This window comes from Chryseobacterium sp. SG20098, from assembly GCF_031844745.1.
Lineage (GTDB): Bacteria > Bacteroidota > Bacteroidia > Flavobacteriales > Weeksellaceae > Chryseobacterium > Chryseobacterium cucumeris.
In genome coordinates this window covers 3,957,672-4,015,342 of record NZ_CP134622.1, presented here as the reverse complement: position 1 = coordinate 4,015,342, position 57,671 = coordinate 3,957,672, and the positions used below count along the sequence as shown (strand labels likewise).

Here is a 57,671-nt window from a genome sequence, read left to right as displayed (position 1 = left end):
GATTCAATTACAGCCCAGACAGAGCTCCAGAAAAATACACTCAGCTTATTTCAGATTTAACTCATATCTATCATAACAAGCCCGAAAAAGAATTTCTACATGCTGTAGAAGAATGGTTTGAAACTAAGGATGAAAGCAAAATCAATGTGCTCTCCGGAGGAAAGGTAACATCAGAAAATCTGAATCCATTAGTAGAGATGTCCATAGAAAACAGTAACGCAGGATTAAGCTTCACTCCTATCTTTATCATCAATGGATATCAGTTTCCAGACAAGTATGATCGTGAAGATATTTTATTCTTTATTGATGAATTAATAGAGGATGATGAGATCTAGTAAATAAATCTCATTCATTTAAAAATTTCACTATCTTAGGAAAAACAAAATAACCATCTGAAAAGATGTAAAAGAGTAGAAAAACGGTGATCAATGGGACTATTTCCAGTTTACCATTTCATTGAATTATAATTGAATTAAAGCAAAAATGTCGTCATTTATTGACGGCATTTTATAATGAGTAGTAGTTTTGAAAAAAAAGTTTCCTTTTTATAAGCAACCAGATACCAAAGATTGTGGCCCTACATGCCTGAGAATCGTCAGTAAGTATTATGGTAAAAGTATATCTCTGCAGCAGATTCGTAACCTTTCCGAAACAACACGGGAAGGAAGCAGCCTTCTTGGGCTGAGCGATGCCGCGGAAAATCTTGGATTCCGTTCAATGGGTGTCCAGATCGATTTCAATACCCTAACAGAAGAAGTTCCTTTTCCATGTGTAGCACACTGGAATAAAAACCATTTTGTTGTTGTATATAAAATCGACAAAAATAACAAAGTATATATTTCGGATCCCAGCTATGGATTGATTACTTATACCAGAGAAGAATTCATCAAGTCCTGGATTGGAGAAAATGCCAACGAAAATACAGAAGAAGGAATTGTACTGATTCTTGAAACTACTCCTGCATTCTTTCAGACAGAGTTTGATGCTGAAGAGAGTAAGGCAAGCTTTACATTCTTGTCCAAATATCTTTTTAAGTATAAAACACTTGTTATACAATTGGCTATTGGACTTTTAGGTGGAAGTTTACTTTCCCTTATATTCCCGTTTCTTACCCAAAGTATTGTAGACGTCGGGATCCAGAATCAGGATATTAATTTTATCTATGTAGTTCTACTTGCCCAAATTATGCTATTCCTGGGAAGAATGGGAATTGAGACAATCCGAAGCTGGATTCTTCTTCACCTCTCAGCAAGGATCAATATTTCGATCATTTCCGATTTCTTTATCAAATTAATGAAACTTCCGATAAGTTTCTTTGATACCAGAATGACAGGAGATATCATGCAGAGAATTAATGACCACCACAGAATTGAGCAGCTTCTTACAAGCTCTTCGCTGAATACATTATTCTCATTGGTCAACCTTATTATTTTTAGTATTGTATTATTATTTTACGATTACAGACTTTTCATCGTTTATCTTGTAGGGGCCGTATTATATATTGGCTGGATCAGTTTTTTCCTCAAAAAGAGAAAAGAGCTTGATTATAAAAGATTCTCTCAGGTATCTCAGGAACAAAGTAAAGTAATTGAGCTTATCAACGGTATGCAGGAAATCAAAATGCATAATGCAGAGAAGCAAAAAAGATGGGACTGGGAATTTCTTCAGGTAAAACTGTTTAAGATCCGAATAAAATCTCTTTCATTAGAACAATGGCAGTCTGTTGGAGGAAACTTTATCAATCAGATGAAAGATATACTGGTGAGTTTCCTTTCTGCTAAACTTGTTTTAAGTGGAAATCTTACTTTGGGGATGATGCTTTCTGTTCAGTACATTATTGGACAGTTAAACAGCCCGCTTCTTCAGCTTATCGACTTTATCAAACAAACTCAGGATGCTAAAATTTCCCTTGAAAGATTAGGAGAAATCCATGATAAAGATGATGAAGAAGATAAAAATGAGCAGTACGTCACAGATGTTCCGAAGCAAGATATCGAAATAAAAGATATGTCATTCAGGTATATTGGCTCTGACGTTCCGGTTTTTGAAAACTTAAACCTTACGATTCCTTATCAACAGACCACAGCTATTGTGGGAGCCAGCGGAAGTGGAAAAACTACTTTATTGAAACTGTTGATGAAATTTTATGATCCGGACCAGGGTGAAATCAGAATCGGAAATACCAATATGAAAAATATTTCCCCAAGATACTGGAGAGATCATTGTGGAGTTGTAATGCAGGAAGGATATGTATTCAATGATACTATCGCCAATAATATTGCTGTAGGTGAAGATCATATAGATAAACAAAAACTTAGACGTGCCGTAGAGATAGCCAATATTAAAGATTTTATTGAAAGCCTTCCATTAAGTTATAATACAAAGATCGGAAATGAAGGAGTTGGTGTCAGTGGTGGTCAGAAGCAGAGACTTTTCATTGCAAGAGCTGTTTACAAATCTCCAGAATATATTTTATTTGATGAAGCTACCTCTGCATTAGATGCTAATAATGAGAAAGTGATTATGGAAAATCTTGAACAGTTCTTTAAGGGCAAAACAGCAGTAGTGATTGCCCACAGACTTTCAACGGTAAGACATGCTGATAAAATCATTGTACTGGATCAAGGAAAAGTAGTTGAAGAAGGAAGCCATGCCGATCTGGTAGATTTAAGGGGAGAATATTACAGACTTGTAAGAAATCAGCTTGAATTAGGCAATTAATCATAAGAAAAATACAGCGGAATCCGAAAAGCTTATAGAGTAGGAAAAATAAAATTAATTAATCATGAAAAATCTTAAAAAACTTTCGAGAAGAGATTTGACATTAGTAAGTGGAGGAGTAATTATTCCGGACAACAACTGTTGTGGATCCTGGTGTCTTGGCAGCTGGGTACCATGCCGTATCAAGCATTTTGAATGCCCACCGGATGCAGACACTTCGCCACCATCTTGGTATGATGGGAACTGCCCAATTATTTAAATTATATTCCCCCTGAAATATTGGGGGAACTTTTACCTCAGAACAATGAAAGAAGACGTTTTAGAAAATATTGAACTTCGCTCAGAGAGCGTACAGGATATTCTTACCCAGCCACCACATTGGATGATCCGCTGGGGAAATACAGTGATATTTATTATCCTCCTGTTAATTCTCTTAATGAGCTACATTATAAAATACCCGGAATTTGTACCGGCTCCCATTATTGTAACTTCTAAGAATCCTCCTGAGAAAATAGAAGCACGAACCAGTTCCAAAATTGAGAAAATATTCATAAAAGATCATCAGGAAGTTAAAAAGAATGATGTTCTTATGGTGATGCAGTCTGCAGCTAACTACAAAGACATTTTAGAGCTTAAAAAACTGGTAGACTCTATCACACCTGATAAATTATATACCTTCCCTATCGCCCAGGCTTCAAGATTTAAGCTGGGTGAATTGCAGGGAGAATATAACAGTTTCGCAAAAGCATTTCAGGATGAAGCTCTTTTTACAAGACTACAACCTTATGCACCAGAAAACCTGGCCGCCAATCAGAGCATTTCAGAATACAAAATAAGAATTGCTACCTTGAAACAGCAGAAGAACCTGGAATCTATAAAATATGATCTGACAAAGAAAAACTTCAACAGATCTCAGGAGCTATTCAACCAAGGGGTTATTTCAGCCATGGAACTTGAAAATGAAAAAATCAAATATCTTCAGGCTCAGCAAAACCTTGAGAATATTAAAATCTCCATATCCCAAATGGATGAAGGAATTTCCAATCTGAATAAGACCAAAAGCGGAACTGCCATTAATACAGAAAAAGACAGAATTACATACTCTTCACAAACTCTACAGCTTCTTGAACAGCTGAGAAAATCTTTAAAACAGTGGGAACTGAATTATCTTGTGATTTCATCCACTGATGGGGTTGCCAGTTTCCAACAGTTCTTTGGAGAGAATCAGTTTGTAAAGGTAGGAGAACCCATCCTTTCTATTCTTCCTAAAAATAAAGAGCAGTTAGTGGGCAGAATGTCAGTCCCTACCACAAATTCAGGAAAAATAACTCCTGGTGAGAAAGTACTTATTAAACTGGACAATTACCGATTCCAGGAATACGGTATCATCGAAGGAAAGGTACAGAATATATCACTTATTCCTGATGACAAAGGAAATTATTATGTAGATGTAATTTTACCGAAAGGATTAAAAACCAGCTACAACAAAACACTTACATTCGATAAAGAGCTTAGAGGCAGTGCAGAAATTGTAACACAGGATCTGCGACTGATTGAAAGATTCTTCTATCAAATCAGAAAGTTACTTGGATATCAGGTTTAATGAACCTTTCACTAAAAAATTAACCCCGTTTTTCAAATTGTAAAACGGGGTTTTATTATGTATTTTTTAAATTTCCCAGTCGACTGATAATGTTTTGCAGAAGCTCAATCAATGTCATTCATTTAAACAGCCTATTCTAGCCACAATCTATCTAAGCAAAGGGGTTTTATCGCAAAAAACATAATCATTCAAAAAAAGACAAGAAAATAACGAATACAGGGAATATCATAATGTTACTTGATTATGAAAATTAGCCGAACATTATAATGAAGCTGAAAAAGTATAATTATTCCCTTAATATTCCATCAAAAGAATGAAACCGTGAAAAAATAAAATTCATGTGAAAGAATTATAAGATAAAATAATAATTCTTTTAAAAGTAAAAACCGCAATCATAATTCAATGATTGCGGTTTATTGTAGCGAAGACGGAACTACACACATATTAAACCATACAAATCTAAATCAATCTAAACAAAACACAAATTACAACATATCAGTTACTTATATTAAATAAAATTTTAATTAAGCAAATCTAATTTTGTACAAATTAAGACTTACCGTACATTTACAGTACAAAAATAAATAATTACTGATATGGCTGCAATTAAATATTACTATCGCTCTACTAAAGAAAATGCTCCTATTACAGTTCGTCTAAGGTTTAGACATAACTCAAAAGACTATACAATCGATGCAAATTCAGATATAATGATATACAGTAGAGAAGAATTACTTATCAATTCGGATTTAAGTGGCAAATTTTATTGGGAGAAACAGCACAATGCGCCACGTTTAAGAGATCCCGAAGCACTTAATAAAAGAACTGAATTATCTAATAGCCTGGATAGATTAGAAAATTATATTTTGAGTTGTTTTAATCATATATCCCCTGAACAAGCAAGTAAAAAGTGGCTTGAAGATATTGTTAATGATTTTCACAACCCTAATAATGAAGACGAAATACCAAACACTTTAATAGAGTTCATAGACTACTATTTAAGGATGAATACTAATTTGAAATATGGTACTTCCAAAAAGTTTATCACTTTAAAAAATAAAATTATTGCAAGGAAAAATGAATTCTCTAAAGGTGGTTTAATATTACTGAATGAAATAAATGACAATTTTAGAGTAAAATATCAAAAAGTATTTACTGACTACAATATCAATACCGTTAGCAGAGATTTAACAAATATTAAAACTCTTTTGAGATATGCAGATAACAAAGGTAAAACCATAAATAAAGAAGTCTTAAACTGGAAACTGAAAGTTGACAGAACTCCCTTTGTTTATTTGAATGATGATGAAATTCAAAAGATTTATATGCTTGAAAATTTACCCGAACATTTAGATAACGCAAAAGATTGGCTTGTGATTAGCTGTCTATGTGGACAAAGAGTTTCTGATTTTATGAGATTTAATGTGTCCATGATCAGTAAAACAAAAAACACAAGAAAAGAAGAAATTACTATTATAGAATTTACTCAAGTAAAAACCAAAACACATGTAACATTACCGTTACACAAAACAATTCTTGAAATTTTAGACAAAAGACATGGAAGTTTCCCTCGTCATATAAGTTCTCAAAAATATAATGATTATATAAAAGATGTTTGTAAAGAGGCAAAATTTGTTGAAAAAGTAAGTGGAAGCAAAATTGTAATAAATGAAGATGGAAGTAAAAGAACAGAAAGCGGTATATTTGAAAAATGGGAATTAATAACAAGCCATGTTGGGAGACGAAGTTTTGCCACTAACAGGTTTGGAAATACCCCAACAAGTTTAATTATGAGTGCTACAGGACACAGTTCTGAAAAAATGTTCTTAGCATATATACAAAAAACACAAAGGGATCAAGCATTAAGTTTAGCTGATTATTTTTAATATAAATATGTCACAAAATTGCAACTTCATAATTAAGGAGAATAAAAATCTTATAACAAATTTTGAAGAAAAATTTGAAAAAGAAGTTTTGTACCATAAAAATAACCCAGCATTAGATTATGGAGAAGATGAAGGCTTTCTATATGTGAACGCAAAATACTCTAAACTCTATATACAAATCAACGAAACAATAATATTGCTTGATATTGATAAGTGTACAATAATTGAGAAACCTATTCTAATAAAACAGTTGCATGAACTTTACAGGCTTTTCTTTGATTATTTGGAAAACTCTGAATACAAAAGTGATTATTGGAAATTATTTGAATGGCAAGAACAAGAAATTTTTGAATATAAACATAGTTTTATTGATCCTAAAGAATTCAATGCTGAGTTCGTGTCTGAATTTTTAAACAAACTTACTAAAAATGATTTGGCAATTTCTGTGACTCCAGAAAGTACAAAAACACAGAACAGTTTTATAAAAAAAACTTGGTTTGAGGTAGGATTTCAATTTGCCAATGGTAAAATATATGATCTAATAAAGGAAAAATTAAGTCACGAACAAATTGCAGGAACATTATTTAAAAGCGGAAGAATTAAAATTGACTCATACAGAACATGGATCTCTTGCTCACTCGGTAAGGTTGAAAAAGAAAACCAAAATAAATCTATTTTTCTAAGACCTAATGCTAATAAGGAATTAAATACAGTGATATCATATTGTAAAGAAAAAAACATAACTATTTCAGAAAAGTTCAAAAAGCAATGTAATGAAAATGGTATTATTCTCAATTAATTAATCTCGTACTTTATTCGTACTGTACAGCCAATTGTACAGATAATATACAGATAGGTTTGTACCATAATTTAAATGATAAAAATTATGGAGACAAAAGTCCTACAAATTCAAGAAATTTCTAAAACAGAACTTAGAGACATAATTCGAGAAGAATTATCTAACCTCCAAGCAAATCAAACTAAAGAAACCGAAAGTTCTGAAGAACCTCTAACAAGAAAGCAGGTATTAGAATTACTTAAAATCTCTTCTGTAACATTATGGAAGTGGCAAAAGAGCGGTAAAATAATTACTTATGGAATTTCTAGCCGCAGATATTATAAACGTTCAGAAATCATGGAATGCCTAACAAAACTATCCGCTAGATCATGATTAAGCATATTTTTTGGAAGAAAGCTCTTACTGGCAATAAGTATGTTTTTAATGCTGCGGAACTAAAAAAATTTTTAGAATTAAATGGATTCTGCAGATATAAATTAGTTGATTCAGAGAAGCTGTTGCTAATTATCAATAATATCGCAAAAGAAGTAACACCACAAGATACTTTTAACTATTGCTTAAGATTTGTAGAGATTCAAAATAATCAAATTTTAACCAACGACTTTTATAACCAAGGAGAACAATTAATTATTAGAAAAAAGGTTATTTTAGGGAGTTTAACAGAAACGAATCTATTACCTCTAAGAGACAACAAAACTATCTGTTACATTTTTTACAGCAATTTATTTTTAGAAATTTCTAAGGATGAGATAAAGCTTCGCAATTATTCTGAAACAGCTTCTCTCAATGGCTTTATCTGGAAGAAATCTATAATAAACAGGGGCTTTATAAGGAATAATGAGATAAGTGTTATTGAGTTATTTCTCAAAAAAATCACTAATAATGAATTGCATTTTAAGAGTGTAATTTCAGCAAATGGATATTTACTTCACAAATACAAAAATCCTTCTTTAACGAAAGTTATTATTATAAGTGATGAGAATACCGAAGCTGAAAACCAACCTAACGGAGGAACAGGAAAGGGAATTTTTGTAAAAGCAATAGCACAGCTTATGAATGTAGCCACTCAAAACGGTAAAAATTTAGATCTTTCTAATAATAGATTTGCTTATCAGGATGTTAATATTGATACTAATATATTATTTTTAGATGATGTAAAAAGAAATTTTAATTTTGAACAGCTCTTCAATGTCACCACAAATGACATGACCATTGAAAAGAAAAACAAACCAAGTTTTACGATACCTTTTGAATTATCGCCAAAGATTGTAATTACAACAAACCATAATATTAATGGTGACTCAAGCAGCCATAACAGAAGGAAATTCACCATTTTTTTCAATAACTATTTTAGTGATCTATATGCACCTTTTCAAGAATTTAAACATTTGTTTTTTAATGATTGGGATGAAACAGAATGGAATAGATTTGATACTTTTATGGTGAATTGTATAAAAGAATTTTTAAGGGAAGGATTGAAACAATATGAATTTAACAATGAACTTAGACTAAAAAAATTAAGGGTAGAAATTGATGATAATGTATTTTCAATCCTCGAAAACAAATGTGACGAATTAGAGACATATTATTCAGTTAAAGAATTAGGCTTAGGGAATTTAAAACAAGTCAAAATTTATGCTGAATATAAGAATTATGAATTCTCTGATAGACGTCTCAATGGATGTACAGAATTCAAATTCTCTACAAAAGCAAATTTGTAGATTTTGTAGAGCAACTTTTTTAAAAAGAAAGAAAATTAATTATAAAATTATCTAAATAACAATACACAATTTAAGTCTACAAAATCTATAATGAAAAAAGTTAAATTAGTTAGAGAATCAGGAATAACAGATTTTGAAAAAGAAATAGATCTTTTACTATTAAAAGGGTTTTAAACTTTACAAAAATCCTTTTATAGGAAATGATAAATTTCTATATAAATTAATGGTTAAAAAGTAATGAAATTTGATTCTTTTTGCATTTATAGAAAAGGTTTAATTATTCGAATATATTGTATATTCGTTAAATCTTTAGAAAAGAAAAATAATGCTTAATTCAACTATAAAAAATAAAATACAACTTCTGTGGGATAGACTTTGGGGAGGAGGATTATCTAATCCTATAACAGCAATAGAAAATATTTCATATTTGCTTTTTATGAAAAGATTAGAAAAATTTCATCCTCAAGTTAATGTAAAATATAAATGGAGTGATTATCATAGCCTTAAAGATGAAAACCTTAAAGAAAGAATATTAGAAACATTCAACTTTATACAGAATGATTTAGCAAATGAAGGAGAGCCTTTCGCTGTAGAGATGAAAAAAGCACAATTTGGAATTAATAATGCAACTTTACTAGAGGATGCGATAAAAATTGTTGATGACATATATGTAGAAATTGAAAAAGAAGAAAAAGAAAACCAGCATTTTCAAGACATACAAGGTGATGTTTACGAATATCTCTTAAAAGCAACAAATGAAGCTGGAAAAAATGGGCAATTTCGTACTCCTCGCCATATTATTCAAATGATGGCAGAGTTAATAAAGCCAAGTATAGAGGACAAGAACACTAGAATATGTGATGTTACAAGTGGTAGTTCAGGTTTCTTAGTAGGCAGTTATCAATATATTCTCAAGGAAAAATCTAAACATAAAGAATTGGATGAAGAAAATCAACTTGAAAAAGGCTTAGACGGGGATAATCTTAGCAAAGTTGATAAAAAAAGACTTACTGAAAATACTTTTTATGGTTTTGATATTGATGCAACAATGGTACGTATAGGGATGATGAATATGATGATGCATGGAATTTCTAAGCCTCAGATTATAAATTTGAATACTTTATCTAATGAATATGAACAATATTTCCAAATGCTAAATTTAGATAAAATTAATCTTCATAGTATTATAGGCGAAATTAAGGGGTCTGTGATACATACAGATACTCCACCCAAAGGTTTTAATCCTAAATGGGGGGCGGAAGAATTTGACTATATTCTTGCAAATCCACCTTTTGCTGCTAAAGTGAATGCTAAAACTATTAGTAAAAACTTAAACCGAATTTATACAATTAATCCAGATGCTAAAAAAGCTCAAACATTACAAACTGAACTTTTGTTTCTGGAACGTATAATTTATATGCTAAAAAAAGATGGAAAGGGAGCTGTAATTGTTCCTGAAGGAGTGTTATTTAATTCAGGAACTGTATATAAGAAAGTTAGAGAGATTTTATTAAAAGACTGTAACTTAGAAGCCGTGATATCTTTACCTAGTGGTGTATTTAACCCTTATACAGCAGTTAAAACTTCTATTTTGCTATTTACAAAAAAACAATTTGAAAGTACAGATTATAATACTGAAAAAGTTTGGTTTTATGGAATGGATTCAGATGGTTATACACTTGATAATAGCCGTAAGAAAATAAAAAATGAATTCCCTTTGCCTGAAACTATAAAACAATTTGATACCAGAAATAATAAAAATAACCCTCAAATAGACAGGTTACAACGACACTTTTATGTACCGATAAAAGAAATAGAAGAAAATGATTTTGAACTAAATTACAATTTGTATAAAGATTTTGTTTTTGAGGAACAGACTTATGAACCTCCTAAGGAGCTGTTATCTAGGTTATTGAATTTAGAGAATGAAATCAATGAAGGCTTAAGTAAATTAAATATTTCGATTAATGAAAACTAATTTGCATAGTGTTTTTTCTGATAAAATATCTGGAGAATGGGGAGATGATGATCCTATGGGGGAAGGTGTGTCTATAATTAGAACTGCCAATTTTAACAATGATGGTAGTATTGATTTTTCAACTTTAGTTACCCGTTTAGTTCAAAAAGACGCAAAGGATGATAAAGGAAAAATAATAAAATTTGCAGATGGAACAAGTAAAAAAGAAGTTGACTCAAAAAAAATTGAGAATAAAAAATTATTAAACGAAGATATTATTATTGAGAAATCAGGAGGAGGTATCGGTACTCCTGTTGGTCGAGTTGCTTTTTTCAAGAATCCAGATGATAAAATCTACTTATCTAATAATTTTACTCAAACACTAAGAGTTAATAAAAGTATTGCTGCCCCAAAATATATTTTTTATTATTTAAAATATTTGTATAAAAGAGGTAATGTATTAAAATATCAAAATCAAACTACAGGTTTGTTCAACTTAAAAATAGAAAAATATTTTCAAGAAGAAATTTTTCTACCTGAACATAGCAAACAATATGCTATTGTCACACAATTAGATACTATCCGAGAGCTTATCAATAAACGGATTGAAACTATTGAATTGTTAAATAAGTTAATGGAATCGATTTATTTTGAAATGTTTGGTGATCCTATTGTAAACCCACATCATCATCCAAGGGTTAAATTATCCTCAAAAAAGTTCAAAATAACATCGGGAATAACACCAAGCCGTAAGAAAGATGTTTACTTTGAGGGTGAAATACCTTGGGTAAAATCAACCGATATTAATAAGGAGATTATTTATTCTACTGAAGAGAAAATTAGTCAAGTAGCTCTTGAAAAGACTACTGCAAAAATCTATCCTAAAGGCTCTGTTCTTTTAGCTATGTATGGTCAAGGCTCAACGAGAGGGAAAGTTGCACTATTAGGGGTTGAAGCTTCTGCAAATCAAGCTTGTGCAGTTATTAATGGTATCGGGTATTCGAACACTTTTTTATTTTTCACGCTCAAATGTTCCTATCAGTATTTGAGAAGTATTAGTAAGGGTGGGAATAGAGATAATTTGAGCTTAACAGAAATTAAAAAAATATCTATTATTAGTCCTCCTTTAAAAAGCCAAAATGAATTTGAAAATAAATTTAACTACTTACAAGGATTAAAAAAGAGTCTTGAATTGTCTTTAGATACATTACAGAATCTTTTCCAAGCTGTCCTGCAAAATGCTTTTAATTCTGATGCAGAGGTTGATGAACAATCTATTTTTAAAGACCTTATAAAAAGATTAGAAGTTGCAGATTTAAGAGGTAATGTAAAAAGATTACAATATCTATTAGAGCTTTTTGACGGAAATAAATTTGATAATGATGATGATTATTTTGAAACTAAAAATAAGCTATTTGATTTAATATTAGAAAATGAAATAGAACAAAAATTAGTTAATGATAAGATTATACTTCAAGTAAAATGAAATTAATACGACTTAAAATACGAGATAAATTTCGCAGTCTTATTGAAGATTTTGAAATTAATTTTAGAGACCCCATAAAAGATGAAAGTTTGAATAGTTTTCATCCGTTTTGTTTTGCCGGGCTTAATGGTAGTGGAAAATCAAATGTACTTGAAGTGCTATCTAATATTTTTTATCATTTAGAATGTATTGTAAATGACTATCCTGTATTTGCTTATGATGCAAAAGAAAGTGATCCTAATGAGTTTGAATTAGAATATTATATAATCCAAGAGAATAATAATAGTATTAATGATTTAGATCATATTTATATAAAAAAAGAATATGATAAAGCTCCTGAAATGAAAGTAAATGAGGGAGAATTCGAAGTTATCACTAAGTCTTTTGGTAAATCTTATCTACCCGATTTAATTGTTGCGTATTCATCGGGGAAAATGAAACAATTAGTTTACCTTATGTGAAAATGAAATTGTTCCAATATGACCAATATCTAAAAGATTTAAAAGACAAAGCAGTATTTAAAAAACCTAAAAGTAGTCTTTTGTATATAGATTACGAAATGAGTCAAGCGGTACTGTTAACTATTTTATTATTTTTTGAATTTGGTAATAATATAAAAAAGGATGTTTTAGATATACTAAAAGAAGAAATGAATATTGCTGGAATTCAACAATTTACTATTAACCTTAATAATCATTGGCAAGCATTAGTAAGCGAAGCAACAAGTGATAAATTAATGGAAGTTGAAACCATATTAAAAAAAGAAGATAAGAAAAAATATATCGGTAAAATTTTAGATTATTTACAAGAGCAAATAGATAAACTCAATGATTGTGCTACATGTAAATATGAGAAAGAAGATTATACAGCATACAGTTTTTTAGTTGATAAAAATACTAAAAGACTTATTAAAGATAAATTTAAAGATCCATACTCATTTTTTAGTATTTTTCAGATTTTACATTCTTTAAATGAGCGTGTAGAAGAGAATGATTATAAATATGAAGTGTATAATTCTAAAGGATTTTATACAGACTATAAACGACCTTCTTATAGCCATTTTTTTTATTTTACACATTATTACATAAAGAAAGTTGAAAAGGAAAAAGAAATGAATCTTCTATTAAGACAACTTTCTGATGGAGAGCAACAATTTCTACATACTTTAGGAATTTGTTTAATGTTACAAAAGAAAAGATCATTATTGCTTTTAGATGAACCTGAAACACATTTTAATCCTGGTTGGCGATCTAAATTTATTGATATTTTAAGAAGGACATTAGAAGCAAGTAATGACAACTACATGTATAAGGATATTGTCCTTACTTCTCATTCGCCATTTATTATTTCCGATTGTTTTCCTGATAAAGTAATTGTTTTTGAAAAAGATAAACAGCCCGAAAGTGCTTATATTAAAAATTTTAGAACTTTCGGAACATCTGTGGATATAATAATGGAAAATATATTTAATAGGAATAATACAATTGGTGATTTTTCTGCTAAGATAATTTATGATATAGAAGAAGAAATTAAGAGAAAAAGAAAGTTGTCAGAAGAACAAGTCATAGAATACAAACGCCGAACTTCAGACTTAGGAGATTCTATGGAAAAAATTCTTTTATTTACTAAGTTAAATGAGCTTAAAAAGAAATAAATGCTTCGAGTTTATAAAAAGATTGACCATAAAATATTTGAGGTACAAGATTTAATTAAAATACTTGTAGAAGATGTTTTTTGTAAAGCAGATAAACAAACAATAAAAACTAAACTTAAGGTCAATTCTACACTATTAAAGCTTTATGAAAATAAAAACTCAGATTGGTTTAAAAAACAGGTTAATGAAATTTATAAAAAGTTTAAGGACTTAACACAGGATGAAAAAGATACTTTTCTGGAAGTTTTTAATTGTAATAATGAAATAGAAAAGCTCTGCAACAATCCTAAGCATAGAAAGCCTTTAACTCTTTTAAGCTCAAAGATATCTACTCTTACTATTGACTTTTTCAAAGAACTATATGATAAGCTTTTAAAATGGGTTGACATAGAAAGGGAATATGGAAGTAAAAAAAGTTATTATGATGATTTGATTTATGACAATGACTTTAAATTTTGCCCATGTTGTGGGTATGGAAATATAGAAACTATATATGACAAAGGGCATTCTGCCTTTGACCATTATTTACCCTTAAAACATTATCCTTTTTCGGTAATCAATTTCAATAATTTATTCCCACTTTGTACACGTTGCAATTCTGGTGCTAAATCAAGTAAAGATATTTTAGCAAAAAATAAAAAAGTTTTTTATCCTTTTAACTCTATTCACCCTGAAATTACCTTTAGTATTAAATTGAATTCTAAAAATCTAATCAAATTTCTTACAAAAGTAAAAAGAGATGATGTGCCGACCAATTCTGATTTAAAAATATCTATAGAGTGCGATAAGACATATAAAGAACAAATACAATCATGGGATGAGATATATGAAATCGAGCAAAGATATTTTGGACAAATTGTTACTAATGCTATTTCTTGGATGGATGATGTTAGAGAAAAGCATAGAAAGACAAAAAATAAATTAATTGATTGTTTTGATGAGATTATTGGTGACGACTCTAATAAGCATTTAGGATTTTTAAAAGCTCCATACTTATCAGATTTAAAAAAATATGATTCATTTATTGAAGCTTACGAGGAAACAAGAAATAGTACGAAAATTTTTTAAGTATTATGGATTGGGATATTATTGATAGTGAATTTTCATTACTTCATGATGAAGTTAAAAAATTTTCCAAAAATATTAATTTTGAAATTTTTGAAGAATTTAATCTAAATACCAGTATTACTGAGAATAAATTTAGAAAAATAAATTATGCTGGTATATATTTATTAGAAATAAAAAATAATTTTATTCATAATAATTTTACGGAATGGATAAATGATTTTGAAAGCATTTGGTTAGGGGAAGAAAGATTTTTTGAGAAATGCTTTACTCCTAACCTCAAAAAGAAAAGAATTAAATGTCATACAGAATTAGAAGAATGGATTCCATTGTATATTGGGAAAAGTAAAAATATTAGGAATAGATTAGGAGAGCATTTTTTTAAAAAGCTAAATCAAACAACATTTTCATTAAAATTATTAGAAAGAAAAAATCTACATAATAATACATTTCGGTTAAGTACCATCCAAATAGATGTCAAAAACTATAATATTATAATGCCAATAATTGAGAATGAATTAAGAGATAAGCTAAATCCTATTCTTGGTAGGCAATAGCTAATAACAAATTTTATAACAAAAATTAAAATTTGTGTTAAGCATAAATAAATAGCAGTGCGCAACGTACTGCACGGTCTTAATTTTCTGCTTACAGTAACTTATCAGTCACATGAGAAACTTTCATTTATAATGTTAATACTACTGCACAGACATTAGGACATACAGACTGACAGCAAGGCAACGACAAGGCATAAGAATTATACGGCAAGAGAAAACAAAGTCTGTATGACGCTCTAAAGACATAGACATCTCCCACGATAATACATAAAGACATAGAGTTCGCACATCAGTATACCAAATACACTCTCTTATAAGAGGATACTTACATGAAGATAGACGGGCATTTAGTGCATCAAACACAGATACGCACATAAGACTTAAATCTAGAATGAAGAAATCAAGTAGGCAGGGTACTCGATTGATGTTTTCGCCAGTTGTTATTACAGCAAAGTAATACGTACAACACAGTGGCAATGTAGTGCAGACGTTCAAAAGACCCTTACAGCTACTAAAAATTTATTGCCTTTGACATAATTACTATATATTTGCAATATGAAATAAATAAAAAAATAACATACAAGCGTACTTATTCTCGTAAGCTAAACCGACCAAGTTAAAACTATTACACAAAGAATAAGATTTGCACACGTAAAGGCGTGGGCTTTCTTATTTTGTGTATGCGTTCTTGGTCGGACGTTGCTTACTAATAGGAAATGTCCCACGCTGATTATTTATATTAACATCTAATTCGGGACATTATGGATATAAATAATATGCAAAATGGAAAAACAAAACATTCCAACCGTAAGCAAACCGACCAACTCAAAGCCAAACAAAGCAGTAATTTTTGTTCTCCTTATTTTCACTGTCTTAATTTTTTTTCTTGCAAAATTCATTTTCGGAGGTAGTTCAAGTGCCACTATCGCAAACTATACAAAAGAAGACCTCCCAAATAATTTTGAATACAGAATTATCAAGGATGAAAGCAATCCTAATATTGAAAAAAATCAATTGGAGGTAGAAATTAATCAAAAACTAACAGAAGGGCAATTGGCAACCTTAGCTGAAGAACTTTACAATACCAAAGACAAGCAAAGACGTTTTTACATCTTTTACAATTTAAAGGACAATGAGAACACTCTTATGGCTTGGGCAACAAGTCATTTTGACCCTGAACTGGAGATTGCAATTAATCGTTCTACTAGTACAGAAGATAATCAAATGTTAAATGAAGCTCAAAAAGTTCAAGGCAATATTATTGGAATTTTTAACGAAAAAGATTATACATTCTCTCTATATACTATTTACGAACATAACGGAAAAACATTTATAAAAACGACTTTTAAAGATAGGGAATCTATGGATAACGAGGTTGAAAAAGTAAGTTCTAAAAATGGGATAAGATATAACTATAAAGAAGATGTAAGCCAAGGAGAATATTTTATTTTGAATAATGATGTCCTTGAATTTTATAACAGCGAAAATAAAAAGTTTACAACAGGTTCAAAGTCACAATAAATTATATGGTGAGAATTAAAACTAATACGTCATGTTTTGTCGTTTCTCCTAAATATATTTGTCAAACAATTACGGTTTCCCACATTACAGGGAAATAAAAAAATCCTTAAATTGTAAACCAAACACTACATGCAGTGCAAAAAATTTATTTTAGTTCCATTCTCTTACCTTTAAGCCTGTTAGGATTCTCACAGATTCCTAATTTACCTACAAGAGAACAGCCTAATCCTAATACTTTTCAGAATTATTCTGATAAGAACTTCAATTCCCAAAAGAATCAAAATATTCCAGCCTTACCTTCATCATTTTCAAATTCAAATGCTTCCAGAGTACATCAACAAAATATGATGATGGTTCAAAATGATTTGAAAAGAAATGAAACAGAAGAAAAAGTAAAAAAACAACAAATATATTCTGATGAAGTTCAGAAGCAGGAATCAAAAATATATTTACTTAACTCATTAGCCAATAAAGAAGGAACAAAGGCATATTATTCAGCCTTTAATAATCTTTCAAAATTCAACCCTGAAGATTATTCAATAGCGGATGCGGTTTTTATTGTTGAAAATGCTTACTACAATAATGATAAAAACTTCCAAAGTACATTTCAAAGTGGCATTCAGAAAGCTGTAAAAATTATTCAGAATCAAATCAGCAGTAAAAAGATTGATGAGACTGATAACAGCTCAAAGAATTTAGCCATATTTCAATATTTTGCTGAAAATACTAAGCAGAACGGAAAAATAGTCCATAAAGCGATGAAGTATGATTTTGAGGATTATATGGGTATAAATGACTACTCCAAAATGTTTGTTTCAAAGCTCATGAAATCAAATACTGGTCAATGCCATTCAATGCCATTGCTATATCTGATTTTAGCGGAGCAAATCGGAGCGGAAGCCTTTTTAGTAATGTCTCCGAATCACTCTTACATTCGATACATGGATGATTCGGGAGAAATGCTAAGTTTAGAACTTACTAACGGAATGTTTTCAGCAAATTCCTTTGTCCTTAATTCTGGTTACATCAAATCTGAAGCATTACAGAATAAACTGTATATGCAGAATTTAAGTAAGAAAGAAGTTTTATCGCAAACATTTGTTGATTTAGCAAGCGGTTATATTCACAAATTTGGATATGATGAATTTGTAGGACAGGTTTTAAATAAAGCATTAGAACTTAATCCTAACAATATCAATGCTACTTTATGGAAAAGTAATACTAATCAAATCCGTTTTCAGGAAGCCTGTAAAAGGCTAGGAATTAATTATGAAGACAAACAAGAATTACAAAACATCCGAAATTATCCAAATTTAGTAGATCAGCTTCAAGAAATTAATAATGAATTTGATAAAATTGACCAATCAGGATTTAGTGTAATGCCACCAGAAGATTATGAACAGTGGTTAAGTTCATTAAATACTGCTGAAAACAAGCAAAAAAGTGAAGAAATTGCAGAACGTATGAGAATTCTGAATGCACAAAAGCAAAAAGAAATCCAGCAAAAACAAAAATTAAAACCAATACTTCCTAAAAAAGAAACTCCTAAAGTTTACACCATTCCTAAAGCATGGTTGTAAGCAAAATTGTAAATTTAGAAAAGCATAATTGTTATATGAAAAGAATTGTATTTTTTAGTTTTTTGATCTTGGCAGGTTTAGCACAAGCACAAGTTAAAAAAAGTAAGTTAAAGAAACCAGAGAAAGAATGGGTGAACCCTGTTAAACTGACAAAAGAAGAGAGAAACCGTCCATATATGAGTGAGGTTCTGAAAACAAGAGACCCTCTTACTCCTGAAGAAGCTGAAAGAAGACGAAAAAATATTGAAGCAGGAAATCCATTTAAGAAATATGGTTATTATCCTAAAGTTGCTACATTGAGCAAAGGAAAATATCTGGAATTTCATGATAAAGACAGTATTGTTGTCATAGGTTCAGTAAAGTTCAATACAAAAACACAAAAGGTTATTGATATTCTGGAAATAGATTTATCAGACCCAGATGCACAACCTATTGGTGATACGCATGGTAGGTGGATTTCTCCTGACCCATTAAGTGAAGAACATAGCGATTGGACTCCTTACAGATTTGCTTTTAATAATCCACTTAGGTTTAGTGACCCAACAGGACTATTAGAAGATGATTATGTATTTAATGAAGAGGGGAAATTCGTCAGAGTTGATGAGAATGACAAACCAGACCAATTAGTTATTGAAAATTCAAAAAGCAAACAACAGACTGTTTATCAGTTCAATGACCCCAAAACAGATGTTGCTTCAATTAAATATAATATGAATAAATTTGGTAGTGATTTTAAAAATCATCAATTTGTATTTTCAATAACAAATGATTGGATGTCCTTTTTTGAAGGAGATTCTGGAATTAGTAAACAAGGCTATATAGGAAGAAACTTTATGGCATTAACGGAATCAGCAGGTGGAAAAATGGATGCATCTGTTTATAACCTATCTGATTTTTTATTGCAACAAGGAGAGGGAGAAACTTGGAATCCTGAAACTGAAATATTGAAAGACAAAGGGCCTCTTTACATATTTCAGGGAGACGGCTACCAAGCATACAACCATTTAGATGCAGGGAATTTCATTTGGGGACATTATATGAATGTTTTAGGGTTTTCATTGCAACAGACTAAAGATGGAGCACTAAAGTTCAATAAGAATGACACTAAAGCTGATTTAAGGTCAATACAAAATGGTTATTTACTAAATAGATATAAAGGTTTATTTCCACGTTCAACACCAATTAAAAATTCAGGAAACTAAATATGAAAAAATATAAAATGATTATAGTTATTTTACTTTCAATAATTGTAGCCTTATACATTGGATATAGACTATTTTTATATTGGAATTATGATGTGAATAAAGAAAAAAAACAGATTGAGACCTGGAATCAGAGAGTACAAAAAAAGTAGCTTTTTATTACTATTAGTTTTAGTAATTTGTTTATTAGTAAGATATAGATTGTATAACAGTTTAATTCCAAGTATTGTTTACGAAGTAGTAAACCCAAGACAACTACAAGGTATTTTTAATTTGTTGTTTTACTTAGGGCTAATAATTCAAACTATATTAATTATTTCAATAGTAATTAGTTATAAAAAAATGAAAATTCAAGATTATATAATAGTAGGATTATCATTATTGTTCCTAGTACCTTTCGTTATTCTAATATTAAACATTGGATAACATACTTAATAGATAAACGACTTTACAACCTTAAAACAGCAGTTTTTAGATGAAAAAATTCATGTTCATTGCCGTTGTTAATATATTTCTGATTTCTTGCAATAAAAATAAAGAAGTAAGCTCAAATCAATCTAATCCTTTTAAAAAAGAATTAATACACTCAATAAATTATGTCTTGGATTCAACCTATTGCAGAGGAGGAAAAGATAGAATGTTGCAAGTAAGGTATCAAAAATATGACAATAAAGATTTTATACAAGTGGCTTCTGTATATGATTATAGCACTGATTCGCTATTTCATTGCACTGAATATAAAAACAATCTTGTTGTATTTTATAACAAAGAATATTTTGAAAAGAAAATTAATCAAAACAGTATAGAAAGAGACACTGTTTTGAAAAAATATGAAAATTTCAATAGCAAATATAGTGGTGGGGTGATTTCTGAAAAAAGATGTTTTGAAATCTTTCAAATTCAAGGTAATCAGTTTTTAAAAACTTCGCATGACTCTTTTTACTATAATAATCTTTTTGCTAATCCTCCAATGTTAGAACCAGCACCTCCACCAACAAAATGATGAAAAATATATTTGTACTTATAACTTTGCTAATTTTATCTGCTTTATCAAGAGCACAAGAAAACCATTTCTATAATGATTCTTATCAAACATTAGATAATATGCTTGTTGACAAACAGCCTTACAGTTTTAAATCAGCGGTTTTTAGCGTTGAAAATGCGTATTATCAGGGTAAGTTAAACACAGAAGAATTAAACCGTAAAATTGCATTTCTTACAAAGTTTTGTAATCAGATAATTGTGAACAGAAAATTGCAATATTCAGAAAAAGATGAAGCAACTGTAAGTAAGTATGCTTCAATATATACGATAATATGCCAAGCTACTCCTGTAATTATTGGAAAGGATACGCTGAAATATAAACCATTCACCTATGATTTTGAGGATGTATTCGGTCATAAAGAATTGTCTAATCTATTTGTTTCAAAATTGTTAGACACACAGAAAGGAAACTGTAATTCCATGCCTTATCTATACAAAATTATTGCAGAAGAATTAGGAGTGGATGCTAATTTAGCACTTGCTCCAAATCACATTTACATTAAGCATAACATTAAATCAATAGGCTGGTTTAATACAGAGCTGACAAGCGGTATTTTTCCACAGGATTCTTGGTTAATGGCTTCGGGGTATATTCATTTAGATGCTATCCAGAATGGTGTCTTTATGAAGGCATTGAACAATAAAGAAAGTCTTGCATTGCTGTTAGTTGATTTAGCAAATGCTTATGAAAGAAGTTATCCAGAAAATGATGGAAGCTTTTCTTTGAAGTGTGCTGAAAGAGCAATACAGATTCACCCTTATTTAGCAAATGCTTTGATATTACAGGCTGAAACTCATAAGAAGCAATTTCAAAGACTAATGAAAGAGCAAAATACTAAAGATATTCAGTCTATATTATCCAATCCCAAAGCAAAAGAACTATTTGATTTGATGAATAAGGAATATGCCCACATTCATAAAATTGGCTATCGTAGTATGCCTGAAGAAATGTATTTAGACTGGTTGGTATCTTTAAAAACTGAACGATCTAAATATGAAGATAAAAGATTACAAAAGTAATTAATGAATTATAATAGCTAGATTTTGTATTTCCACTTTCAAATATATTGCAGTTGCTGATGTTAGAGAAATGCAATAAAATTAGTTTAAAATAACTTACCGTACATCTACCGTACAAATTAAAAACCGCAACTATTGAAAATCAATTAGTTGCGGTTTAATTTTGTAGCGAAGACGGGAATTGAACCCGTGACCTCAGGGTTATGAATCCTGCGCTCTAACCAACTGAGCTACCTCGCCGTTTTGGTGGTGCAAATATAGAAAATATTTCTTTACCTCCAAAATTATTTTACCTTAAAATATTCTAAAACATCACCAACATGATCTGGCTTGCTGATTATCTTATTGTTAGCGTCCAAAATAAAATACGTCGGAGTTGCATGAATATTATATAAATCTGTGTAACTACTGTTCCATCCTCTCAATTCTGAATCATTCACCCAAGGAAATGCAGCAATTTTTTTGGTATATGAATTCTTATCCACATCTAAAGAAAGCCCTACAATCTGAATATTTTTCGATTTCAGATCATTATATTTTTCCAAAAGTTTTGGAAGTTCACTTTCACAGTGTGAACATGTGGATGACCAGAATACCACCACCTTTTTATCGGCCTTTATATCGTGTAAAGATTTTGCAGTGGTATTAACAGGTGACTGGAACTTATAATTAGGGAAAATAGCCCCCATTTCAATGTTTGCATTCGATTTCAATGTAGAAGCAAGCCTGTCAGTAATGGTACATTTAAGATTTTTAGCTAGAGACAGATATTTGCTCTTGTATTCATCCATCTGATAGACATCAAAAATATCAATCAATTCTGACAATACAGTCTGCCCTCTTGGAGTTTCTACTTTTAAACGATCCAGCAATTTATCAACAGATGCTGTAACATTGGCATTTCCTCCCGAATTCAGATAAGCTACTAATACAGGTCTCAATAACGATGAGCTTTCAAGCATATCATTTGATTTGTCAAGAAAGTTGATTATTTCTTCCTGATCTACTTTCTTCGTTGAATCGGGTGAATTGGAAAGAAACTTGCTGTAATTCGTATTATAATAAGCAACAAACGGATGTTGTGCAGCATCAATAGATCCTGAAGCACCGGAAAGTCTGTCAATTTCTGTTTTCAGAGCTTTTCCAAAATCTGTATTGTCTTTGTAATATTCTTTGATTTGTGCTAAAGCTGGTAAAATAAGCTCTTTCTTTTGGGAGCCTTCCTGTTGTTTGCTCATCAGATTATTGGCATCATCCAGATAAATAACATCTTTTACTTTGTTATTCTGAATATCCAATTTAAAATTGACATTCTTATTTTCAGAAATAAAGCTTACGGTATTATTAGAGCCAGGAAAATAGACTTTCATCATCCCCATATAATGACCCGGATATTTAAAAGTCCATGTACTATTCTTACTCTGTTCTTTAGTAACAATAATATCTTTTGATCCGTTAAGTGTATATAGAATAGCATCCTGGTCTTTAAAATCTGCCGGAGTCTGAATTGTAACAGTAAATTGAGCCTTTAAAGCAAATGCAGCCAAAACCGCTGATAGCGTATAAATCTTTTTCATAAAGTAAAAATAAAAAAACTCCCTGACTAATCAGAGAGTTTAATATTATTTTAATAAAATTTTATGCTTTTACGCTTTTGTACTTTTTTGTAAAGTAAACAATAAATCCTATTGCTACGATACCCAGTACATATACATACATATCAATTGGTGAGGCAGGTGATCCGGTACCATTTCCTCCATTTCCTCCTCCTCCTGGGATTGGTGGAGCGGCATTTGCTAAAGATACAGCAAATAGGAAAAATGCCAGGACTAGTTTATTAATAGTTCTCATGTGGTTTATTTTAAGATTTTAGTGTTAACAGTTTCTCCCTTATCAGAAACGATTTTTACAACATATGAATTTTTAACTGAGCCATCAAGCTCGATTACAAAATCTCTGGATGTTTCAACCGCTTTTTTAGAGATTACCAGTTTACCGCTCATATCATAAACTTGAATGTCTGCTTTTTTCCATTTTGGATCAAATCTAACAATGTAATTTGTAATAGATGGATCATAAACAACAAGTGTTCTGGAAACACTAGGAGTTGTTTTATTAGTAGCTAAAGTATTATTACTTGGCTCACCATAATACAAGTTAGCTTCTTCATTTGTTACAGCTACAACATCTCCCTGCTTAGCCTGTACTAAATTTCCATTTTCCGCTTTATAGTAGAAACCAATTCCTGAAGATAACTGGTGTGCACCAGCAGGAATAAGTTCTGCATTTTCTCTGATCTCGAACTTATAAGATTTAACCTGATCAAGCTTGTAGTTAACTAACTTAACATTTTTACCTTGGAAGTTACCCTCATTAGCTTCGTTAATATATAACCAATAGTTCGTATAATTATTATCATATCCGCCATTCAATGCTTCTTCGTAAGTACCGATAATTCTGGTACCTGCTGAAGCCTGAACTGTCGTGGCAGTAGAAACCTGGTGTCCTGTTGTAAATGATGGAGAAACCACGTAGTACGTTCTGGAAATCTCATTACCATTAGCATCAAGACCAATTACCCCAAGCTGCTTCACTGTACTGTTTGTACCCTTACCAGCCATTTTAGCTGCATTTACACCATTTGGAGTACCTGCTGTTCTTGCGGTTGATTTGAATCTTCTCAGTGTATTAAAGTCTAAAGTCTGAGCTGTATTATCTCTTAACTTTATTTTAAACGACTGCATTGGTTTGATAACCATTTTATCCAGGTTCACATCCCCAACTGCCGGAGCAACCCCGTCACCTGTAGCCACATAAGTAACCACCTGAGCACCTGTAGCATAAGTAGAGCCTCCAGGAAGTGTCACAACAGTACCAGGGTTGTATTCAATACCCCAGATATTTTTTACTGCATTTCCGTCTGATCCGGTAACACTTTCAGTATATCCAATATTAGATAAATCTAAATTGGTAAGGAAGGGGTTACCAAACTGATACCAGTTCTGACCAAATGTTCCAGCCCATGCGCTTGTAGTAAACTCAAAACTGTCATCTAAATAAGTGTTGTACTTTTCGTTGTAAGAATTCACAGCGTTACCACCAACCCCGAATACGACATTAGAAGGTCCCAAATTAGATTTCCCCGCATTCTGCAATGTTACAGTTCCAGCTAAGGGAGCATATGGTTTCCCGTTAATATTGAAAACAGTTGCTGCACCTGCAGGAGCACTTGGATTCCAGTCGTTATTGGTAACTTTCAGCATATAGTATCCTGAACCATCAGCAGTAGTAGATGCTAAATTTGTAAAATGTGCAGAAACTGCATTAGCGTTATCCCACTTTAGAATAGGGTTGCTGCCGGTTCCTGTTCTTTGGGTATTGAAAGTTTTCCCAAGTTCTGCAGATAATGAATTGAAAGCTTTACCCGAAAAAGGTAACGCAACTTGTTGAAAATAATTACCGGAACCATGACTTGTAGTTCGGTATTCTTTGGTTACAATACCTGTAATGTTGGACTGGGATAGTCCGTCGATGTACAACTGTCCATACGTGGAAGTAGCAAAAGAAGCAGGGGTATTAAGTCTTAAGATGATATTTCCGCCGTCAGTCTTATCAGAACCGGCAGCATCAATTGTCTTAAAAGCATCTGTACCAGATCCTACAACCATGATATTTCCATGCACGTCCAAAAGGCCATTACCCTTTGTTTGTACACCTCCACCGCTATAAACTAGGGTGCCTTCGCTCACATACATATTAGCATTAGTGTCAACATGACATAGTATCTGCGCCTGAACAGAATAACTAATTGCTAAAAGACCTATAGCAAATAAACTTTTTCTCATTGTATAAATTATTTGTGTGTTAATACAATCTTCACCCGCAAAGGTATTATTATTTTTCTTAAAAAAAAAATATTTTATCTATTAATCAAAACATTATCTTCATTTAAGATGATATCTTTCTCCTCTCCTATTGAAAACATATAGTCTTCTAGAACTTTTTCGGTGGTCCCTCTAAGCCCTCTTGCACCTAATCCTTTTTCAATAGTTTCCTCTACGATTTTTTCAATGGCTCCGTCTGTGATAACCAAATTTGTGCCATCCATTTTGAAAAGTTCCACAAATTGATTCACAATAGAGTTTTTAGGTTCCTTCATGATTCTTACCAACGTCTCTTTTGTGAGTTTATCGAGGTAAGTGATGATTGGAAATCTTCCTAAAAGTTCCGGAATTAATCCGAAAGTACGAAGGTCAATTGCATTAATATTTGTTAATATATATTCGTCTTCGTCTGTTTTATTGATTTTTTCAGAGCTGAAACCAATTGCCTGCTTGTTCATTCTTCTTTCGATGATCTCTTTGATCCCGTCAAAAGCTCCACCTGCAATAAATAAGATGTTTTGGGTATTTACCTGGATATATTTCTGATCTGGATGCTTTCTTCCTCCTTGTGGCGGAACATTCACAATACTACCTTCCAACAGTTTTAATAATCCCTGCTGCACGCCTTCTCCTGAAACGTCTCTTGTAATACTTGGATTGTCTGATTTTCTGGCAATCTTATCAATCTCATCAATGAAAACAATTCCTTTTTCAGCTTTTTCCACATCATAATCTGCTACCATCAAAAGTCTTGAAAGGATACTTTCAACATCTTCTCCTACATATCCGGCTTCTGTTAAAATAGTAGCATCCACGATACAGAAAGGAACATTCAGTTCTCTTGCAATAGTTTTTGCCAGAAGCGTTTTACCCGTTCCTGTCTCTCCTATCATGATAATGTTTGACTTTTCAAGCTCTACTTCTCTGTTTTCGTCCTGAGCGTGAACCAATCTTTTATAATGGTTATACACAGCAATGGAAAGTTGCTTTTTTGCCTGATCTTGTCCGATCACATACTGGTCAAGAAATTCTTTGATCTCTTTTGGCTTTTTAAGCTCTTCCATACTATTAGCAGGTGAATATCCTGTTTTTGATGCACCATCTTTTACGATAGCATGTGCCTGCTCTATACAATTTTCACAAATAAAACCATTCTGCCCAGAAATCAGCATCTGTACTTCATTTCTTTTTCTGCCACAGAAAGAACATTGGTTGGAATTCATATGATATAATATATGTATATGTTAAAGAAAATCGTAAAAAATTACTTTTTTACGATTTTCTGGTTGTTAAGAATTAATAATTGAGTGTTGAATCTCTGTATATTCTTCGTTCGTTAATTTTAATCTTTCATTTCTGAAATTCATGTCTTCCATCTTATTTAAAGGAATCAGATGGATGTGTGCATGAGGAACTTCAAGTCCTACCACTGCTACTCCTACTCTTACACATGGAACTGCAGTTTTGATCTTCTTGGCTACCTCTTGGGCAAATCCCCAAAGGTTTTTGTATTCTTCACTTTCAAGATCAAAAATCAAATCCACTTCTTTTTTGGGTACTACTAAAGTGTGTCCCTTCACTAAAGGCATTGCGTCTAAGAATGCAATAAAGTTTTCATTTTCTGCAATCTTATAAGAGGGAATTTCGCCATTAATGATTTTTGTGAATATAGTGCTCATTTTATCAGAAGTTTAGGTTAGATATTTAGAAGTTCAGAAATAGAAAGGAGTATCAGACTATAAAGAGATGTCTAATACTTCGAAAGACAGTTTGTTTCCGTTAGGTAAAGTAATTTCAGCAATTTCGCCAATAGCTTTTCCTAACAATCCTTTTGCGATAGGTGTGTTCACAGAAATCTTTCCTGTCTTCAGGTCGCTTTCGTTATCCGGTACCAATGTAAATACCTGCTCTTGCTTGGTAGCATTGTTTTTAAGTTTCACTGTTGTTAAGATTGAAACTTTTGAAGTATCTAATTGGCTTTCGTCTATAATTTTAGAAGTAGAGATAACATCTTTCAGCTTGGAAATTCTCATTTCAAGCATCCCCTGAGCTTCTTTAGCTGCATCGTATTCTGCATTTTCTGATAAATCTCCTTTATCTCTTGCTTCTGCGATCTGCTGAGTAATTTTGGGTCTCTCCACAGTTTCCAACTGTTCCAGCTCAGCTTTCATTTTCTCTAGGCCCTCCTTTGTAACATAGCTTGCCATAATTTTCAAAATTTAGTTTTAGTATAAAAAAATAATCCGACATTTGCCGGACAATGTTTTCGTGTTGTAATCGTTTAATTTTTACAAATATATAAAAATTTAAATTGAAATGAAAAAAACTTTTTCAATCTTATCCATTTTCATTTTATTGATTTCCAGTAATTTAACTATAAACTCATGTGGAAGCAGAGAAGATACCGTGAACTGTTTCCCCAATGTTCCTATTAATGTATCTCTTAATTTAAATCTGCCTGCTTATTATGCTTTAAACAATATCAACGGCTGGATTTATGTCAACGAGCAACAGTCAGGGACAAGAGGATTGATTATTGTCCGGACAGCAAACGGATTTAAAGTCTATGACAGGAATGCCCCACATCTATGCCCCGATAGCAATACAACCCTTGAGGTAAAAGATAATATTGCCATTATATGTCCACAGGATAATACAAGATGGATATTAAGTACAGGACAGCCGGAGTCTGGAGCCCAAACGTCTCTTCCTCCCAAAACTTATCCTTACAATTACGACGCTGCAAGTAAAACTCTAAATGTTTATTATTAGAAATACAAGATGAAGATCGTTATACAAAGAGTCTCCGAAGCCAATGTAAAAGTGGACGGAAAAATTGTTGGAGAAATCGGGAAAGGGCTTATGCTGCTGGTAGGTATAGATGAAAATGATGAAAAGCCAGATGCGGACTGGCTTGTACAAAAGGTTTTAAACCTGAGAATCTTTGGAGATGAAGATGACAAGCTTAATCTTTCCGTGAAAGATATTTCAGGAGAAATTCTTTGTATCAGTCAGTTTACATTGATTGCAGATTATAAAAAAGGCAACAGACCTTCTTTCATAAAGGCTGCAAAACCGGATAAAGCGGTGCCACTTTTTGATTATTTTAAGGAAGAAATCACCAAATCCGGATTAAAAACAGAAAGCGGAGTTTTCGGAGCAGATATGAAGGTTTCCCTGATCAATGACGGACCCGTTACTATTGTTATGGATTCTATCACCAAAAACTAAGCAGGAAAAGACAAATGTGTAAAATACACCCGATACGCTTCAATTTATGAAGCGTATTTTTTTGATGAGTAAGTATCAAATATCTGCTCTTAAACCTCATAGGTTTTGAAAACCTTTGAGGTAATCACTCAAAAACAAAAAAATCCCTTATATAAAAGAAAAGAGTAAAAATTTAAAAAATAAAATCACAAAAAAGTGATTTGTTTTCATTTTATTATTATTTTTGATATAAATCAAAACTGATTTACAACCATTTAACAAAATTATATGAAAACAAAAATCAACCTTTTCGCATTATTTGCGTTCTGCTCTACTCTGTCTTTCGGACAGGACAGTCAGCCAAAAATGGCTAATGATCAAAATTCAATTATTTACGTCTGCTTTTCAAAAGGCATTAATTCAGAAAAAACGGCTTTCAGCAGAAACGCTGATCTGGAACGATTCTCAAGAGAAAATCACATCTCATTTAAGTATGATCTGGACTTTACAGACAGCAAACTTGATGAAATGGCCAGAAGCAGCAAAGCCATCGGTAATTCCGGAGAGTCTGTGGAAAAGCTGAAAAGAATCTATAAGGCTGATATTCCTCTTCAAAATAAAGAAGTTTCAGAAAAAATTATCCGTACTCTTGAGAGATTTCCTGAAATAGAATATGTATCTGTAATGAGTGCCGAGCCTATTGAACCTCCTTTGGTAAATGCTTTTGTGGCGACTCCTGATCTGGAAAGCCTGCAGACCTATCTGAATGACAATCCGGGAATCAATGCCAAATACGCATGGTCAAGAGGAATCACAGGGCAGAATATCCGTGTGCGCGATGTAGAATATGGTTTCTATAAAACTCACGAGATGCTGTCTAACCAAAATTCAATTCAACTTGAACCCGGCTACTCTCCTAATGCAGGATTGGCCAATAATAACTATCGTGACCATGGAACTGCTGTAGTAAGTATTTTAGGTTCTATAAAAGACAATATAGGACTTACCGGAGCTGCTTATAGTGCTTCTGAAATAAAAGGTTATATGGAATGGACTACGGTGGGATACAACCGAGCTTCTGCTGTAAGCAGATCTATCAATGCATCTCAGGCCGGAGATATTATATTATACGAAATGCAGACTGGTGGAAAAGACGGTCAGTATTGCCCTGCGGAATATGATAAAGTAATCTGGGATCTTACAAAAGCTGCTACTGATTCAGGAATTATTATCATTGCAGCAGCGGGTAATGGAAATCAGAATCTGGATGACCCGTTTTATGCCACCTATCTTGCGAGAGGAAACAGCGGTGCTATCATTGTAGGAGCAGGATCTCCTAATACTACCCATTCGAAATTAAGCTTCAGCACTTTTGGTAGCAGAGTGGATGTTCAGGGTTGGGGAAGCAGTGTGATGGCTGCCGGTTATGGATCTTATGCGAAATACGACAATGACAACAACAGAACTTATAATTATTTCAGTGGTACAAGTTCTGCAACACCGGTGGTTTCTTCTGCTGCTATTTTAATCCAGTCTTTCTATCGCCAGACTACAGGTCAATATTTAACACCTTCGGCGATGAAAAACCTTTTAATTTCAACAGGAATTCCTCAGGGAGGAACAGTGACGGGCCAAAAGATCGGACCTCTTCCTAATGTTAAAAATGCTATCCTTCAACTGGAAAGTAATTTTGCAGCACCTGTTAAGACTTTACCATCATTAGAGGTTAAAATTTATCCTAATCCATCCAGCAGTTCCATTGCTATTCAAAGCAGTGAAAATAAAAAACTGGATGTAGAGATTATTAACCTTCAGGGACGTACAGTGATTAAAAATTCCGTTCTACCGAATGAAAAGATTGATATTTCGCAACTTCCTACAGGACAGTATATCATCAATATTAACGAAGGCCAGAGGAGAGTTGTTGAGAAATTAACCAAATTCTAGAATACAAGATTTTTTATACATTTATTTCACATCAAACCCTCTTTCAGAAAAATAAAAGAGGGTTTTTATTATCAATTTTTATTGATTTTATTTTGCCGGAACGCTGCTGAAATTAAGCGCTACTTTAATGTTCATATCTGAAGAAGTCTGATTCTTCAATTCATAAACGGTTCTTACCGTTAACCCTGAACTTTTTACAATTTCGTCCAGGAATCCTGTATCATTAAGATCAAGATTTAAGCTGGAAGAATTGGTGGAGATATTGGAACGTGAAGCTACTAATCTTTCTCCTGTTCCGTTAGAAGAAACGTATATTTTAACCGTTTTGAATGCACTCAGATTTCCTCCGGAAGGAGATGCCACAGAGATTTTCGCATCTGAAATTCTTACATCTTTAATTTTTGCATTATTATTTCCTCCGAACCAGGTCTGTACATTGGTAGCCGTTGCAGTGGAAGAAACTTCTTTATCCGCAGGAACTCCTGTAGACACTAAAACATTCGTTGTGTAGGGAAATGTATTCTGAACCAGCGACTGTACAGTTCCGCAACTTACAAGTACAGCTGAAGCGGCCATTGCTGTTAGAACTATATTTTTCATAATTTTAAATTTTAAACTTCAAAGTTTAGTTTGCAGAAATTGTACCAAATTGGTTGGGTCTTATTCCACAGTTACCGTAAAACTTCCTTTGGTATTTCCCGAAGCCATGTTACTTTTTCCGATAATCAACCATACTTCACCTTGTCCGGGAGTATCATAAGTAATTTCTCTTCCAAAAGGTCCGTCGTAGTTCCCGTTTGGAAGTCTGATCTGATTGAAACGGATATTAAAATCTTTCTCTTTTGTTGAAATTTTCGCTTTGATATTGGGACGATCATAACGGGTCAGTTTTAAAATCAAATCCTGATCATCCTTTGTAAATTCTTCTCCAATTGTAAAAGGCAACTGGTTGGCATCTGCCGTTCTTATGATCTGGCCGTCTTTTTCATCTCTCATTACGCCTTTGCGCAATACTTCCTTAGTGACCGGAGCGTTGTTAATAATTGAATCTTTTTTCCTTGATGCTACAGAATCTTTTTTTACCACAGAATCAGGCATTTCTGTTACCACTGTAGAGTCCTTATCCGCGACATTTGTCACAGCAGGTTCTTTTTTACAGGCAACAATTATCAAAGGAATTAACAATAAGCTTTTTTTCATAATAATTAATTTTAAGAATGGATCAGCATCTATTATGCTGAGCTCATTGAAATGCTAAAATTGTTCCAATCCGTTGAATGTTTTATTTTCCGTTTGTAATTCTTTTTCATCATTTGTTCCTGCCCATTTAAATGTAAAGTACATAAAGTTGAGCAATACTCCCATCAATAGAGTAACACCCCACGTTTTGGTATATTCCATAGGATAGATGAATCTCACCACAATATCCGAGAAGAGACCAAAGGGATTGTTGAGAACATCCCAGCTGTTCCATCTCAGAAAACGGCCAAGATAGACTCCAAAGCTGCTCATAAAAAGAAAAAGGACAACTAACCCGCTGATGATATTTCTATTCATATAATCAGAAAGCCTCTTTTCAATATCATGAAGACTTATAAAGCCACAGATCAGTCCTGTCCAGGCATAGGAAAGAATCACAATGAGGTCATACCAGATCGGTATCTCATTTCTTGCTCTGAGGTGAAAAAGATCTGTAAGAATGTAGGGAGAATTGGGAAAGAACAATATCCACACTATTACTATAAGGATCAATGAAGTTTTGCTTTTGATATTAAAGGCAAGAATAAAAGAACTTAGTAATAAAGGAATCCACGCAAGAAAAAGATTCCAGTTGAGAAACAAAAACACTTTTGTATCGCTGATATAATATCTGAAAGCTGAAAGGCTAAAACAGAATATGGTCATCACTATCAACAATAGATTAATTTTAAATCTAGAGGATTCCACTAAGTTTTTCATGATATTTTATTTGATGGTATGATAATATATGATCTTTGAAAGGAATGTTTTGGATGTTTCATTTTTCACTTTATCCTGCAAGGTCTTTTTAAGTTTCTGATCATTTTTTTCATCCGCATATTTAAGAAGTGCTTTTTCACTAAAATTAATGGAGGTTACATGATAATTGACCGCAAAATCCTTTCGTTTCATATTCTGGGAAGTAATAAAACCACCCCAGTTGAAGTAACTGCACGCGAGAACAGTTCCATAAAAAAACCAAATCATTGTATTGATAAGGAAAATGTTTCTTTTCTGTTTTTGGATTTTAATATAAGTAAGGACCAGGCCAACTAACGATAACAACAGAAAAGCAAAAACCCCCAACCTTTTATAGGTGAATGCATAATTAACAATATACTCATAGTTTTTAAGGGCTGCGGAAACCACAAGAATAGCATTTAGGAATATCCAGATTTTGGCTAAGATTTTCAACAAACCTGCTTTTGGATCAAAATTAAATCCGGCTTTAAAATAAAACATGATCACCAAAATAGCCATGACAATAGACATGATTACTGCATTTACTCTTTCATGGGTTTCTTCTGAAAGCTGAACCGGTGTTTTTATGGCTTCATAAAACTGTTCATAATTGTAAGTAATAATAAAGAATACCAATAAAACATTCAACAAGACAAAAGAGATTACTCCACTCATTCGTTCTGCAGCAAGGTCAAGAAAAGAATAAGTAGCCTTTGGAACCCGGGAATCTTTGCGGAAATCATTATCCAGAACATGATTATTTTTGTAAATGAGTTTTTCCACCGCATAATTCCAATAATTAAAAGCAATAAAAAATCCTAAAACCGAAAGACAGAATACCTGCCAAATATTAAGATCCAACTCATAATCTGTGAAAAAGGCTGCAAAATGATCACTTCCTGCAGAGTAAATTCCAAAGAAAACGGAAACCAGCACCAGCGGGATCAAGATGAAAGCGAATGTCTTTTGCCATAATCCTGGAATATTCTTCTTAGGCAGCCATTCATCAAAACTGAAAAAACGGCAGAATGAAGTACAGCAGTTTACTATAAAAACCGGAATTAAAAAGAGAATCTTCAACCTCTTGTTCTTCGATTTATATCCCAGCAAAAGCAGTGAGCTTACCACCGCAATAAAGGATGGAAAATCTCCGAACCAGGCAAATGCAATACTGGACAGGATACTTGTTCCAAAAAGTGCATACAATGTTCTTGTTTTATTTTTTTTCGGTGTTCTAAACAGTGTTAATACGGCATAGACAATTCCAAGAATTCCAAGATTCAGCCCAACATCCTGAGCATAAAAGACAATGACAAAGAGAAGGGCTGTAAGAAATATATAATGATGTGTTTTCATGAGGTTTATTATTTAAAAATTTAAAGGATTGAAAGGATTCAAAGGATTGAAAGATTTAAATTTTGAGAACCGCTTCCAACCAGGGAAACTGTGTCATTATATAGAGGTATAAGGTTGTAATCGGAATATTGACAAGCAGGAGAAGGACCGAATTACCAGAAGCTTTCTGTTCTGAAACATCAGTAAGATAAATAATCAACTCGTGCAGAAGGATAAACATATTAATCACGGCACTTACCAATACATAATAAAAGCCAAGCTCAAGAAGAAATTCTGCTCTTATCAACCAAAATGCAAACAGCAGAAGGGTTCCCAGCAGAAAAGAAACAATGAATGATCTTTTCCCTAGCGGACTGAATTTTATTTTTCCCATCATCTTTAGTTTTTAATGAAAAACTGCCGTTTCTTTTTGTTGAATAAAGTCTTTTACATGTTCAAAATTCTGCCATAGCAATTCTTCAAAGTCCCAATGATGGAAGGTTCTCATATTTTGTCCCTTTTTATAAGCTTTGATATAAATTTTTACATATTCCGGTAGGATAAGTGTTCCTAATACGATAGCTGCCAGAAGATGTGCATTGAGCTTACCGTTTCCCAGAAGCAGGTACTGCATGGCAATTTCATCTTCGAAGTTGGTTCCACAGCCCGTAATCAGGTGGTGAACATCATGGTTTTCCATCTTTGGAATCATCGAGAAGCCGTGTTTCCTGTAAAATTCTCCCAGTTTTCGGCCTAAGGAATCTTCCTGAAATTCCAGCAATTGTTTTTCATTGAACTGCCATTGTCTTTTTTTCTTTTTGAAATATTTTCTGTATAACTTTTGAGTTTTATCGTACACAAAAAGCAGAAACTGAACACGTATTTTTTTCATACCGTATTATTTAAAAATTAGATATTGATGAATATTAATTATTGAAAAAACTAAGACCTATCATGGCGTACAGAAATGCGATGGGAATATTAGCAGTCAAAATAAGTATGGCTATCATACATTCTATAAATTTTGATGTATTTAAAACACCATATATCAAAAGCCCCAATATGCATAATAAATTGACTGGCACTCCGAAAACGATCAGCAGATACCCTGCTAAGGCAAACCCGTCATTTTTTGTAATAAGAGCTCCTAAAAGACAAAGAGTTCCAATTGAAAAAAATACTCCGAATACTGTCTTGCCCAGATCTATTATTTCTGAATCTTTCATTATAATTTAAGATTAATCACAAACCAAATTTTAGCTTCCGGCAAAAGGACTTCCGAAAATCCCTACTGCTAATTCAATCCATACCAATGCTATAGTCAGCACAATGAAAATACATATCATCACTTTCTGACTTTGTTTTTTAATTCTGTTTCTGATCAGATTGATGATAAAAGCGGTTGTAAAAAGCAAAGCTCCTGCAATAAGAAAATCTGCTCCTGACCAGTTCACTTCCTTAGAAAATAGATTTCCAACCAAGAGGATACTGAGTAAAGCTAATGGAAGGGCATAAATTGTGAGTGTTTTTTGTTTTTGTGTCATCATTTTATTTAATTTTACAATATAAAGTACTTTGTAATTCAAAGTTAATTTTTAAAAAAATATAGGACTATCGCCCCAATAATTTTTCCAGTGCATTCAAATGTTCCGTAAAAGCTTGCCTTCCACTTTGTGTAACACGATAAGAGGTTTTAGGCTTCTTACCTACAAATTCTTTTTTCACTTCTATATAACCAGCTTTCTCCAGTGCATTGCTGTGGCTTGCCAGATTCCCATCGGTTATTTCGAGCAGGTTTTTCATTTCGGAAAAATCAACCCAGTCGTTGACCATAAGAACGGACATAATGCCCAGTCTTACACGGCTTTCGAATTCTTTATTGAGCTGATTTATTTTGATCATTTTACTTTTTCTTATTTATTCTGAAATAGCCAAAATCTGACTATCCTTCATTTTCTTTACTTCTCTATTAATAATGTCTGGAGCAATTTTATAATTAAAAAAATAATATTAGCTTCCAGATGTACACCGCTCCAATACTAACAATAAGAGATAAAAACAGTATTAACGAAGGCCAATAGCCCATAATATTGCTTTTCCTTTCTGAATAAAATTCAGTTGTATCTACTAGATTGAGTTTTTTATTTACATGTAAAGCACTTAACTCTTTCTCTGTCTGAAAAGTTTTTACATCATTTGTTTTTAAATCAATGAAAAAATACTGGTTGTCAAATGTTTTTCCAAAAACCTGATTACCCAATTCTTCTATTTTAGCCACTTGTGAAACCAAAGTCAGCCCATTTCCAGTATTAATACTTGCCTGCTCAGGCAAATCAATAAATAATAGCTGATAGTTATTTTTTAAAGGAACATACCAGGCATCGCCTATTCCAATATCTACTTTTTTATTATCGGACACTAGGGATAAACCAATAATCCCTACAATATATAACGTATAAAATGCCACAAAAGGTGCTATAAATGCTAATATTACTCTATTCCTTCTTCTTTCTTTTCCGCCTATAAAATAAGTAAGTAAACAACTTACAACAGCACAGATAAAACTGAAAACTGAGATAGCAAAAAGGTGTATTAATATGACAAAACCAATTCCCATTATTTATACTTCTTATGCATGATCAATCCATAGACAATATGCAGAACACCGAAACCAATGGCCCAGAACAGCAATCCCCATCCTAAAAAGAACAAAGAAATAAGTCCTAAAATAATTTCAAGATATCCTAAATACTTTACATCTGTTAATGTATATCGTTCTGCAGCTACCAAAGCTAATCCATAAAAAATAAGAGTAGCCGGAGCAATGAAAACAAAAAGATGATGATAAAGCAGAGCGAGACAAAAGACACCGCCTGCTAACAAAGGTACTGCAAAGGTAATCAAAAGTCGCTTTGTCGTGGCATCCCAGATCTTCAAACCTTTTTTTTTGCTTTTATGCGCAGTAAAAATATAACCACTAAGAACAGCTACAACCAAAATAGCAATCCCAATCAGAACAAGTTCTTTAACCAAGGCAGGTCCCAGAATATTTCTGTCGCCATCAAGATAATTGATCCCTTCTCTCTGAAAAACAAAATACACATATACGACTCCAATAATAGCCGTTAAACCCGCAACAACTCCGGATAAACCACTTAGCGAAATAAATCTGGAGGACCGTTCCATCATAGAACGGATATGGGATAAGTCTTCGTGATAGTTTTTTGAATCCATAAAAAGAACTTTGAATTACAAAGTTATGATTTATTTTCAATCTTCCAAGTTTTTTTTAAAATTCTGGAAATAATTCTCATCACGATATATTAATTGTTTTATAAGCAGCGGAAAAGCTAAAACCTGTATCCTGATATATAATAATGCACAAAAAATCCGTAAAAAACAAAAATTTTTACGGATAGCTTTTGGATTAAAATCCTTTATTTTTATACCTTATTTAGCCCTTAGCCTTTCTTTAATAGACTCAATATTTTTCTTTGCAGAATCTTCAAGAATAAGACTGGCACTCATATGAATCCTTGCCGGCATCAGCTCATTGAAGTGGTCAGTTCCTTCCCATGAAACTTTTTTGATTAATGCTAGAGCATCGCTGCTTCTTGATGCTAGAGTATGTAAAAACTTCTCCAGCTTTTCATCCATTTCTTCAATAGTATCTGAAACAGAATGGTAAATATTATGTTGCTCAGCCCATTCTGCAGATCTGAAATCTGCATCAATGGCCATAGCGGAGAATTGTGACTTACCTATTTTTCTTTCAACATAAGGCCCAATTACAAAAGGTCCGATTCCAAGATTGATTTCTGTAAGTGCCAGCGCTGAATCTTTAGTAGCAAAACAATAATCTGCTCCGCAGGCAATTCCTACTCCTCCACCGGTAGTTTTCCCCTGTACTCTTACCACTACAATTTTTCCGCAGTTTCTCATTGCATTTAAAACTTTAGCAAAACCTCCGAAAAATTTTGTGGAAGCCTCCAGTTCCTCAATGGCTAAGAGCTCGTCAAAACTTGCTCCTGCACAAAACGCTTTCTCACCTGCACTTTTTACTAAAATAGCCTTCACTTCTTCTTTTGCTCCTTCTTCAAGGATGGTTTCTGCCAGCTTTTCTAAAATTGCCCCCGGAAGAGAGTTGCTTTTGAGTGTTCCGAAAGTAATTTCGGCAATATTATTTTTAATTTCTGATGCTACAAATTCGCTCATTTTTATTTTTATTGGATTCTTACAAAAATACGAAATACAGCTCGTTTAGAGAAACTTAAAGTATAAATTTTCTTTTTAAACCTGCATATTTCACAACATCTATTACGTAGAAATACGGAGTTTTTAATTTGGTATTTTCTACTCTAGCACCACCCTACTATTAATCGTTCCTTTGAACTGAGAATACATAATAATCAAAAGGCGGATTCTGAAAAGCCTGCAAGAGAGTAAGAAATTTAAAAAACTAAAAACATTTTATCATGGACGAGTACATTGGAATTGTAAAATTATTTGCAGGAAATTTTGCACCTAGAGGCTGGATGTTTTGTGACGGAAGTCTGATAAGCATTTCAAGAAATTCTGCCTTATTCTCTATTTTAGGAACAACGTATGGTGGAGACGGTATTACTACTTTCGCTTTACCTAACTTAAAAGGGCGTATGGCTCTAGGAGCAGGAAATGTAAATGCCAACCAATTTTATCCTTTGGGAGTAGTGTCCGGAACTACACAAAATACACTTTTAGCATCCAACCTTCCAAGTGTGGGTGCAGGATTTCAGCTTAAGGTAGCTAATAAAAATGCTAATTCATCTACCCCTACAGCCACGTCAACAATTGCGATCTCAGGGACACAAGTGGGAAGAGACTTCAATGCAGTACCTAGTTTCGTGAATGATGCCAACCCTGATACGATTATTAATAATCAAAGTATTGCCTTCATAGGACAAAATCTGCCTGTGAACAATATGCCACCTTATCTAGGTTTAAATTATATCATCTGTGTTGAAGGTATTTATCCTCCAAGAGATTAATAGCTATACAATAACCTAACATTTAAAACAAAAATCATGAAAAGCACTACTTTTTTAGCAATCTGTAGTCTGCTCATTTCAATTTTCTCATTCGGGCAGACCAGTACGGAACAATTTGAGACAGAATCGAACGGGAGTACAAGCTTCACCGATAATGGAGTCATTTTCAATATCATTTCACATGTAAGTGTTTTTGATATTCAGGGGAATTTCCCGGGAACTGGCTGGAGTGGAACAGCTAATGATAACAGATACATTGATAATTCTAACAATACTCAATCTCCGCCATCATTCAGTATAAAAACCACTTCCAATTTGTTTAAAGTAAACAGATTCTGGATGTATCTTTCTGCATTGAACCTGGATCTTAATGTAGCAGGAACACTTACTGTAACCGGAAAACTAAGCGGTGTCACAAAATTTACGCAAACAAAAACTACCGGATTTGCAACCAGCTTAGGCAGCACAAATGGATACACCTTAATTGATCTTACCAACTTAAATGGTCAGAATTATTCAAACATTGTGATTGATGAGTTACAAATCACCGCGAACGGAGCTTTCCGATATGTAGGTTTGGATGCTTTCACCTGGGTGAAAGACAGTAATCTGGTACTGGGTACTTCAGAAACTAAAAGCATTAAAAAAGACCTGACTGTTTATCCTAATCCAACCAACGGACCTATTTCTATTACTACAGAAAAAGCCAGTGAAGCTAAAATCTATAGTCTGGATGGTAAAATGCTGAAAACTATACAAACTCAAAAAGGGAATAATGAAATCAATATTTCAGAGCTTCCAAAAGGAGTTTATATTATTAAAACAGCAACAGAATCTACGAAAGTTATTAAAAACTAATCCTAAGAAATTTCACAAGTTCCATATTCCCATAAAGATTCTAATTCATGAATGACAAATCCCTTTCGACGAAGGGATTTTGTCATTTCTGCAAAGCTAAAATGTACTTGTCTATATAAAGCTGTTTTTCTTTCAATTTGTACTGCTGGATATATCTTGGGTGTTCCAACACCGTCATTGTATCAAACAATTTTGCTTCTTTATTTAATTTTGAAATAAAATCGGCATTCTTCTTACCAAGAACAAAAACTTCTGAAGTATCGAGATTAAGGCTGATATGATTATTCAGAGATTCTATCATAAAGTCTTTTACCGCTTCGAAAAGTTTTTTATCATCATAGTAATTGGCATTAAGCCATCCGTTTTTTGTTTTCCTTACGATAGCCAATGGAAATGGAGAGTTGATATAAATATCTTTGTAAAAAAGATCAGCTCCACCATAGCTCTCCATCATGTCATACATAAATACGGAAGAAATTTCATGGGTATGGGCAGATTCCATTTTGATTCCGCAGACACTTTCCAATCTTTTGGTATCGGTAAACGGAACTCCTGTTACTCCAGCTCCATGACGGCTTGGGTTGATTCCAATGATAAATTTTCTTCGAGATGAATCATTATAATATTTATGATAAAACTTCTGCATTACCATCAATGTTTCAGGATTTTCCAGATACGGATTCAGAACATCAAAACCTTCAGGTAGATTCCCGATATAGTTCAGATTTTCATTGAATGTAATAACATGGTCTGCAAAAGTTGTATTCATATTTAGTTTTTAGAAAAAATAAAATTTTCAGGCTGATCATCATCAATATCCTCATCTTCATCTTCTTCACTTAAAGCCAGTTCAATATCAATAAATTGAATATATAAACCACATATCTCTCCATTGCCATCATATGCAAAATAAACAGGGTAGCTGCCGTCACCAAAGCCGCTGGCAAACATCGGAATCTGATAGTCGGTACCTGGAACCGTCCAGTTGATCCAGTCTCCTGCTTCTCTCTGATTGTTGGGATAATCTTTATAGCTTTGTGAGAAAAGCTCTGCAAAATAATCATCATAAACATTGTCGACATTTATTTCATCAACAAATTGATCTACAAAAGGAAGCACTTCTTTATCCGCAATACAACCTAAACCAGCATCCACCTCAAAACCAAAAAAATCATCATCGGTTACGCCTTCCAATTCTTCAATCCCGACCAATGCTTCTCTATAAATAACAGGTTTTTCTTTGGTAAATTCAACTTTTATAACAGCATATCTATCTCCCCAATCTTCGGATTTTACTACAGCAATAGCTACAGGAAAATTCCCTTTCGGAGCCTGAATAAAATAAGGTGATTGATTGCCATTCAGGGATACCAGCGGATCTCTTACCACCACTTTTCCGGAAGGAAGAGAAACATTTCCAATTTTCATGGTCTCCATTTTCAGCCCCATAATTTCATCAGAAATAAAATAGGTTTCCAGATCTGTAGGACAAACCAGAATATTTTTTACTTCTTCCCATTTTTGCATCCAGTTTTCGTTCATTGCTCTCGATTTTATGATTGAATTTTAAAATTAGTACTTTTTTACAAGAGAAAGAAGAAGCTGAAACTAAGAATATGTTAAAACTTAATCATTCACTTAAATAAATTATCGATCAAAAAGAAACTGAATTATCATATTTCATGATCCTCTTCCTAAGTTTTAATTCATATTATTTTTTTTATTAAATTCGTTTTCAATGAAATAGCGATTTCACCTAAAACTTTTAACCTATGATCGGAATTATCATTGAGCTTATCATTTCATGGCTTCTCCTTAAGTTTATAGCAAAAAAGGATCTTTCTGTTTTAGGATTTAAGCCTAATTCAACAAGGCTGGCTCATTGGAGCATTGGTCTTCTTTTGGCTGCTGCTATTTGCAGCCTTTATCATATCATGACAACTGCATTCATCAATAATGGCTGGATTCTGAATAAGCAACTTACATTATCCGCTGTATTGATGGGTATATGGTGGGTTCTGAAGTCTGTATTGTTTGAAGAATTACTTTTCAGAGGAGCTTTGCTTTATCTTGCTATAGAAAAATGGGGAACGACAAAAGCCTGCCTTTTATCTGCTGCGTGCTTCGGAATCTACCATTGGTTTTCTTATAATGCATTTGGAAATCCTTTTCAGATGGGAATTATTTTTGGAATGACTGCTATCTTTGGGTGGATGCTGGCTGTATCTTTTGCTAAAACTCAATCTCTATATCTTCCTATAGGTCTCCATCTGGGCTGGAATTTGTTTAATATTATTGTATTTTCAAATGGTCCGTTAGGCAAACAGCTCTTCATGAAAGCCAATATAAACCATTTGGAAGGAATCCCTTCATTGCTTGTTTTTTTGTTTCAGATATTCGCGTTACCCATTTTAATGTACGGATATTTTAAGTTTAAGAAAAAAATATAAAAAAACTGCCAATCACGAGGAGTAGCAGCTTTGTGTATTGTTTTAAGTTAAAAAAGTCTAAGAATCCGCACAGATATAACATGCTCTGGCAATATCAGGCCATCTTCCAGGAAGACAACAGCTTCCGGGAGGACAAGGATTAAGGGTGCAAGACCAGTTTGGCCCGGCTCCTTTAAGAGATCTCAACTCATGTCTTGAAAGTTTTTTTAAGTTTTTCATAGTGGTTTGTTTTGATGTTCTCTCCTACTCTATATGCTTTTCGGATTTCGCCTATTAAAGTTAGTAATTTTTCAAACAAAAAACCATAACTAACTGAAATAATGAATATTTCAATTTATACAAGACTAATATTCTAAAGGCTTATAATTTCTAAAAACCTTATAGAGATCCTTATCATTTCCTTTGAATACTTTTTCTTCAATAACCTTAAACTTGCCTGTAGAATCTTTTTCTTCCACCACTATTTTATCAGAAACATCCACTCTGGCAAATTCTTGAAGAGAGTCTTTTCTGATTGTAAGAAAGGATGTGATAGTAGAGCCAGTTAAAATCAGTGAATTAATACAATTTAATTTAGGATTATAAGTTAAGTTTGGATAAGATTCAGAATTTTTGATGTGGATGAAATCTTTATTCTCAGGATCATAAACAAATAATGTCATCACTATATTTCCTCCTCTTCCTGCGATTCCACTTTGATAAGTCACATCATTAAAGCCATCATTATTAAAATCACCAATTTGAACATCTAAACCCGTTACTCCATCTTTGATAAATTTAAAAGTATTTTTTAATTCCCAGGTATCAAACATAGATCCTTTACTTTCCACCCAAATATCTTTTAGATCATAAACATTCAAGGTAACAAATACATCACCATTCTTAATATGTCTAAATTTTTCAAACTCTACTTTAGTTTTACCTTTTCTTCCCACATTCAGACTGTCAACAAATTTTTCTTCAGAATAATAGCCGTCTTTATCTTGTTTTAGATTTCCCGAACAGGAAAAAAGAAATAAAATTGAGAAAGCGCAAAAGACAATGTTAAAAGAAGTTTTTAATGATTTCATGATTAAAAATTTTCTAATTTTATTACTTATGTTAAGGTTTCAAACCTTGGCAGGAGTTATTAAAAAGTCCCTTTCAGTTTAAACCGGAAGGGACTCTAAATTTATATTTTATTTTGAATTAAATCAATCCAAATTGTTGGAAGTGGTGTGTAAAATGCTTTTTGTGCATCAGTTCCCACATTTCTTTATTCAGCTTTCCGAAAACGTAATTCATGTGCTCTGCCTGCGGGTTTTCCTTATAGTAGATCACAAACTTCTTCAGGTTATCCATGAATGACAGTTTTGCTGCTTCCAGATTTTTATGTTTTGGTTCCGGAAGTGAACCGTCCTGCGGAAGGAATGGAGCTGTAAATTCTTTTGGCATTGCTCTGTGGTTGTAAAGAGAATCCTGCCATTTTTCAAGATTTTCTTCTGGAGTAAAGCATTTTTCTGCTTCAGGCTCTCCAAAGCTTACCAATACCGCCTGTTCAAGATGTTCTAACATCTGCTGAGGAGACATTTTTCCCCAAAGTGGAGGTGTACTTTCTGTTAATCCATTCAGTATTTTCTGAACATTTTTCAAATTCAGATCAATGAAAGGAGATTGTTTTGCTACCAGTGTTAAAATTGTTGCCACGCAAACTACCTCATCTCTTTGGTTTACAACTTCAACCAGCCATTTTACAACACCTGAAGGAATATTTCTTCCTTTTACTCCTCTGTTTATTTTTTCTTTTGCTGTCAGATAAACAGTAATCGTATCTCCGGCATATACAGGCTTGAAGAAACTACATTCTTCTAATCCGTAATTGGCAATAACAGGCCCTTTTTTACCTGAAACGAATAATCCCGCTGCTGCTGAAAGAATGAAATATCCGTGAGCAACAGTTTTATCGAAAATAGTACCTGTTAAACTTGTAGCATCTGTATGGGCATAGAAATGATCCCATGAAACATTGGAGAAGTTAACGATATCTGCGTCAGTAACCGTTCTTCCTGCTGTTTCCAAAGAATCTCCTACTTCCACTTCCTCAAAATATTTCTGGAAAGGATGTTTATCTGAGAATTTTTTCTCTGCTCCCTGCTGGTAGATCTTAGTAATAGCTTTCAACACATCCGGTGATCCCTGAATAGCTGTTTTCTGTAAGAAGAAATGAAGACCGCTAAGTCCGCCCATTTCCTCACCGCCACCAGCTCTACCAGGACCTCCGTGCATTAATGTCGGAAGAGGTGAACCATGACCAGTACTTTCCTTAGCATTATCTCTGTTCAATACAAAGATTCTTCCGTGCTGGGAAGCCATTTTCCATGAAGTCTCTGCGATAAAGTTCTCATCGTGAGAAACAATAGATCCTACCAGACTTCCTTTTCCTCTTTTTGCCAGTGCAGCTGCTTCTTCAGCATCTTTATACGGCATCAATGTAGATACTGGTCCGAAAGCTTCTACATCATGAGAGATATTTTTTTCAAAAGGCCTGTCGTTCAGGAATAATTTCGGGCTCATAAATGCACCATTTTCATAGTTAGCATCTATCAGTTCGTGTTTACCGTCATAGACAAGTTCTGTTTCTGATTTTAATAGGTTTACTTTTCTCAGAACTTCTTCGTACTGCTGTCTTCCCACTAAAGATCCCATTTTGGTTTCTCTGCTTAGTGGGTTACCGATTTTAGTCTGATCCAAAGCTTTAGATAAAGCATTCTGAACATCACCGATTAAATGCTCGGGAACGATGATTCTTCTGATTGCAGTACACTTCTGCCCTGCTTTTGTCGTCATTTCGTTACGAACTTCTTTGATGAAAAGATCGAATTCAGGTGTTCCCGGTTTTGCTTCCAATCCAAGAATTGAACAGTTTAATGAATCTGCTTCCATGTTGAAACGAACCGCATTTCCTGCAATAGATGGCAGTGATTTTAATTTTCTTCCTGTATTGGCTGAACCTGTGAACAATACAGAATCTCCATCCTGTACATAATCTAAGATATTTCCTGGTTCTCCGCACACTAACTGAACAGCTCCTTCAGGTAATACTCCACTTTCAATCATATCCTGGAATACAGCATTGGTAAGGTAAGACCCGAAAGGAGATGGTTTTACAATAGAAGGCACACCCGCTAACAATGAAGTGGACAATTTTTCCAACATACCCCAAACCGGAAAGTTATAAGCATTGATCTGTACCGAGACTCCTTCACTAGGCGTTAAGATATGTGTTCCCAGGAAAGTTCCGTTAGCAGAAATTTTCTGGGTATCACCATCTACCCAAAATGAAGTATTCGGAAGCATTCTTTTTGCCAATCCGGAATAGGTAAAGAAAGTTCCGAAACCTCCTTCAATATCCACCCATGAATCTATGTGGGTAGCTCCCGTCTTGTATGATAAGTCGTAGTATTTTTTCTTTCTTTCCAGTAAGTAAAGTGCTACTTTTTTCAACATTTCTCCGCGGTCGTAGAAAGTCATTGAAGAAAGGTTTTTGTACCCTACGGTTCTTCCGTAGTCAAGAGCCTGTTCAAAATTAAGCCCTTCTGTATCGGAAACAGCTACCTGTTCTCCTGTAACGGCGTTGTACAAAGGAACTCCGTTTCCGGTACCTTCTACCCATTGTCCGTAGATATAGTTTTTTAACTTTTCCATAAAATATTTAATTTATCAATGTAGAAGTGTAACAGTTTACCAATAATTGTTTGCTGTGGATTTATTGTTACATTTTTACAGTGGTATATTGTTACATTTATTTTTATTTCGGTTCCTGATAAGGAAACAATTTCACTAATCCTTCATACAGACTTCTGTGAAGAATGGTTGCATGATTGTCTGTTTCCATCATTTTATATTCTAATGTCCAGTTTTTCTTTCCTGCTTTTTTCAAAACATCATAGAAAACTTCTGCATCTTTTATCATTACCGGATGTTCACCTTTTCCTACAGAAACGTAGACAAACTTTTTAGTGTCCGGGGATTTTGAAAGCAGTTGTGGAGCCTGTTTTAACAGGCTTTCATCATCCCACCACAAACTTGGACTGATAATAAAATAGTTATTGAACATTTCCGGCTTTTTTAAAAGGATTTCCGTTGCCAATAGTCCTCCCAAAGACTGACCGAAAAGGTATTTATCTGTAGTTTTAAACTGACTTTCCACATAAGGCTTTAGTTCTTTTTCAACGAATGCAATAAACTTATCTGAATGTCCTGTTGTAGGATAGTCTTTTTGTAAGTCTTTCAAATCCGTATGAAAGGTAAAATCTCTTTTTCTGTCTACATTAGCAACTCCCACCACAATGGTTTCCGGCATGGAATACATCTGATTAAAGAATTGTACTAATCCTGTAACGTGAATAAAATCTTCGTTCATACTTCCATCTAATAAATAAATTACCGGGTATGATTTTGTTTTATCATATCCCTGTGGAAGATATATATTCAGCGTTCTGTCTTCATTTAAGGTTTTGGACTTAATGGTCCTCACTTCTCCTATTGTAAGCGGTTTTGTAGAAACAGTCTGTGCTGATAACGTACACCCCACCGCAAACATTATGCTGCATGCAAGCGCAATTTTTTTAATCATATTTAATTGTAATGGTTATTATTTTATATCATCCCAAATACTGTAATCCACAATTTTAGTTGGGATCTGCTGAACATATTCTGTAAACGGTTCGCAAGGTAGAATAGCTTCTTTTCCTTCTCTTGCCAGCTCCTGATATAATTTTGTTCCTTCTGTTTTCCAGTGAATCATTTCATCAGAAACATCACGGATCACTTTTGCAGGACTTCCTACCACCAGTTTTCTTGGTTCACATCTGAAATTGGCTGGTACAAAAGCTAATGCTCCGACAATACTTTCGTCGCCGATATAGGCTTTGTCCATTACCACAGAATTCATTCCAATCAGACAGTTTTTTCCAATGTGCCCGGAATGAATAATCGCGCCATGTCCGATGTGTGCAGATTCTTCCAGGATCGTTTCTATATTCGGGAAAACGTGAAGGGTACAGTTTTCCTGCACATTAGCTCCGTCTTTAATGATAATTTTTCCCCAGTCACCGCGAATGACCGCATTGGGACCAATATATACTTCCTCACCTATTTCTACATTCCCGATAATGACTGCCTGCGGATGAATATAAGCAGAAGGTTTTATAATGGGACGAATCCCGTGGTATGAGTAGATGTTCATATTTTTTAATTTGAAAATCTGAGAATGGAATAATTTGAAAATTAATAATGGTTTTAAACGTTTTCAACTTCTCAAATTAATTCACTTTCAAATTCATTATACTTTTTCGATGACCATTGCATATCCTTGACCTACACCGATACAAAGGGTACACAATGCATATTTTTTATCCTGCTTCTGAAGTTCCATTGCTGCAGAACCTACGATTCTTGCTCCGGAAACTCCCAGTGGATGACCGATTGCAATTGCACCTCCGTTCGGGTTTATTCTTGCATCGTCATCTTTCAGCCCTAAGCTTCTTGTTACAGCCAATGCCTGTGCTGCAAATGCTTCGTTTAGTTCAATAATGTCTATATCTTCAAGAGAAAGATTTAATCTCTTTAATAATTTCTGAGTAGCTTCTACCGGTCCGATTCCCATAATTCTTGGTTCAACACCTGCCACGGAAGATCCCAGAATTTTTGCTTTGGGTTTCAACCCATATTTTTTAACGGCTTCTTCACTTGCTAAAATCAAAGCAGCGGCTCCGTCATTCATTCCTGAGGCGTTTCCGGCAGTTACCGTTCCTTCTTTTCTGAAAGCGGGACGAAGTTTGGCCAACCCTTCCATCGATGAAGTTGGTTTAATGAATTCATCTTTTTCGAAAACGATGGGATCACCTTTTCTCTGAGGAATTTCAACTTTTACAATTTCTTCTGCCAGCCTTCCGCTTTCCTGAGCCTTAGTTGCTTTCTGCTGAGACCAAAGGGCAAATTTATCCTGATCTTCTCTGTTGATCTGGTGAATATCCGCTAAGTTTTCAGCTGTTTCTCCCATTCCATCAACGCCGTATAATTCTTTCATTTTTGGGTTGATGAAACGCCAACCGAAAGTAGTATCAAACATCTGGCTGTCTCTTCCGAAAGCTGCGCTTGGTTTTGACATCACGTAAGGTGAGCGGGTCATATGCTCTACTCCTCCTGCAATATAAATTTCTCCTTCTCCTGCAGCAATGGAACGGAATGCATTGGCTACCGCAGACATCCCTGAAGCACACAATCTGTTAACAGTCTCTCCTCCAATTTTATAAGGAAGACCAGCTAATAAAAGTCCCATTCTGGCAACATTTCTGTTATCCTCACCCGCCTGATTGGCACATCCGAAAATAACGTCTTCAATTTCCTCAACTGGAACTTCAGGGTTTCTTGCTACCACTTCTTTGATCACAATAGCAGCCAGGTCATCTGCTCTTACTTCTGATAATCCTCCCTGCAGTTTTGAAATGGGAGTTCTGACATAGTCTATGATGTATACGTTGTTCATTTTTATTTGATTTAGGCTTTAAGCTTTATGCAGTAGGCTCTGTCAGCTTCAAAAAAGCTTACTGCCTATTGCTTCAAGCTTACTGCTTATTATAATTCTGTTACTTTTTTCCCGATTTTGTAAACTGTTCCTACAAATTTTGCAATCAGCTCTTTATTTTGATTGGTAATCTGAATGTCATAAACAGCTGTTTTCCTCGTATCATTGACCAAAACACTTTCTGCTCTGAAAACATCACCTTCCTTTCCTGCTTTGGTAAAATTGATGATACAGTTCAATGCTACAGCTGCATCTCCGGTATTATTAGAGGAAAATGCCAGCGCAGAGTCTGCAAACGCAAAGGTAACTCCGCCATGAACTGTTTTAAGCCCGTTCAGCATGTCCTTCTTAATTGGCATTTCTATTAAACAGTAATTTTCTTTTACTTCAATCATCTTAATATTCATCCACTGGGAAAAATAATCCTGATTGAACATATAATCTGCTACTTGTCTTGGATTCATTTCTGTTAATTATATGTTTATTATTTCTTCATACAGCTCATCGGATAATCTGTCGTAAACACTCATGGTTTTCCCAAGAATAATCTGCCCGTATGAAAGGTTTTCTGAGTCTGATGAGTTTTCAGCGGCATAGGGTTCATTTAAATCAATTCCATTTTCGTTGGCCAATCTTTTGATCAGCTCTTTATATTTTTCATTAAATTTTCCTAAAAGCTCAAGTCTTTCCTGCTCATCAACGGAGGAAGCTTCCTGAGTTAAATACTGTTTCTCAATTAAAAGTCTGGTCTCCAGTTCAGCCCTGAATTCATCTATATTCATTATTTTTTTAAATGTAGCAATTTAACAATCTATCAGTTTAGCAATGTTTATAAAATGATTGTTCCATTGATAAACTGATACATTGGTATATTTTATAATTTACGAAGTAAAGGACTTTGTCTGTATCTTTCTTCCTGATATTCTTCGTAAAGGCTCTGAAGGGTTTCGGAGATTTTTGCATACCCGATTTCTTTACCCCAGCTTAATAATCCTTTCGGATAGTTGACGCCTTTCTGCATGGCCAGCTCGATATCTTCGTCATTGGCTACTCCTAATCTTTTCGCTTCAACAGCCTCATTGATCAACATGGAAATGATTCTTAAAAAGATTTGTTGGTATAAAGCATCGTCTTTCTGAGGAATAGGTTTTTCTGCGCCTTCGCTGTAATCATAAAACCCTTTTCCTGTTTTTCTGCCGTGAAGTTTGGCTTCAGACATTCTTTGCTGTAATAAAGACGGCTTGTATTTCGGATCGTAGAAATAATCTTTGTACACAGTAGTTGTTACTGCAAAATTGACATCTACTCCGATAAGATCCATCAATTCAAAAGGTCCCATTTTGAAGTTCCCCAATGTTTTCATGGCATCATCCACCTGTTCCGGTGTGGCGATGTTTTCTTCAACAATTCTCAAGCCTTCTCCGTAATAAGGTCTGGCAATTCTGTTGACGATAAACCCGGGAATATCTTTGGCAATAACAGGAGTTTTCCCCCATTCTTTCATGAGGTTGTAAATTTTTTCTGCTAATGTTTTTTCTGTTAATAAGGATGGAATAACTTCCACTAAAGGCATCAATGGAGCCGGATTAAAAAAGTGAATTCCGATGAAACGCTCCGGTTTTTTGAGTTCTGCACCCAGAGAGGTGATAGAAATAGATGAGGTATTGGAACTGAGAACACAACTTTCAGAAACATAGTTTTCAAGTTCTGTAAAGACTTTGGTTTTGATCTCTTTGTTTTCGATAATGGCTTCTATAATCAGCTCACAATCTTTGAAATCTTTCAATTCGGTAGCAATGGAAATATTAGCTAAAATTTCAGTCATTTTCTCTGCCGAAATTTTTTGTTTATCAACCAATTTGGTCAAGGTTTTTTCCAAACCTACCGTTGCCGTTTCTACTTGTTTTGCGTTGGCATCATAAACCCATACTTTGCATCCGTTCGTTGCGGCTACTTGTGCAATGCCGATTCCCATGGTTCCGGCACCGATAATTCCTACATATTTCATAATGTAACAGTGTATCAATGTAACAATGTAACAATCATTGTCATGCTGAGCTTGTCGAGGCATCTCATTGATAAACTGCTACATTGGTACATTGTTATATTAGTTCTTATTTTCCTTTATAATTAGGTTTTCTTTTCTGTAAAAAGGCGTTTACTCCTTCAATGAAGTCTTCTGTTTCGGCAGCTTCCTGCTGAAGATCACCTTCCAGTTCAAGCTGTTCTTTCAATGTGTTGTTATAAGAATTGGCAAATGCTTTTTTCGTAAGCTTGATGGCTGCTGTCGGCATGTTTGCCATTCTTTCAAGAATTTCCATAGATTTCGGCACAAATTCTTCTTCAGTGAACACTTCTGCTACAAGGCCATGCGCTTTAGATTCCTCTGCAGATAATTTTTTACCTGTAAATGCTAAATAATTGGCTAATTGTCTACCTAGAAGTTTCGGTAAGAAGTAAGTTCCTCCTGTATCAGGAATCAAACCGATATTTGAAAATGCCTGAGCAAAATATGCTTTCTCATTCGCTAGAACGAAGTCAGAGATTAACGCCAACATTGCTCCAGCTCCTACTGCAGGACCGTTTACTAAAGCAATAACCGGTTTTTTGCAACGGGTAACTTCCATTACTAATGGATTGTAATAGTCTACCACAATTTTTCTGATGATGTCATGATCATGGTGTTCTTTGCCTACTACAAAAGCTTCATCCAGATTCTGACCTGAGCAGAATGCTCTTCCTCTTCCGGAAATGGCAACACATCTTACCGTTTCGTCTTCGCTGCACTCTTTAACAAAGTCTCTAAGATCTGATAAAGCCGGTTTTGTAAGGGCGTTCATCGTTTCCGGTTGATTAAGATATGCGATTTTCAGCTTTCCGTCAAAATGCGTTTCAATATCAAGTTGTGTATACATAGTTTTTATTAATTTATTATTTAACAACGCACTAATTTAACAATATAAATCAATGTAACGGTCTAATAATTTAACATTCTAACAATTCCTTCGTTATGCTTTGCATAGCCGTAAAATTTGTTGTATATGGGTTGATTATTCATCAATGACATTTAAAATAATCAAATGGCTCCAGGCAGTCTAAGCATTGATAAGAGGCCTTACACAAAGTAGACCCAAATCTGCTGATCTGTTTGGTATGCTCGGAACCACAGCGCGGACATTTTTTCGGTTTTCCGATGTGGTGTTCGTCTGCTCCTTTTTCGGGAGGAGTGATTCCGTAAACACGGAGCTTTTCTCTCGCTTCATCAGTAATCCAGTCTGTTGTCCAGATCGGAAACATCTTGGTGACTACTTTGGCATCCCATCCGTTTTCTTTCATGATCTTAATAATGTCTTCCTCAATGGTAAACATAGCTGGACAAGCAGAATAAGTTGGCGTAATCGTTACTTCACAAGAGTTCTCGCTGGTAATTTTCGCTTCTCTTACAATACCCAATTCCACAATATTGATTACCGGAATTTCCGGATCGGGAACCATTTCTAATATTTCTAAAGGATTTTTCAATCTCTTATTATTTTTTTTCTAAACAACATTAAAAGAACAATCACAATAATATCAATAACAATTAATACTTTTTCTCGTTCTATATCCTTACATAAATTTCTTCCTGTTATCTGTGAAACACAATCTCCAGGAATACTGGTTTCGTACTTTAAACTAACCTGCGTATTGATTATTCCAAAGTAAGATATTGGGATTAAAATAATCAATACTATTATCAGCATTTTAAAATATTTCTTTTTCAAAACTGCAATCTCCTACCACGTACAGCCAGGATACGCTCTCTGCATATACTGAAGCTCACAAAGGATATATCCGAAATACTCTGTGTGGTATCCTGTTCTTGATTTTGGCTGCATGAAAGCATTTTCAGGATATTCTAACCCAAAATCTGCAAAATCTTTCTTGGTAATTGCAAGGAATTCTTCGTAAAGAGCATCTGAGTTGGGAGCAATATTTAAAACAACAAGGTCATCTTCTCCTTCAGTTTTAGCAAAAAGACCTTTCGTATATTCCCAGATATTTTCAATGGCTTTTACCAAACGGCCACGACTTTCTTCCGTTCCCTGAGCAAAGATTTTCATCCAGGATGCAGCGTGTGTATAGTGATATCTTACTTCCTTCAATGATTTTTGAGCAATGGCAGCCAATTCTTCATTAACAGAGTTTGATAATGCTTCATACATCAGTTTCTGATAGACAGACAATACGTATACTTTAAGAATAGTCTGTGCATAATCTTCATTAGGAAGTTCTACCCAATGGGCATTCACATATTCATGCTCATATCTTAAAAATGCGATATCATCTTCACTTTTTCCGTTGTCAATCACTCTTGAAGCGTAAACGTAAAAGTTATTCGCCTGACCTAGTTCATCCAACGCAATATTTGTCAATGCAATATCTTCCTCTAAGTAAGGACCTTCACCGCACCACGCAGACAAACGCTGTCCCATAATGAAACTGTCGTCTGCAAGTTTTAATAAATAATTATATAATGGGTTCATTGTTTAGTAGATTTCAGATTTCAGATGCTAGATTTCAGATTGACAAAAAAGTCTAGTATCTGAGATCTCACATCTCGAAGTCTTTATTAATTACATATTTTTTACGTCGTTAGGAATCTCGTAGAACGTTGGGTGACGGTAAAGTTTATCATCAGCCGGATCAAAGAATGCTTCTTTATCTACTCCTTCCGAAGTCACAATATATTTACTTGGAACAACCCAAACAGAGGTTCCTTCTTTTCTTCTTGTATAAACGTCTCTTGCGTTCTGCAAAGCCATTTCTGCTGTTGGTGCCTGTACAATTCCAACGTGTTTGTGAGATAATCCCGGTTTAGTCTGAATAAACACTTCCCACATATCTAAATTTGCCATAGTCAAATTAATTTAACAATGTATCAATGTACCAGCTTAACAATGAAATGCTTCGACAAGCTCAGCATGACAATGATTGTTACATTTCTACATTGGTATATTGTTACATTATTATATTACTTCTTTTTGTTGTTTTTCTGCAAAAGCCGCCGCAGCTTCTTTTACCCAAGCATTCTCTCTTTGAGCTTTTCTCTTCGTTTCGATACGCTTTTTGTTGCAAGGACCGTTTCCTTTTAAGATTTCCATGAATTCATCCCAGGGAAGTTCTCCGAAATCGTAATGCTGTCTTTCCTCATTCCATTTCAGATCTTTATCCGGAATGGTTAATCCTAAGAATTCAGCCTGAGAAACGGTAACATCGATAAATCTCTGACGAAGACTGTCATTACTTTCTCTTTTTACTCTGTAGTTCATAGAGATTTTAGAGTTGGGTGAGCTGTCATCATTAGGTCCGAACATCATCAGAGCCGGCCACCAGAAACGGTTTAGTGAAGCCTGAGCCATTTCTTTCTGTTGTTTTGTTCCACGGCACAATGCCATAAGAATCTCATACCCTTGTCTTTGGTGGAAAGATTCTTCCTTACAGATTTTCACCATCGCTCTTGAATAAGGACCGTAAGAGTTCCCCATCAGCATTACCTGGTTCATAATAGCAGCACCGTCTACTAACCAACCGATGGCACCGATATCAGCCCAGCTTAGGGTAGGATAGTTGAAAATACTTGAATATTTTGCTTTTCCTTCCAGCATATCATCATAAGTAGCATCTCTGTCTGCTCGGATGCTTCCGTCTCCTAATGTTTCGGTAGCAGAATAAAGATATAAGCCGTGGCCTGCCTCATCCTGAACTTTCGCTAAAAGAGCCATTTTTCTTCTCAATGAAGGTGCTCTGGAGATCCAGTTGGCTTCCGGCAACATTCCTACAATTTCAGAATGCGCGTGCTGTGAAATCTGACGAACCAGTAGCTTTCTGTAATCATCTGGCATTACATCTTTTGGTTCTACTTTATTTTCTTCGTGAACGTATTGAACAAATTTTTCTAAGTCCATAATTTTTTCAATTTAACAATGTATTAGTCTAGCAATTTACCAATGATTGTTATATTGATACATTGTTATATTGTTACATTAATTTTTAAACATCATAATTAAGCATCACCACATTCGTTGTAGGGTGACATTGGCAGGTAAGAACATAGCCTCTGGCTACTTCTTCTTCGGTAAGCGCATAGTTTTTCTCCATGAAAACTTCTCCTTCCAGAACTTGTGCTTTACACGTACAACAAACACCTCCTTTACATGCAAAAGGTACAGGAAGATTGTCTTTCAATGCTTTATCTAAGATACTCTCTTTTTTAGAATTAAGGTGGAACGAATATTCATCATCATCAATGATAACCGTTACCATACTTTCAATATTGGCAATGGCTTTGAATTCATCGCTCATTTCCTCCGTATTTTCTTCATCCGGAGCGGTGAAATATTCAAATAAAACCTGAATAGCAGGTACTTTTTTATCTTTTTTCAGATAGTCTGCAATCCCTTTAATCATTTCTGAAGGTCCGCAAATAAAATAAGTAGCTTCTTTTACATCAATATCTGTATATCTTTCAAACAGCTGCTCTAATTTTTCTGACGAAATTCTTCCTTCAAAAACAGGGTCCTCGTGTTTCTCACGGCTTACCAGGTAAATCACTTTAAGTCTTCCGTTGAAGTGCTCTACAAGTTTATCAATCTCTGCCTTTCTTAAAACATGATTCATGCTTCTGTTACTGTAAAACAGATAAGCGTTACTGTTAGGTTCCTGATAAAGGCTTTCTTTAATATTGGATAATACAGGCGTAATTCCGCTTCCTGCAGCCAGGCCAACGTAAGTTTTTACATTGCTTGGGTGATATGAAGTATTGAAACCACCCATCGGAGGCATTACTTCCAACACTTCATCCATGTGAAGGTGTTCATTGAAATACCCTGACACCTTTCCGCCTTCCAGCAATTTCACCAATACTTCCAGCGTGTTGCCTTTTTCACTTGGAGCATTACAGATAGAGTAAGAACGTCTTTCTTCATTTCCGTTGATCATCATTCGGAAATTCAGATATTGTCCCTGCTTGAACCTGAACTTATCTTTCAGTTCTTCAGGAATTTCTACCGCCACATTCACTGCTTCGGAAGTATCTTTCTGAACTTTAACTGTTTTAAGTTTATAAAATGAATTCATTATTTTTTAAGTATTCTATTAATTTTTCCACCTTCGCACTTTGGCAGGCTGTCCTGAGCATGAACTTTTACTTTCGTAGTGATTCCTACTCTCTTTTTTATTTCGTTTTCTATATTTTTCCCAAAGTTGCCGACAAAATTAAAATAATCATCGGTATTTGATTCTATTTTTTGAGATTTTACCAATTCATCATCGATTTCAACATCAATATCCAAAGCAATACACATATGTTCTTTCTCTACAGGCGTAAGATAGTAGTTTGGAACCACTCCTTTTACATAAGAAAAAGCATCTTCAATCTGACTTGGATAAACATTGACTCCTCTTACGATCAGCATATCATCTGCTCTCCCGACAATGGGTTTCATTTTTACCATGGTTCTTTTGGCATTTTCATCGTAGTAAAGACTTGTGATATCATTTGTCCAGTAACGTAAAAGCGGCATTGCTTTTTTGGTTAAAGTGGTAATCACCAATACTCCTTCTTCTCCGAAAGGAACCGGCTGTTTGGTCACCGGATCTAAAATTTCCGGATAAAAATGATCTTCCCAGATATAAGCGCCTCCCTTCTCTTCAAAATCCTCCATGGAAACTCCGGGACCGATAATTTCACTTAATCCATAGATATTGGTTGCATGAACGCCTAATTTTTCTTCAATATGGCCTCTGATAATTTCCGTCCATGGCTCTGAGCCTAACACAGCATATTTGAGACTGATCTCTTCTGCAGTAATTCCTCTTCTGGCAAATTCATCCGCAATCGTTAAAGCGTATGACGGTGAACAACAGATCACTTCAGGTTTGAAATCTATAATCAGGTCTACCTGTCTTGCCGTCATCCCTCCGGAAATAGGAAGAACACTCATCCCCAACATCTCGGCTCCGTAATGAAGGCCTAAACCTCCTGTAAAAATTCCGTAGCCATAAGCATTGTGCAATTGCATTCCCGGTCTTGCTCCAGCAGCATGTAAAGATCTTGCCACCACTTCACTGAAAATATCTACATCTTCTTTGGTATACCCTACCACAGTCGGTTTTCCTGTTGTTCCGCTTGAGCAGTGTATACGCTGAAGCTCATTTTTAGGAACGGCAAATAGTCCGAACGGATAGTTATCTCTTAAATCCTGTTTGTAAGTAATAGGAAGTTTAGCGATATCCTCAATCGACCTTATATCCTGTGGAGATATTTGCAATTCATCAAATTTCTTTTTATAAAATTCCGACTTCTCTCCCAAATAGCTGATCAGGCTGATCAACCGGCCGGATTGAAGCTGTCTCAACTGACCCAGCTCCAGATATTCAACTGAAAAATCCATAAAACTAACTAACATTTGTTAGGTGTAAATTTAAAAAGATTTCGGAAGCTAGCAAAATTTTTATGACTTTTGTCATATTTTGAATGATTCTAAATAAGAAAGACGGTTAAAATTATGTCCAATGGTCATTCTGAGCGGAACGAAGTGTAGCGAAGAATCTT

At 33.9% G+C, this 57,671-nt stretch carries 60 protein-coding genes and 1 tRNA gene (1 of these 61 only partly in view); 24 read left to right on the top strand and 37 right to left on the bottom strand.

The window, feature by feature from the left end; all coding sequences use genetic code 11:
• The 18 genes from RHP76_RS18455 to RHP76_RS18370 all read left to right on the top strand — a co-directional run.
• Positions 1-335 carry the 3' end of a vitamin K epoxide reductase family protein gene (locus tag RHP76_RS18455; RefSeq protein WP_280214229.1) on the top strand. The gene continues 1,180 nt to the left of window position 1, outside the view, so only the last 335 of its 1,515 coding nucleotides appear in the window; the start codon falls outside the window, past its left edge; the stop codon is at positions 333-335.
• Positions 336-525: 190 nt separating this feature from the next.
• Positions 526-2,721, top strand: coding sequence for a peptidase domain-containing ABC transporter (locus tag RHP76_RS18450; RefSeq protein WP_120233591.1), 2,196 nt, complete (start codon positions 526-528; stop codon positions 2,719-2,721).
• A gap of 304 nt (positions 2,722-3,025) precedes the next feature.
• Positions 3,026-4,324 (top strand): HlyD family secretion protein, encoded by a 1,299-nt coding sequence (locus RHP76_RS18445; protein WP_288441333.1) that lies wholly within the window; start codon positions 3,026-3,028, stop codon positions 4,322-4,324.
• Positions 4,325-4,920: 596 nt separating this feature from the next.
• The gene (locus RHP76_RS18440; protein ID WP_311228753.1) at positions 4,921-6,210 is read left to right on the top strand and encodes a site-specific integrase; all 1,290 of its coding nucleotides are present in this window, start codon (positions 4,921-4,923) and stop codon (positions 6,208-6,210) included.
• A gap of 7 nt (positions 6,211-6,217) precedes the next feature.
• Positions 6,218-7,009 (top strand): hypothetical protein, encoded by a 792-nt coding sequence (locus RHP76_RS18435; RefSeq protein ID WP_311228752.1) that lies wholly within the window; start codon positions 6,218-6,220, stop codon positions 7,007-7,009.
• 87 nt (positions 7,010-7,096) lie between these two features.
• The gene (locus tag RHP76_RS18430) at positions 7,097-7,381 is read left to right on the top strand and encodes a helix-turn-helix domain-containing protein (RefSeq protein WP_311228751.1); all 285 of its coding nucleotides are present in this window, start codon (positions 7,097-7,099) and stop codon (positions 7,379-7,381) included.
• On the top strand, positions 7,378-8,730 hold the full coding sequence (locus RHP76_RS18425) for a primase-helicase family protein (RefSeq protein ID WP_311228750.1): 1,353 nt from the start codon (positions 7,378-7,380) through the stop codon (positions 8,728-8,730). The genes RHP76_RS18430 and RHP76_RS18425 overlap by 4 nt, the downstream gene beginning before the upstream one ends.
• Before the next feature lie 325 nt (positions 8,731-9,055).
• A complete protein-coding gene (locus RHP76_RS18420) occupies positions 9,056-10,708 on the top strand; it encodes an HsdM family class I SAM-dependent methyltransferase (protein WP_311228749.1) in 1,653 nt (550 codons plus the stop codon).
• Positions 10,698-12,173, top strand: a complete 1,476-nt coding sequence (locus RHP76_RS18415) for a restriction endonuclease subunit S (protein ID WP_311228748.1) — start codon at positions 10,698-10,700, stop codon at positions 12,171-12,173. The genes RHP76_RS18420 and RHP76_RS18415 overlap by 11 nt, the downstream gene beginning before the upstream one ends.
• Complete coding sequence (locus tag RHP76_RS18410) at positions 12,170-12,634, top strand: hypothetical protein (protein WP_311228747.1); 465 nt, start codon at positions 12,170-12,172, stop codon at positions 12,632-12,634. Before RHP76_RS18415 ends, RHP76_RS18410 begins: the two co-directional genes overlap by 4 nt.
• A 2-nt stretch (positions 12,635-12,636) precedes the next feature.
• Positions 12,637-13,827 carry a restriction system-associated AAA family ATPase gene (locus RHP76_RS18405; protein ID WP_311228746.1) on the top strand — a complete coding sequence of 397 codons (1,191 nt, stop codon included), beginning with the start codon at positions 12,637-12,639 and terminating at the stop codon, positions 13,825-13,827.
• Complete coding sequence (locus RHP76_RS18400) at positions 13,828-14,895, top strand: hypothetical protein (protein WP_311228745.1); 1,068 nt, start codon at positions 13,828-13,830, stop codon at positions 14,893-14,895.
• A gap of 5 nt (positions 14,896-14,900) precedes the next feature.
• Positions 14,901-15,449, top strand: coding sequence for a GIY-YIG nuclease family protein (locus tag RHP76_RS18395; RefSeq protein WP_311228744.1), 549 nt, complete (start codon positions 14,901-14,903; stop codon positions 15,447-15,449).
• Positions 15,450-16,232: 783 nt separating this feature from the next.
• On the top strand, positions 16,233-16,970 hold the full coding sequence (locus RHP76_RS18390) for a hypothetical protein (protein WP_311228743.1): 738 nt from the start codon (positions 16,233-16,235) through the stop codon (positions 16,968-16,970).
• Positions 16,971-17,104: 134 nt separating this feature from the next.
• Entirely contained in the window at positions 17,105-18,550 is a 1,446-nt protein-coding gene (locus RHP76_RS18385) for a hypothetical protein (protein WP_311228742.1), read from the top strand.
• Positions 18,551-18,585: 35 nt separating this feature from the next.
• On the top strand, positions 18,586-19,752 hold the full coding sequence (locus RHP76_RS18380; protein ID WP_311228741.1) for an RHS repeat domain-containing protein: 1,167 nt from the start codon (positions 18,586-18,588) through the stop codon (positions 19,750-19,752).
• A gap of 475 nt (positions 19,753-20,227) precedes the next feature.
• Positions 20,228-20,755, top strand: coding sequence for a hypothetical protein (locus RHP76_RS18375; RefSeq protein WP_311228740.1), 528 nt, complete (start codon positions 20,228-20,230; stop codon positions 20,753-20,755).
• Positions 20,752-21,816, top strand: a complete 1,065-nt coding sequence (locus RHP76_RS18370; protein WP_311228739.1) for a hypothetical protein — start codon at positions 20,752-20,754, stop codon at positions 21,814-21,816. The genes RHP76_RS18375 and RHP76_RS18370 overlap by 4 nt, the downstream gene beginning before the upstream one ends.
• 166 nt (positions 21,817-21,982) lie before the next feature.
• Here the strand turns inward: RHP76_RS18370 and RHP76_RS18365 are convergent.
• The 7 genes from RHP76_RS18365 to greA form a co-directional block, all read right to left on the bottom strand.
• Positions 21,983-22,056, bottom strand: a tRNA-Met gene (locus RHP76_RS18365).
• Between the two features lie 44 nt (positions 22,057-22,100).
• The gene (locus tag RHP76_RS18360) at positions 22,101-23,393 is read right to left on the bottom strand and encodes a TlpA family protein disulfide reductase (protein WP_311228738.1); all 1,293 of its coding nucleotides are present in this window, start codon (positions 23,391-23,393) and stop codon (positions 22,101-22,103) included.
• Between the two features lie 61 nt (positions 23,394-23,454).
• Complete coding sequence (locus tag RHP76_RS18355; protein ID WP_062672466.1) at positions 23,455-23,667, bottom strand: Fjoh_0651 family PID-CTERM protein; 213 nt, start codon at positions 23,665-23,667, stop codon at positions 23,455-23,457.
• 5 nt (positions 23,668-23,672) lie between these two features.
• Positions 23,673-25,661: a T9SS type A sorting domain-containing protein gene (locus RHP76_RS18350; RefSeq protein ID WP_062672464.1), complete on the bottom strand. Its 1,989-nt coding sequence runs from the start codon at positions 25,659-25,661 to the stop codon at positions 23,673-23,675.
• Positions 25,662-25,735: 74 nt separating this feature from the next.
• Positions 25,736-26,923, bottom strand: coding sequence for an ATP-dependent Clp protease ATP-binding subunit ClpX (gene clpX / locus RHP76_RS18345; protein WP_311228737.1), 1,188 nt, complete (start codon positions 26,921-26,923; stop codon positions 25,736-25,738).
• Positions 26,924-26,989: 66 nt separating this feature from the next.
• A complete protein-coding gene (locus tag RHP76_RS18340; RefSeq protein WP_047429226.1) occupies positions 26,990-27,379 on the bottom strand; it encodes an HIT family protein in 390 nt (129 codons plus the stop codon).
• Between the two features lie 57 nt (positions 27,380-27,436).
• A complete protein-coding gene (gene greA / locus RHP76_RS18335) occupies positions 27,437-27,907 on the bottom strand; it encodes a transcription elongation factor GreA (protein WP_034695856.1) in 471 nt (156 codons plus the stop codon).
• A 109-nt stretch (positions 27,908-28,016) separates the two neighbouring features.
• Between greA and RHP76_RS18330 the strand changes: the two genes are divergently transcribed.
• The 3 genes from RHP76_RS18330 to RHP76_RS18320 all read left to right on the top strand — a co-directional run bounded on the left by RHP76_RS18330 (position 28,017) and on the right by RHP76_RS18320 (position 30,857).
• A complete protein-coding gene (locus RHP76_RS18330) occupies positions 28,017-28,472 on the top strand; it encodes a hypothetical protein (protein WP_062672459.1) in 456 nt (151 codons plus the stop codon).
• Between the two features lie 9 nt (positions 28,473-28,481).
• A complete protein-coding gene (gene dtd, locus RHP76_RS18325; protein WP_120233595.1) occupies positions 28,482-28,931 on the top strand; it encodes a D-aminoacyl-tRNA deacylase in 450 nt (149 codons plus the stop codon).
• A gap of 267 nt (positions 28,932-29,198) precedes the next feature.
• Positions 29,199-30,857 carry a S8 family peptidase gene (locus tag RHP76_RS18320; protein ID WP_288441324.1) on the top strand — a complete coding sequence of 553 codons (1,659 nt, stop codon included), beginning with the start codon at positions 29,199-29,201 and terminating at the stop codon, positions 30,855-30,857.
• An 87-nt stretch (positions 30,858-30,944) separates the two neighbouring features.
• On the opposite strand, the gene RHP76_RS18315 is transcribed toward RHP76_RS18320, so the two are convergent.
• From RHP76_RS18315 to RHP76_RS18260, 12 genes are all read right to left on the bottom strand, one after another.
• Positions 30,945-31,457 (bottom strand): hypothetical protein, encoded by a 513-nt coding sequence (locus tag RHP76_RS18315; RefSeq protein ID WP_062672154.1) that lies wholly within the window; start codon positions 31,455-31,457, stop codon positions 30,945-30,947.
• Positions 31,458-31,517: 60 nt separating this feature from the next.
• A complete protein-coding gene (locus RHP76_RS18310; protein ID WP_062672156.1) occupies positions 31,518-32,057 on the bottom strand; it encodes a hypothetical protein in 540 nt (179 codons plus the stop codon).
• Positions 32,058-32,111: 54 nt separating this feature from the next.
• Positions 32,112-32,816 (bottom strand): DUF1361 domain-containing protein, encoded by a 705-nt coding sequence (locus RHP76_RS18305; protein WP_216445419.1) that lies wholly within the window; start codon positions 32,814-32,816, stop codon positions 32,112-32,114.
• Positions 32,817-32,822: 6 nt separating this feature from the next.
• Positions 32,823-34,193, bottom strand: coding sequence for a DUF4153 domain-containing protein (locus tag RHP76_RS18300; RefSeq protein WP_311228736.1), 1,371 nt, complete (start codon positions 34,191-34,193; stop codon positions 32,823-32,825).
• A 55-nt stretch (positions 34,194-34,248) separates the two neighbouring features.
• Positions 34,249-34,569, bottom strand: coding sequence for a hypothetical protein (locus RHP76_RS18295; protein ID WP_288441321.1), 321 nt, complete (start codon positions 34,567-34,569; stop codon positions 34,249-34,251).
• A 9-nt stretch (positions 34,570-34,578) separates the two neighbouring features.
• Positions 34,579-35,064: a Coq4 family protein gene (locus tag RHP76_RS18290; RefSeq protein WP_062672163.1), complete on the bottom strand. Its 486-nt coding sequence runs from the start codon at positions 35,062-35,064 to the stop codon at positions 34,579-34,581.
• 34 nt (positions 35,065-35,098) lie between these two features.
• Positions 35,099-35,398, bottom strand: a complete 300-nt coding sequence (locus tag RHP76_RS18285; RefSeq protein ID WP_288441318.1) for a hypothetical protein — start codon at positions 35,396-35,398, stop codon at positions 35,099-35,101.
• Between the two features lie 30 nt (positions 35,399-35,428).
• A complete protein-coding gene (locus RHP76_RS18280) occupies positions 35,429-35,719 on the bottom strand; it encodes a hypothetical protein (protein WP_311228735.1) in 291 nt (96 codons plus the stop codon).
• Positions 35,720-35,783: 64 nt separating this feature from the next.
• On the bottom strand, positions 35,784-36,074 hold the full coding sequence (locus tag RHP76_RS18275; RefSeq protein WP_034695841.1) for a winged helix-turn-helix domain-containing protein: 291 nt from the start codon (positions 36,072-36,074) through the stop codon (positions 35,784-35,786).
• A 94-nt stretch (positions 36,075-36,168) separates the two neighbouring features.
• A complete protein-coding gene (locus tag RHP76_RS18270; RefSeq protein WP_120233603.1) occupies positions 36,169-36,789 on the bottom strand; it encodes a hypothetical protein in 621 nt (206 codons plus the stop codon).
• Complete coding sequence (locus RHP76_RS18265; RefSeq protein WP_123279565.1) at positions 36,789-37,406, bottom strand: hypothetical protein; 618 nt, start codon at positions 37,404-37,406, stop codon at positions 36,789-36,791. Before RHP76_RS18265 ends, RHP76_RS18270 begins: the two co-directional genes overlap by 1 nt.
• Before the next feature lie 216 nt (positions 37,407-37,622).
• Positions 37,623-38,387, bottom strand: coding sequence for an enoyl-CoA hydratase/isomerase family protein (locus RHP76_RS18260; protein WP_288441312.1), 765 nt, complete (start codon positions 38,385-38,387; stop codon positions 37,623-37,625).
• A 260-nt stretch (positions 38,388-38,647) separates the two neighbouring features.
• Between RHP76_RS18260 and RHP76_RS18255 the strand changes: the two genes are divergently transcribed.
• Together RHP76_RS18255 and RHP76_RS18250 are read left to right on the top strand one after the other, a co-directional pair.
• Positions 38,648-39,199 carry a phage tail protein gene (locus RHP76_RS18255; RefSeq protein ID WP_062672177.1) on the top strand — a complete coding sequence of 184 codons (552 nt, stop codon included), beginning with the start codon at positions 38,648-38,650 and terminating at the stop codon, positions 39,197-39,199.
• Between the two features lie 36 nt (positions 39,200-39,235).
• Positions 39,236-40,057, top strand: a complete 822-nt coding sequence (locus tag RHP76_RS18250) for a T9SS type A sorting domain-containing protein (RefSeq protein ID WP_062672179.1) — start codon at positions 39,236-39,238, stop codon at positions 40,055-40,057.
• A gap of 82 nt (positions 40,058-40,139) precedes the next feature.
• Here RHP76_RS18250 and RHP76_RS18245 read toward each other — a convergent pair whose 3' ends face one another.
• Together RHP76_RS18245 and RHP76_RS18240 are read right to left on the bottom strand one after the other, a co-directional pair.
• Positions 40,140-40,826 carry an SMUG2 DNA glycosylase family protein gene (locus tag RHP76_RS18245; protein ID WP_123279569.1) on the bottom strand — a complete coding sequence of 229 codons (687 nt, stop codon included), beginning with the start codon at positions 40,824-40,826 and terminating at the stop codon, positions 40,140-40,142.
• Positions 40,827-40,828: 2 nt separating this feature from the next.
• Positions 40,829-41,599, bottom strand: a complete 771-nt coding sequence (locus tag RHP76_RS18240; RefSeq protein WP_062672185.1) for a DUF4241 domain-containing protein — start codon at positions 41,597-41,599, stop codon at positions 40,829-40,831.
• A 230-nt stretch (positions 41,600-41,829) separates the two neighbouring features.
• On the opposite strand from RHP76_RS18240, the gene RHP76_RS18235 reads away from it, so the two are divergent.
• On the top strand, positions 41,830-42,507 hold the full coding sequence (locus tag RHP76_RS18235; protein ID WP_277693904.1) for a CPBP family intramembrane glutamic endopeptidase: 678 nt from the start codon (positions 41,830-41,832) through the stop codon (positions 42,505-42,507).
• A gap of 57 nt (positions 42,508-42,564) precedes the next feature.
• Here RHP76_RS18235 and RHP76_RS18230 read toward each other — a convergent pair whose 3' ends face one another.
• The 16 genes from RHP76_RS18230 to RHP76_RS18155 all read right to left on the bottom strand — a co-directional run bounded on the left by RHP76_RS18230 (position 42,565) and on the right by RHP76_RS18155 (position 57,510).
• Positions 42,565-42,726: a bacteriocin-like protein gene (locus RHP76_RS18230; RefSeq protein ID WP_157885761.1), complete on the bottom strand. Its 162-nt coding sequence runs from the start codon at positions 42,724-42,726 to the stop codon at positions 42,565-42,567.
• A 125-nt stretch (positions 42,727-42,851) separates the two neighbouring features.
• Complete coding sequence (locus tag RHP76_RS18225; RefSeq protein ID WP_288441303.1) at positions 42,852-43,577, bottom strand: XAC2610-related protein; 726 nt, start codon at positions 43,575-43,577, stop codon at positions 42,852-42,854.
• 118 nt (positions 43,578-43,695) lie between these two features.
• Complete coding sequence (gene paaZ / locus RHP76_RS18220) at positions 43,696-46,191, bottom strand: phenylacetic acid degradation bifunctional protein PaaZ (protein ID WP_311228734.1); 2,496 nt, start codon at positions 46,189-46,191, stop codon at positions 43,696-43,698.
• Between the two features lie 103 nt (positions 46,192-46,294).
• On the bottom strand, positions 46,295-47,122 hold the full coding sequence (locus tag RHP76_RS18215; protein WP_216445425.1) for an alpha/beta hydrolase: 828 nt from the start codon (positions 47,120-47,122) through the stop codon (positions 46,295-46,297).
• An 18-nt stretch (positions 47,123-47,140) separates the two neighbouring features.
• Positions 47,141-47,734, bottom strand: coding sequence for an acyltransferase (locus tag RHP76_RS18210; protein WP_047373921.1), 594 nt, complete (start codon positions 47,732-47,734; stop codon positions 47,141-47,143).
• Between the two features lie 96 nt (positions 47,735-47,830).
• Complete coding sequence (gene pcaF / locus RHP76_RS18205) at positions 47,831-49,036, bottom strand: 3-oxoadipyl-CoA thiolase (RefSeq protein WP_277693903.1); 1,206 nt, start codon at positions 49,034-49,036, stop codon at positions 47,831-47,833.
• 89 nt (positions 49,037-49,125) lie between these two features.
• Positions 49,126-49,539: a PaaI family thioesterase gene (locus RHP76_RS18200; RefSeq protein ID WP_034695815.1), complete on the bottom strand. Its 414-nt coding sequence runs from the start codon at positions 49,537-49,539 to the stop codon at positions 49,126-49,128.
• 9 nt (positions 49,540-49,548) lie between these two features.
• On the bottom strand, positions 49,549-49,857 hold the full coding sequence (locus RHP76_RS18195; protein WP_311228733.1) for a hypothetical protein: 309 nt from the start codon (positions 49,855-49,857) through the stop codon (positions 49,549-49,551).
• 92 nt (positions 49,858-49,949) lie between these two features.
• Positions 49,950-51,083 (bottom strand): 3-hydroxyacyl-CoA dehydrogenase NAD-binding domain-containing protein, encoded by a 1,134-nt coding sequence (locus tag RHP76_RS18190; RefSeq protein ID WP_311228732.1) that lies wholly within the window; start codon positions 51,081-51,083, stop codon positions 49,950-49,952.
• Positions 51,084-51,189: 106 nt separating this feature from the next.
• Entirely contained in the window at positions 51,190-51,990 is an 801-nt protein-coding gene (locus RHP76_RS18185; protein WP_062672201.1) for an enoyl-CoA hydratase/isomerase family protein, read from the bottom strand.
• 142 nt (positions 51,991-52,132) lie between these two features.
• Complete coding sequence (paaD, locus tag RHP76_RS18180; RefSeq protein WP_409193535.1) at positions 52,133-52,570, bottom strand: 1,2-phenylacetyl-CoA epoxidase subunit PaaD; 438 nt, start codon at positions 52,568-52,570, stop codon at positions 52,133-52,135.
• Positions 52,571-52,851: 281 nt separating this feature from the next.
• A complete protein-coding gene (gene paaC / locus RHP76_RS18175; RefSeq protein WP_120233619.1) occupies positions 52,852-53,601 on the bottom strand; it encodes a 1,2-phenylacetyl-CoA epoxidase subunit PaaC in 750 nt (249 codons plus the stop codon).
• Between the two features lie 90 nt (positions 53,602-53,691).
• Positions 53,692-53,973 (bottom strand): 1,2-phenylacetyl-CoA epoxidase subunit PaaB, encoded by a 282-nt coding sequence (paaB, locus tag RHP76_RS18170; protein WP_002981782.1) that lies wholly within the window; start codon positions 53,971-53,973, stop codon positions 53,692-53,694.
• 111 nt (positions 53,974-54,084) lie between these two features.
• Complete coding sequence (gene paaA, locus RHP76_RS18165; protein ID WP_110010672.1) at positions 54,085-55,023, bottom strand: 1,2-phenylacetyl-CoA epoxidase subunit PaaA; 939 nt, start codon at positions 55,021-55,023, stop codon at positions 54,085-54,087.
• An 85-nt stretch (positions 55,024-55,108) separates the two neighbouring features.
• Entirely contained in the window at positions 55,109-56,194 is a 1,086-nt protein-coding gene (locus tag RHP76_RS18160; protein ID WP_062672212.1) for a 2Fe-2S iron-sulfur cluster-binding protein, read from the bottom strand.
• Complete coding sequence (locus tag RHP76_RS18155; RefSeq protein ID WP_277693897.1) at positions 56,194-57,510, bottom strand: phenylacetate--CoA ligase family protein; 1,317 nt, start codon at positions 57,508-57,510, stop codon at positions 56,194-56,196. Before RHP76_RS18155 ends, RHP76_RS18160 begins: the two co-directional genes overlap by 1 nt.
• Positions 57,511-57,671 lie beyond the last annotated feature (161 nt).

What these genes read in the sequence shown, in the direction of transcription:
- RHP76_RS18245 (WP_123279569.1), bottom strand. Translation starts at nt 40,826, where the DNA reads ATGAATACAACTTTTGCAGACCATGTTATTACATTCAATGAAAATCTG.
- RHP76_RS18160 (WP_062672212.1), bottom strand. Translation starts at nt 56,194, where the DNA reads ATGAATTCATTTTATAAACTTAAAACAGTTAAAGTTCAGAAAGATACT.
- RHP76_RS18155 (WP_277693897.1), bottom strand. Translation starts at nt 57,510, where the DNA reads ATGGATTTTTCAGTTGAATATCTGGAGCTGGGTCAGTTGAGACAGCTT.
- RHP76_RS18280 (WP_311228735.1), bottom strand. Translation starts at nt 35,719, where the DNA reads ATGATGACACAAAAACAAAAAACACTCACAATTTATGCCCTTCCATTA.
- RHP76_RS18320 (WP_288441324.1), top strand. Translation starts at nt 29,199, where the DNA reads ATGAAAACAAAAATCAACCTTTTCGCATTATTTGCGTTCTGCTCTACT.
- RHP76_RS18225 (WP_288441303.1), bottom strand. Translation starts at nt 43,577, where the DNA reads ATGAAATCATTAAAAACTTCTTTTAACATTGTCTTTTGCGCTTTCTCA.
- RHP76_RS18250 (WP_062672179.1), top strand. Translation starts at nt 39,236, where the DNA reads ATGAAAAGCACTACTTTTTTAGCAATCTGTAGTCTGCTCATTTCAATT.
- RHP76_RS18215 (WP_216445425.1), bottom strand. Translation starts at nt 47,122, where the DNA reads ATGATTAAAAAAATTGCGCTTGCATGCAGCATAATGTTTGCGGTGGGG.
- RHP76_RS18370 (WP_311228739.1), top strand. Translation starts at nt 20,752, where the DNA reads ATGATGAAAAATATATTTGTACTTATAACTTTGCTAATTTTATCTGCT.
- greA (WP_034695856.1), bottom strand. Translation starts at nt 27,907, where the DNA reads ATGGCAAGCTATGTTACAAAGGAGGGCCTAGAGAAAATGAAAGCTGAG.
- RHP76_RS18405 (WP_311228746.1), top strand. Translation starts at nt 12,637, where the DNA reads ATGAAATTGTTCCAATATGACCAATATCTAAAAGATTTAAAAGACAAA.
- RHP76_RS18410 (WP_311228747.1), top strand. Translation starts at nt 12,170, where the DNA reads ATGAAATTAATACGACTTAAAATACGAGATAAATTTCGCAGTCTTATT.
- paaA (WP_110010672.1), bottom strand. Translation starts at nt 55,023, where the DNA reads ATGGACTTAGAAAAATTTGTTCAATACGTTCACGAAGAAAATAAAGTA.
- RHP76_RS18235 (WP_277693904.1), top strand. Translation starts at nt 41,830, where the DNA reads ATGATCGGAATTATCATTGAGCTTATCATTTCATGGCTTCTCCTTAAG.
- RHP76_RS18300 (WP_311228736.1), bottom strand. Translation starts at nt 34,193, where the DNA reads ATGAAAACACATCATTATATATTTCTTACAGCCCTTCTCTTTGTCATT.
- RHP76_RS18420 (WP_311228749.1), top strand. Translation starts at nt 9,056, where the DNA reads ATGCTTAATTCAACTATAAAAAATAAAATACAACTTCTGTGGGATAGA.
- RHP76_RS18285 (WP_288441318.1), bottom strand. Translation starts at nt 35,398, where the DNA reads ATGAAAGATTCAGAAATAATAGATCTGGGCAAGACAGTATTCGGAGTA.
- dtd (WP_120233595.1), top strand. Translation starts at nt 28,482, where the DNA reads ATGAAGATCGTTATACAAAGAGTCTCCGAAGCCAATGTAAAAGTGGAC.
- RHP76_RS18380 (WP_311228741.1), top strand. Translation starts at nt 18,586, where the DNA reads ATGAAAAGAATTGTATTTTTTAGTTTTTTGATCTTGGCAGGTTTAGCA.
- RHP76_RS18360 (WP_311228738.1), bottom strand. Translation starts at nt 23,393, where the DNA reads ATGAAAAAGATTTATACGCTATCAGCGGTTTTGGCTGCATTTGCTTTA.
- RHP76_RS18240 (WP_062672185.1), bottom strand. Translation starts at nt 41,599, where the DNA reads ATGAACGAAAACTGGATGCAAAAATGGGAAGAAGTAAAAAATATTCTG.
- RHP76_RS18185 (WP_062672201.1), bottom strand. Translation starts at nt 51,990, where the DNA reads ATGTATACACAACTTGATATTGAAACGCATTTTGACGGAAAGCTGAAA.
- RHP76_RS18355 (WP_062672466.1), bottom strand. Translation starts at nt 23,667, where the DNA reads ATGAGAACTATTAATAAACTAGTCCTGGCATTTTTCCTATTTGCTGTA.
- RHP76_RS18295 (WP_288441321.1), bottom strand. Translation starts at nt 34,569, where the DNA reads ATGATGGGAAAAATAAAATTCAGTCCGCTAGGGAAAAGATCATTCATT.
- RHP76_RS18395 (WP_311228744.1), top strand. Translation starts at nt 14,901, where the DNA reads ATGGATTGGGATATTATTGATAGTGAATTTTCATTACTTCATGATGAA.
- RHP76_RS18315 (WP_062672154.1), bottom strand. Translation starts at nt 31,457, where the DNA reads ATGAAAAATATAGTTCTAACAGCAATGGCCGCTTCAGCTGTACTTGTA.
- clpX (WP_311228737.1), bottom strand. Translation starts at nt 26,923, where the DNA reads ATGAATTCCAACCAATGTTCTTTCTGTGGCAGAAAAAGAAATGAAGTA.
- RHP76_RS18390 (WP_311228743.1), top strand. Translation starts at nt 16,233, where the DNA reads ATGGAAAAACAAAACATTCCAACCGTAAGCAAACCGACCAACTCAAAG.
- RHP76_RS18435 (WP_311228752.1), top strand. Translation starts at nt 6,218, where the DNA reads ATGTCACAAAATTGCAACTTCATAATTAAGGAGAATAAAAATCTTATA.
- RHP76_RS18265 (WP_123279565.1), bottom strand. Translation starts at nt 37,406, where the DNA reads ATGGATTCAAAAAACTATCACGAAGACTTATCCCATATCCGTTCTATG.
- RHP76_RS18430 (WP_311228751.1), top strand. Translation starts at nt 7,097, where the DNA reads ATGGAGACAAAAGTCCTACAAATTCAAGAAATTTCTAAAACAGAACTT.
- RHP76_RS18350 (WP_062672464.1), bottom strand. Translation starts at nt 25,661, where the DNA reads ATGAGAAAAAGTTTATTTGCTATAGGTCTTTTAGCAATTAGTTATTCT.
- pcaF (WP_277693903.1), bottom strand. Translation starts at nt 49,036, where the DNA reads ATGAACAACGTATACATCATAGACTATGTCAGAACTCCCATTTCAAAA.
- paaZ (WP_311228734.1), bottom strand. Translation starts at nt 46,191, where the DNA reads ATGGAAAAGTTAAAAAACTATATCTACGGACAATGGGTAGAAGGTACC.
- RHP76_RS18400 (WP_311228745.1), top strand. Translation starts at nt 13,828, where the DNA reads ATGCTTCGAGTTTATAAAAAGATTGACCATAAAATATTTGAGGTACAA.
- RHP76_RS18195 (WP_311228733.1), bottom strand. Translation starts at nt 49,857, where the DNA reads ATGAATATAGATGAATTCAGGGCTGAACTGGAGACCAGACTTTTAATT.
- RHP76_RS18415 (WP_311228748.1), top strand. Translation starts at nt 10,698, where the DNA reads ATGAAAACTAATTTGCATAGTGTTTTTTCTGATAAAATATCTGGAGAA.
- RHP76_RS18305 (WP_216445419.1), bottom strand. Translation starts at nt 32,816, where the DNA reads ATGAAAAACTTAGTGGAATCCTCTAGATTTAAAATTAATCTATTGTTG.
- RHP76_RS18330 (WP_062672459.1), top strand. Translation starts at nt 28,017, where the DNA reads ATGAAAAAAACTTTTTCAATCTTATCCATTTTCATTTTATTGATTTCC.
- paaD (WP_409193535.1), bottom strand. Translation starts at nt 52,570, where the DNA reads ATGGTTCCCGATCCGGAAATTCCGGTAATCAATATTGTGGAATTGGGT.
- RHP76_RS18200 (WP_034695815.1), bottom strand. Translation starts at nt 49,539, where the DNA reads ATGAATCCAAGACAAGTAGCAGATTATATGTTCAATCAGGATTATTTT.
- RHP76_RS18260 (WP_288441312.1), bottom strand. Translation starts at nt 38,387, where the DNA reads ATGAGCGAATTTGTAGCATCAGAAATTAAAAATAATATTGCCGAAATT.
- RHP76_RS18210 (WP_047373921.1), bottom strand. Translation starts at nt 47,734, where the DNA reads ATGAACATCTACTCATACCACGGGATTCGTCCCATTATAAAACCTTCT.
- RHP76_RS18310 (WP_062672156.1), bottom strand. Translation starts at nt 32,057, where the DNA reads ATGAAAAAAAGCTTATTGTTAATTCCTTTGATAATTGTTGCCTGTAAA.
- RHP76_RS18270 (WP_120233603.1), bottom strand. Translation starts at nt 36,789, where the DNA reads ATGGGAATTGGTTTTGTCATATTAATACACCTTTTTGCTATCTCAGTT.
- RHP76_RS18445 (WP_288441333.1), top strand. Translation starts at nt 3,026, where the DNA reads ATGAAAGAAGACGTTTTAGAAAATATTGAACTTCGCTCAGAGAGCGTA.
- paaB (WP_002981782.1), bottom strand. Translation starts at nt 53,973, where the DNA reads ATGGCAAATTTAGATATGTGGGAAGTGTTTATTCAGACTAAACCGGGA.
- RHP76_RS18275 (WP_034695841.1), bottom strand. Translation starts at nt 36,074, where the DNA reads ATGATCAAAATAAATCAGCTCAATAAAGAATTCGAAAGCCGTGTAAGA.
- RHP76_RS18255 (WP_062672177.1), top strand. Translation starts at nt 38,648, where the DNA reads ATGGACGAGTACATTGGAATTGTAAAATTATTTGCAGGAAATTTTGCA.
- RHP76_RS18290 (WP_062672163.1), bottom strand. Translation starts at nt 35,064, where the DNA reads ATGAAAAAAATACGTGTTCAGTTTCTGCTTTTTGTGTACGATAAAACT.
- RHP76_RS18190 (WP_311228732.1), bottom strand. Translation starts at nt 51,083, where the DNA reads ATGAAATATGTAGGAATTATCGGTGCCGGAACCATGGGAATCGGCATT.
- RHP76_RS18425 (WP_311228750.1), top strand. Translation starts at nt 7,378, where the DNA reads ATGATTAAGCATATTTTTTGGAAGAAAGCTCTTACTGGCAATAAGTAT.
- RHP76_RS18375 (WP_311228740.1), top strand. Translation starts at nt 20,228, where the DNA reads ATGAAAAAATTCATGTTCATTGCCGTTGTTAATATATTTCTGATTTCT.
- RHP76_RS18440 (WP_311228753.1), top strand. Translation starts at nt 4,921, where the DNA reads ATGGCTGCAATTAAATATTACTATCGCTCTACTAAAGAAAATGCTCCT.
- RHP76_RS18230 (WP_157885761.1), bottom strand. Translation starts at nt 42,726, where the DNA reads ATGAAAAACTTAAAAAAACTTTCAAGACATGAGTTGAGATCTCTTAAA.
- paaC (WP_120233619.1), bottom strand. Translation starts at nt 53,601, where the DNA reads ATGAACCCATTATATAATTATTTATTAAAACTTGCAGACGACAGTTTC.
- RHP76_RS18340 (WP_047429226.1), bottom strand. Translation starts at nt 27,379, where the DNA reads ATGAGCACTATATTCACAAAAATCATTAATGGCGAAATTCCCTCTTAT.